A 56,387-nucleotide genomic window follows, 5' to 3' on the forward strand; every position below is an offset into this window, starting at 1 on the left:
CCGAGCCCGCTCAACGCGGTCGCGCGGGTCTTGGGGTTGCTGGCCGGCGTGTCCTTGACCGCCTGGGTCAGGGTCTCCTGCGCGCTGTCGAGCTTGCCTTCCGACAGCTGCTTCCAGCCGCACAGGGTCGCATCGCCGCCGGCGCAGGCGTCCTCGCCCCCGGCCTTGGCCGCGGCGATCTCGTCGGCCAGCTCCGGCGCTTGATTGGCGAGCGCGGCGCTGCCGACCGCGTTCTGCAGGTCGCGGTTGTTCTGCTGCAGGTCCTCGACCTTCTTGATGATCGAATCGACCGAGATGTTGATGCTGCTGTTGTTGTCGGCGACCTCGATGGCCGCGTTCGGCGAAAAGGCCTGGCCGCGGTAGATGATTTCCGGGTCGGGCAGGTCGATCGCCGAGAAGCGCGGCGAGAAGGTCAGATAGACGTTCGGCACCACGCGCTCGCCGCTGCGCCAGCTCTTGAGGGTGTCGAAACCGATCATCGCCACCACCACCGCCGCGCCGATGCCCAGATACCAGCGCACGTTCTTGTTCTGCTCGGCGTTGCGGGTCTTGAGCAGCGCATAGGCGCCGTAGGCGAAGAACAGCAGCGCCGTGCCATAGGCGCCCGCGGCCAGGATGGTCTGGGGGTCGGTGATCGCGTCCATCTCGTTCCTTGAGCCGAAGATCGCCCTCCGCGCGGTCGCGCGGAAGTCCTTCTACCCAGGAAGTAACGCAGTCGGCGCGGGCGGAGCGGCCAGTCGCGTTTGCAACACGATCCGCCGGGCGCGTACTCGCGGCCGGCTCAGACGGCCGGCGGCGGGACCAGTTCGAGCCAGCGAGAGACCACCGCGCAGGCCTCTTCGACGCCTTGCTTGGACTCGCCGGAGAAGGTCTGCACGCTGACCGTGTCGCCGAAGGCCGAGCTCAGTTCCTTGCGCACCATCATCAGTTGCTGCTGTTGCTGGCCGCGACCGAACTTGTCGGCCTTGGTCAGCAACGCATGCGCCGGCAGGCCGCGTTCGACCGCGTAACCGAGCATCTGCCGGTCGTAGTCCTTGAGCGGGTGGCGGATGTCCATCACCACGACCAGCCCGCGCAGGGCCTCGCGGGTGCCGAAGTAGCGGTCCAGGAAGGCCTGCCAGTGGGCCTGCAGGTTCTGCGGGACCTTGGCGTAGCCGTAGCCGGGCAAATCGACCAGGAAACGGTCGGGCTCCGGGGCCGGCTCGGGGCCGCGGTACAGAGGGCTGACGTCGAAGAACACCAGCTGCTGGGTCCGGCCCGGGGTCTTGGACACCCGCGCCAGGGCGTTCTGCTGGCACATGGCGTTGAGGGCGCTGGACTTGCCGGCATTGGAGCGGCCGGCGAAGGCGACCTCGAAGCCGCCGTCGGGCGGGAGCTGCTTTACGTTGTGCGCCGACAGCAGGTAACGGGCACGGGCGAGGGGATTGTTCATGCCATTAGGATCGCACGCCCACCCCTCCGGCGTGCCGCAGACTGAATCCGCGTTGACCCGGTCGGGGCCGGCGAAGATAATTCCGAGGTTCCGGTGGCGGCAGCTTGCGCACAGTCCGGTCCCCAGTACGCCCCTTTCAGCCTGCCACCCAGCAAGCCAGTAGTTCGGAGCCCAGCTACATGAGCCAAGCCCGCGTTCTAGGCCTCGTCGGCCTCGCCGCTCTCGCGGCCGCCGCCGTTGCGTACGCCCAAGCCACGGTCACGCCGATTCCCGACAAGGAGCCGGTCCAGACCGCGCCGCTGAACGCCGCGGCGAAGGCCTCCTGGGGCGACGTCAAGGCCGGCGCGACCAAGGCCGGCACCTGCGCGGCCTGCCACGGCCTCGACGGCAACCCGACCGATCCGCAGTACCCGCGCCTGGCCGGCCAGAGCGAGCGCTACATCGCCCACCAGATCGCCCTGTTCAAGAGCGGCGAGCGCAATACCGGCATGGCCGCGGCGATGAAGCCCTTCGCCGACGCCCTCAGCGACCAGGACGCCCGCGACCTGGGCGCTTACTTCGCCACCCAGAAGTCCGGCGCCGGCGTCGCCGACGACAGCCTGATCGCCTCGGGCGTCAACAAGGGCAAGAAGTTCTTCGAAGTCGGCGAGCAACTGTTCCGCAACGGCGACAAGGCCCGCGGCATCCCGGCCTGCATGGCTTGCCACGGCCCCAGCGGCGCCGGCAACCCCGGCCCGGCCTACCCGCACATCGCCGGCCAGCAGGCCGCCTACTCGCAGCGTCGCCTGGAGGAATACCGCGCCGGCACGACCACGCAGAAGGATCCGCACCTGTTCAACATCATGGCGACGGTCGCCAAGCAGCTCAGCGACGAGGAAATCGGTTCGCTGTCGAGCTACCTGCAGGGCCTGCACGAACGCGCCGACGACGTCGCCGCCGCCGATGCGCCGGCTCCGGCAGTGGCCGCACCGGCCGCCAGCGCACCGGCAGCACCCGCCCCGGCCGCTCCGGCCCCGGCGGCGACGCCCGCCGCGGCTCCGGCCGCTCCGGCGGCCGCACCGGCCCAGCCCACCCAGGGCTGAGCCTCGCGCCAACGCGATGCAGACGAACGCCGGCCTGGCGACAGGCCGGCGTTTTTCGTTGCGGCGCCTGGTCAGCCGGCCTGATCAGCGAGCCTGATCAACGGGCCCGATCAGGCAGCCTGGTCGGACGGCGTGTCCAGACAGGCCCGCGCATAAGGTGACCACGGTCACCGCTTGTCGCGGTAGTGGAACTTCTGGCGCACACCGGGGTCGTATCGTTACTCCTGTTGAAGACGCCGGCCGCTATCCTTGGTGCCGGCGTTTTTTATGCCCGGCCGGCCGTCGCCGGAGGGCGCAAGCTTCACGCCCGTTCATTCCGCCACCGACGAGACTTTCCGATGAATCCACGCCTGGCCTCCCTGTTCCTGCTCGCAGTGCTTCCGTTCGCCGCGTTCGCCGCGCCCAAGACGGCCGCGCCCGCGGGCCCGGCGCCGGAAGCCGGCGTCGATTACGTCGAGATCGAAGGCGGCAAGCCCTTCGCCGCGGTCAAGGGCAAGGTCGAAGTCGTCGAAGTGTTCGGCTACACCTGCCCGCACTGCGCGCATTTCGAGCCGCAGGTCGCCGCCTGGCGCGCCAAGCAGCCGGCCGACGTCAACTTCGTGCCGCTGGCCGCGCCGTTCGGCGGCTACTGGAACCCGTATGCGCAGGCCTTCTACACCGCGCAGTCGATGAAGCTGCTCGGCAAGACCCACGAGGCCATGTTCAGCGCCCTGCACGAGCAGCACCGCCTGCCGATCCAGAACGCCTCGACCGACGAGATCGCCGGCTTCTATGCCCAATACGGCGCCAACCGCCAGGCCTTCGCCGCCGCCATGGCCGGCCCGGCCACCGCCAAGGCGATGGAGCGCGCCAAGGCCTTCATCATGGCCGCTGGCGTCGACGGCACGCCGTCGCTGGTGGTCGCCGGCAAGTACCGCGTGACCACCCAGAAGGGCTTCGACGACATGCTGCGCGTCGCCGATCACCTGGTCGCGCGCGAACGCGCGGGCAAGCGCTGATCGCTACGACGGTGGGGTGCGGGGGTCGCGACTCGCCACCACGGCTCGCCCCTTCCGTATCCCGGCCGAACCCTGCACTCCCCCTTCCCTGCCGCGGCCGTTATCCTGAACGCCGCTCCTGTCGGCATCGCGACGAGCGCTTCAGCCCGGCGCCGATGCCCACACTTCCTTTGAACGTATTGCGGAGATTTCCCTGATGAATTCGCGTATGGCTTCGTTGTCCCGCTATCCGCTCGTGCTGAGCGCCTTGTTCGCGCTCGCCGCCTGCACCAAGACCGAAACCGCGGCCCCGGCCGATGCCGCCGCTCCGGCCGCCACCGATGCCGCCACCGCGGCCCCGGCCGACGGCGCGCCGGCCGCTCCCGCCTCGCCGGAAGCCACGACGATCCAGCCCGCCGCCGTGGCCACGCCGCCGGCCGGCCCGGCCCCGACGGTCGGCACCGATTACGATGAGATCCCGGCAGGCCAGCCCTACGAGCCGGTCGCCGGCAAGATCGAAGTCGCCGAAATCTTCAGCTACACCTGCCCGCACTGCGCGCAGTTCGAACCGCAGGTGCTCGACTGGCGCGCCAAGCAGACCGCCGACGTCAAGTTCACCCCGATCGCCGGCCCGTTCGGCGCCAACCCGATTCCGTTCGCGAAGGCCTTCTACACCGCGCAGACCCTGGGCCTGCTCGAGAAGTCGCACGAGGCGATGTTCCGTGCCGTCCACATCGACCAGTCGCTTTCGTACCAGAGCGTCACCGACGAACAGTTCGGCCAGTTCTACGCCAAGTTCGGCGCCAAGCCGCAGGACTTCATCGGCACCATGAACAGCTTCGCGATCAACGCCAAGCTCAAGCGCGCCGAACAGTTCATGCAGCGCTCGGGCGTCAGCTCCAGCCCCTCGCTGGTGGTGAACGGCAAGTACCTGGTCAAGGGCAAGAGCTTCGAGGACATGCTGCGTATCACCGACCACCTGGTCGCACGCGAGCGCGCCGCCACCCAGGGCGCGGCACCGGCCGCCGCTCCGGCCGAAGCACCGGCCGGCTCGACCGCACCGGCCGCAACGCCGGCCCCGGCAGCCGCCGCCCCGGCTCCGGCGAGCAAGGGCTGATCGGGCCGCGCGCCCGACGCTCCCCCGCATGAATACACGCCGGCTGCGCCTGCTCAGCGCGAACATCCAGGCCGGCTCCAGCACGCGTCGCTACAGCGATTACGCGACGCGCAGCTGGTCGCACGTGCTGCCCGCCGGCAACAAGCGCGGCAGCCTCGACACGATCGCCCAGTTGGCCGGCGAACACGACATCGTCGGCCTCAACGAAAGCGACCCGGGCAGTCTGCGCTCGGGCTTCACCAACCAGACCCATTACCTCGCCCAGCGCGCCGGCTTCGAGTACTGGAGCCACCAGCCCAACCGCCGCGTCGGCAGCGTCGCCTCCAGCGCGAACGGTCTGTTGAGCAAGCTGGAACCGCGCGAGGTCGTCGACCATCCCCTGCCCGGCCGCATCTCCGGCCGCGGCGTGCTGATCGCCCACTACGGCGACGACGACGACGGCCTGACCGTGGCGGTGGCGCATCTCTCGCTCGGCGCCACCTCGCGCGCCTCGCAACTGGCCTTCATCGCCGAACTGCTGCACGACCACCCGCACGCCGTGCTGATGGGCGACTTCAACTGTTCGGCCGATCGCCCCGAAATGCAGGCGCTGTTCCGCAACACCCGCCTGCAACCGCCATCGAGCGCCCTGCCGACCTTTCCGAGCTGGCGTCCGCAGCGGGCGATCGACCACATCCTGCTCGGCGACGGCCTTGGCTTCGCCGGCGCCCGCGCCGTGCCCGCCGCCCTGTCCGATCATCTGGCGCTGTCGCTGGAGCTCGACGTCCCGCATAGCGCGTTGCGCTCCGAATAGCGTCGCTATTGCGCGAAGGCCGCGACACCGCTCTTCTGTAGGAGCGGCGTGAGCCGCGACCGCGGGACGCTCCGAGAAGTAGTGCCGATGTCACCCATCGAAGCGGCGTGCCGTCGCAGGGGTAGGAGCGGCGCAAGCCGCGACCGCGTCGCGATGGTCTTGCGGCGCATCGCTCAAGCAGGATCAAGATCAGGATCAGGATCAGGATCAAGATCAAGATCAGGATCAGGATCAGGATCAGGATCAAGATCAGGATCAGGATCAGGATCAAGATCAGGATCAGGATCAGGATCAGGATCAGGATCAGGATCAAGATCAGGATCAAGATCAGGATCAGGATCAGGATCAGGATCAGGATCAAGATCAAGATCAGGATCAGGATCAGGATCAAGATCAGGATCAGGATCAGGATCAAGATCAGGATCAGGATCAGGATCAGGATCAGGATCAAGATCAGGATCAAGATCAGGATCAGGATCAGGATCAAGATCAAGATCAGGATCAAGATCAAACGCCAAAAGCTTCCGCCACTAAAGCGGCGGGTTACTTTCTTTTGTCATAAGCAACAAAAGAAAGGTAACCAAAGAAAAATGCTTTTCTTTGAATCAAGGGCCCGCACGAGCGGTGCATACGCGGGGCTTTTTCATACGGGACATCCCTGTCCCGATGAAAAACGGCGCGCATCCTTGCGCGCCGCCCTCCGGGTCTTCCTTTGCCTTCGCCAGTGCAAGACGGCGCACAGCAACGGCAACGGCAACAGCAACAGCAACAGCAACAGCAACCTCAGTTTGCTGCAACGCTCCCCGGGTAGGAGCGGCGTCCTACTGGATTTCCTTCGGTCACAAGCCGCGACCGCGTAATCGCACGCCACGGCGGCTCTTACGTGATCGCCTCGATACGACAATAGAAGCAACGAAGCGGATGGATTCATGGTCAAGTGCGGACCACGACGCAAACTGCAGCCGCGCGGTCGCGGCTCGCGCCGCTCCTACCCCTAGAGCATCGCAACGACAACTGACGTTGCCGTTGCCGTTGTCGTTGTCGTTGTCGTTGTCGTTGTCGTTGTCGTTGTCGTTGTCGTTGTCGTAAAGATTCTGCTGTTGCTGTTGCTGTTGCTGTGCGCAGCTTCGCGCTAGCGAAGGCAACTGAAGACCCGAAGGGCGGCCCGCACGGATGTGGGCCGTTTTTCATCGGGACAGGGATGTCCCGTATGAAAAAGCCCCGCGTATGCATCGATCGTGCGGGCCTGTGATTCAAAGAAAAGCATTTTTCTTTGGTTACCTTTCTTTTGTTGCTTATGACAAAAGAAAGTAACCCGCCGCTTTAGTGGCGGAAGCTTTTGGCGTTTGATCTTGATCCCGGCCTAGCGGGAGCGATGCACCGCGAGACCGTCACAGCGCGGTCGCGGCTCGCTCCGCTCCTACCCTTGCGACGGCACGCCGCTTCGATGGGCGGCATCGGCACTACTTCTCGGAACGTCCCGCGGTCGCGGCTCACGCCGCTCCTACAGGAAGAGCGGGGGCACGAAGCAACACAACTCATCGGCGCCCAAAACAAAACGGCCGGTGCAAGCACCGGCCGTTCGTGTTTCAAGACTTGACCCGCGAGCGACCGGCCTGCGCCGGTCGCCGCTCGTCGATCAGAAGCGCAGATCGGCGCGCAGGTAGAAGAAACGGCCGCCCGGAATGTCGTAGGTCGAGGCGTCGTAACCGTTGAGCGAGCACGACAGGCACACCGGCGGATCCTTGTCGGCGACGTTGTTGACGCCACCGGTGATCTGCAGGCCCTTCAGCCAGTCGATGTGATAGCCCACCTGCAGGTCGTGGTAGGTGATCGCATCGAGCTTGTTGTCGCCGGTGACCGGGTTGTCGCAGTACGGCGAGTCCAGCGCCGAGGCCTGGCAGATTTCGGTCATGTCGGAGATGTGGCGGATCGTCCACGACGCGGTCCAGGCGTTGCGCTTCCACGACAGGCTCGCGTTCGAGGTCCACTCGGGGATCGCGCTGTCGTTGACTTCCACGCCCGGACGGCGCGGCTGCACCTGGCCGGCCGCGCCGACGGCGTCGTACTGGGTCACGAAGGTGTTCTGCCAGCTGACCTTGAACTGGCCGAGCGAGGTTTCCGGCAGGGTCCAGAAGAAGTCCACGTCCCAGCCGGAGGTCTTGATCGAACCCAGGTTGGTCAGCTTGTTCTCGAAGGAGTTGATGCCGCCGACGCTGGAACGGGTGATGCCGCCGCAGTAAGTCGGGTCGAGCGTCTGCACGCACAGGTTGAGCTGGGTCTGGGCGTCGATCGCCTGCACCGCGCCTTCCAGCGAGTGGCGGTAGAAGGTCACTTCAAAGTCGAACTTGTCCGACCACGGCACGCCCGCGGCCCAGGCCGGGCTGTAGACGAAGCCGGCGGTGAAGCTGCGCGCGGTTTCCGGCTCGAGGTCCGGGTTGCCGCCGGTCTGCACCGAGATCTGGCTGTTGGCCTGGGTCGCGCCGGCCGGCACGCCGAGGGCGGCGCAGTTGGCGCGGTTGCCGGTCGCCGGCGAGCCGGTGATCGAGATCAGGCAGGGATCGCTGAGCTGCAGGTCGGCGCGGCTGGCCGAGCCGAACAACTCGCCGATCGACGGCGCGCGGAAGCCTTCGGCGTAGGTGGTGCGCAGCAGGAATTCATCGGCGACCTGCCAACGCAGGCCGTATTTCGGGGTGAACTGGCCGCCGAAGGTCGAGTAATCCGAATAGCGCCCGGCCAGGCTCAGGTCGAGGCTCTTGCCGAAGCTGCCTTCCTTGATCAGCGGCAGGTTGAGTTCGACATAGGCTTCGTTGACGTCGTACTCGCCCTGGGTCGGCAGCGACTGGGTGCCGTTGTAGAAACCGGCCACGGTGATCGCATCGGGCGAATAGAAGCCTTCGTACTTGCGGTATTCGTAACCGGCGGCGAACGACAGCGGGCCGGCCCAGGCTTCGAACAGGTCGCCCGACAGGTTGGCGGTGAAGGTCTGCAGCTTCTGCTCGCTGCGGTCGCGCACGATCGGGCTGATCCACTGCAGCATCGCCGGAGTGATCGTGCCCGGGCCGCCGAACAGGTTCAGCGGCACGCAGCCCGGGGTCGCGGCGCACACCGCCGGGTCGCCCACGGCGATGTTGATGTTGCGGATGTTGTAGCTGCCGCGGTTGGTCTGTTCGGCTTCGTTCTTGTTGCTGGCGAAGTTGACGTCCCAGAAGAAGGTGCGGTCGCCGGCGTCGAAGCTGCCTTCCACGCCCGCGGCGATGTACTTGGTGTCGACTTCCTGCTCGAAGATGCGCGGGCCGCCCTCGACCGGACGACGGCCGATCAGGACCAGGTTCGGGTTCGCGCCTTCGGTGGTGAGGTCGAAGCCGAACGGGTTATACGGGTTGAGGCGCGAGACGGTGATGTGCTCGGACCAGGGGTTGCCGGTGCCGGCGTCCAGGCCCAGGAACAGCGGTTCCGGCGCGGCCTGGTTGACCGACTCACGACGGTTGTACAGCGCCTTGACGTAGGCCTGCACGTTGTCGTTGAAGTGGTAGCGGAACTGGCCGAACACGCCGGTGCGCTTGGACGGCGTCAGCAGCATGTTCTGTTCGGCGAAGTTGTAGCGGTTGGCGCCGGTGAAACGGATGAAGTCCTGCGGGTAGCGCACGCCGTTCGGGAAGCTGCTGCCGTTGGGCGTGGTGATGTTGCAGAACGGGATCGACGGCGTGCTCGGATCGTCGTCGACATCCGTCAGCGGGCACGCGGTGCTGGCGGTCGCCGGGGTGATGATGAAGCGGCCGTTCGGCGTCGCCGAGCTGCCGGTCTCCACGCCCAGGCCCGGCACCGGCACGCGCGAGAGTTCGCGGTCGCGCGAGAACACCGGGTCCTGATCGACGTAGCTCAAGCCCAGGAACAGGTTGGCGCGGTCGGTGTTGTAGCCCCAGGCCGCATCGAAGCCCTTGAGCTCGCCGTCGCCTTCGCCGTACTGGCCGTAGTTGAGGGTGATCTGACCGCCGTCGAAATTGCGGCGGGTGATGATGTTGACCACGCCGGCGATCGCGTCGGAGCCGTACAGCGAGGACGCGCCGTCTTCCAGCACTTCGATGCGCTCGACGATGGCCAGCGGGATGGTGTTGAGGTCGGTCGCCGCGCCCACGCCGGAAGCCGAGGATTCGTTGACCCAGCGCATGCCGTCGACGAGGACGAGGACGCGCTTGGGCCCGAGGTGGCGCAGGTCGACCTGGGCCGAACCGGCGCCGACGCCGTCGCCGTTGGGCGAGAAGCCGAAGTTGCCGGAGGAATTGAACTTGGTGTTGAGCGCCGAACCGGCGCCGGTGAGCTCCTGCACCACGTCGCCGATCGAGGTCAGACCGGTGCGCTCGATGTCGTCGCGGGTGAGGGTCTGGACCGGGACCTGGCTTTCGATCTCGGCCTTCTTGATGCGAGTGCCGGTGACCTGGACGGTGTCCAGCGTGGTGGCGTCTCGGGCAGGCGCTGCTTCCTGGGCGGCTGCGAGCCCCGGCAGGGCGACCAGCAGGGACAACTGAATGGCTTTCGCCAAGGCATGACGACGCGACACTTTCATCGACTCTCTCTCCCTCAAGAATGTGGCTGTAGCTCTGATGGCTATTGGCACGCCGTCCATCCATGTCGGACGGCACCGGGAGGTTGTAAACAATTCGTGAATCCGCCACAAGGCGCAAATAGGGACTACTTGCCAACTCGGTCCCATTTCTGATCGGGATCGGCTGCGGGCTGAGACGTACGTCGCCTATGGGCGAACGACCGACGCCTGTTCAGTTAATACCCGACGACGGCCGCAGCTCGTGCCGGCCAGGCGCGCAAACGCGACCGCGGTCGCGCTTCAGCCGCCGAGCAGCAGGCTGACCGCGACCAGGATCAGGAACGCCGCGAACACCCGCTTGAGGGTGTCGCCGTGCAACTTGTGGGCGAGCCGGGTGCCGTAGGGCGCGGCGAACACCGAGGCGATGGCGACGCCGATCGCCGCCGGCAGGTAGACGTAGCCGATGGCGTGCTCGGGCAAGGCCCCGGCCGGTGCGTTGAAGGCGTAGCCGACCGCACTGGCCAGGCCGATCGCCACGCCGCAGGCCGAGGACGTGCCGACTGCGCGTACCGGGGCGACGCCGCGCCAGACCAGCAAGGGCACGGTCATGCTGCCGCCGCCGATGCCGACCACGGCCGACACCGCGCCGATGCCGACGCCCGCGGCCGACAGCGGCAGGCCCTGCGGCGGCGGCGCACCGTCGGCGAGCGGTGCGCCGTTCTTGCCGAACAGCAACTGCGCGGCAGCGATCAGGCAGTAGCCAGCAACGATCAGACGCAGCCAATCGCCGTCGATGCGCACGGCGACGAAACTGCCGAGCCAACCGCCGAGCAGCAGCCCCGGCACCATCCAGCGCACAGTCGGCCACATCACGCTGCCGCGCTTGGCATGCGCGCGGGCCGAGGCGGTCGCGGTCAATACGATGCTGGCCAGCGAACTGGCCAGCGCGGTGTGCATGGCCGCTTCCTGCGGAATGCCCATCAGCGGCGCCAGCCAGGCGAGCGCGGCGACCAGTACCAGGCCGCCGCCGATGCCGAGCAAGCCGGCGAGCACGCCGGCCACGGCGCCCAATGCGAGAAAAACCAACCAGGCTGTCACCGTCGAATGCTCCGCAAGATCAGGGTCGAGCCTACATGGTCGCAGTGCCGCGCCGCGAACGCCTGCCGCGATGCGCCGGTTCGCAGGCACGTCCGCAAGAGCAACGTGTGACAACGATCGACTGCACGAGCCCGCTCGCGCCGAACCTTCGCATCGCCTCCACGATCCTGAAGCAACAACGGCGCGGCATAACGGCGCGAATGCGTAGGCCAGCCTTCGAACGAGCGCCGGGCAAGCTGCGACGCGCTTCGCAAGCAGCGCATCGACAGCGAATGTTCACATAAGGCATTCATGCGTGCTGGGCTATAGTCCGACGATGCTGCCACGCCCCTACACACTCGCCATCGCTGCGCTCGCCGCGGCCCTCGCCACCACCGCTTGCGCCCAGACCCCGGCCTCGGCGCCGACCCAGGCCGCGGTCAAGCCGGCGCCGGTCGTCAACGCCTTGCCGGCGCCTGCGGTCGACCCGCTGCTGCCGCGCCTGCGCGCGGCGATCGAAGCGGCCGAGCGCGGTCCGTTCGACAGCGGCCAATACGCCGATCTGGCGCGGCATCCGCTGTACGGTTGGGTCGAATACGCCAACCTGCGCCGCGGCATCGACACGGTCAACAACGGCCAGGCCCAGGATTTCCTCGCCCGCCGCGGCAAGGAAGCCTCGGGCGAAGCCTTCCGCGAAATCTGGCTGGCGGCGACCGCGCGTCGCGAAGACTGGCCGAGTTTCCTCGCCGCGTGGACGCCGAAGAGCGCGACCGGCAAGGAACGCAGCGTCAGCCTGCGCTGCGCCGAATTGAACGCGCGCCAGGCCCTGGGCCGCACCGACGCGAGCTGGACGCGCGAAGCGCAGGCGATCTGGCGCAGCAGCGGCAAATCCCTGCCCGACAGTTGCGACGGCCCGTTCGCGGTGCTCGCGGCCCAGGGCGCGCTGTCGCCGGAGTTGCGCTGGGAGCGCATCGAGGCCGCGGCCGCCGAATGGCAGCCGGCAGTGATGCGTTCGGCCGCGCGCGGATTGCCCGCCGCCGAACTCGCACAAGCGAACGACTACGCCGCCTTCCTCGACAGCGTCAACGAACGCGCACTGTCGTGGCCGAAGACCGAACGCAGCCGCAAGATCGCTTCCTACGGCCTGGCCAAGCTCGCCAAGGCCCAGCCGGCCAGCGCCGAGCAGCAATTGCCCAAGTACGCCAACGCGCTCGGCTTCAGCGACGCCGACCGCGGCCGGGTGCTGTACCAGACTGCGCTGTGGTCGGTGGCGTCCTACGAAGCCGAATCGGCGCGCCGCCTCAACGCCGTGCCCGAGGTCGCCTACGACGAACGCCTGCACGAGTGGCGCGCGCGCGAAGCGATGGCCCGTTCGGACTGGGCCGGCGCACTCGCCGCGATCAAGAAGATGGGCGCCAAGCAACGCGGCGATTCGCGCTGGCAGTATTTCGAGGCCCGCCTCAGCGAACGCGCCGGCGACAAGGCCGGCGCCGACCGCCTCTACCGCGAAGCGGCGAAGAAGACCGATTTCCACGGCTTCATGGCTGCCGACCGGCTCGGCGCGCCGTATGCGCTGTGCCCGGTGCAACCGACCGACAGCGCCGCGGCCAAGGCCGCGATCGCGCGCGACCCGGCCCTGTTGCGGGCGATGGGGCTGTTCCAGATCGAACGCACCGGTTGGGCGGTGCGCGAATGGGACGACGCGCTGAGCCGCTTCGACGACTCCCAGCGCCGCATCGCGATCGAAGTGGCGCAGAGCTACAACTGGTTCGACCGCGCGGTGTTCTCGCTCAACAAGACCCCGCAGGAACAGCGCCTGTACTACCTGCGCTTCCCGCTCCACCACGGCGACACGATCCGCCGCGAGTCGGCCAAGAACGGCATCGACCCGGCCTGGGTCGCCGCCGAAATCCGCGCCGAGAGCATCTTCAACCCGACCGCGCGCTCGGGCGCCAACGCGATGGGCCTGATGCAGGTGCTGCCCGGCACCGGCGCGGCGGTCGCCAAGAGCCTGGGCCTGCCCTGGGGCGGCGCCGCCAGCCTGTACGACTCCGACACCAACATCATCCTCGGCACCGCCTATCTGCGTCAGTTGCTCGACAAGTACGGCGGCCAGCCCTACTTCGCCATGGCCGGCTACAACGCCGGCCCGGCGCCGCTGGCGCGCTGGCAGTCGCAACGCCCGGGCATGGAGCCGGAGTTCTGGATCGAGACCATCAGCTACAAGGAGACCCGCGAATACGTCGCGCGCGTGCTCGCCTTCAGCGTGATCTACGACTGGCGCCTCAACGGCGACGCCCACAACGTCAGCGACCGCATGCGCGGCATCGCCACCGGCAAGCGCAAGTCCTTCGCCTGCCCAGCGGCGAGCGTCGCCGCGACCGCGCCGGCGCCGGCCGAACAAGAGTGAGCCTGCCGCCATGCCCCGTCGTCATGTTCTGATTCTCGGCGGTACCGGTTTCGTCGGCCGCCATCTCGTCGAACATCTGCTGCGCGAGCAATACCGCATCACCGTGCTGAGCCGCGGCGTCGACCCGGCCAAGAAAAAACTGCTGTCGCGCGACGCCAGCATCATCGAAGGCGATATCGGCAACCCGGATTTCCTGCGCGCCGTGCTCGACGACGTCGACGCGGTGGTCAACCTGGTCGGCATCCTCAACGAGCAGGGCGACAGCGGCGCCGGCTTCGAGCACGTCTACGTCGAACTGCTGGACGCCTTGCTCGAAGCGATGCGCGACATGGGCGTGTCGCGCTTGCTGCAGATGAGCGCGCTCAACGCCGGCACCGGCCACAGCCATTACCTGGAATCGCGTGGCCGCGCCGAGCAGCGCGTGCGCGCCTCCAAGCTGGCCTGGACCCTGCTGCGCCCCTCGGTCATCGCAGGTCCCGGCGACGGCCTGTTCTGCCGCTTCGACGCGCTGCTGCGCTACGCACCGCTGTTGCCGATGGGACGGGCCAACGCGCGCTTCCAGCCGGTCTGGATCGGCGACGTCACCCAGGCCTTCGTCAACGCGCTCGCCGACGACAGCCACGTCGGCCGCAGCTACAACCTGGTCGGCCCCGAGGTGATGACCCTCGCCGAGATCGTGCGCGCGACGGCGCGTGCGCGCCGACGCCTGCGTGCGGTGCTGCCGCTGCCGGAATCGCTCGGCAAACTGCAGGCCGAGATCGGCGAGTGGCTGCCCGGCAAACCGATCAGCCGCGACAACTGGCGCTCGCTGCAGACCGACTCGACCAGCGTCGAGAACGGTTTGCTCAAGCTGGGCGTCAGCCCGACGCCGGTGCTGGCGCATCTGCCGGAAATCCTGGGGCTGACCGCGCGCAGCGGTTGAGCCACCTCCTCGCGGCAACAACGACGCCACGGCTTCTTGTAGGAGCGACGTCAGTCGCGACCCACCGCAGAGGTGAGCGAAAGCGTTAGGTATCCGAAGCCCGGACAGACGCTCGCTTTCCGGATAGGTCGTGCCGTTTATCGAATCTTCGTCGAGGGCGCTGGCGTACGCCTCTGCGGTGGGTCGCGGCTCACGCCGCTCCTACAAGGGAAACGACGCCGCGCTTTTGGGTAGGAGCGACGCAAGTCGCGACTGCGCCACTACCCGAACCTGCGACGCGATCCGCAAGCCCGCAGTCGCGGCTCGCGCCGCTCCTACCCTTAAAGCAAGGCGTCATCGCCGCCGCCGCCAGCGCGCGCTAGGATGCAGGCCACTGCCCATCACAAGGAGATCCCCATGGGGCTGCTCGACACCTTGCTCGGCCATGCCGGCGCCAAATCCGCCGAGAAGGTCGGCGAAGACTTCCAACCCCTGCTCGCGCCCGGCGAAACCGTGCAGCGCGCGTTCGGCGAGGTCCGCGACCTGATCGTGTTCACCGATCGTCGCCTGATCCTGGTCGACAAGCAGGGCGTCACCGGCCGCAAGACCGAATTCCTCAGCCTGCCGTATCGCAGCATCGTGATGTTCTCGCTGGAGACCGCCGGCCATTTCGACCTGGAAGCCGAGCTGCGCCTGTGGGTGTCGGGCCAGGCGACGCCGATCATCCGCCACCTCGGCCGCAGCGCCGGAGCGGAAGACATCGTCGCCCTGCTCGCGCAGAACTCGCCGCGCTGAGCGGCCGGGAATCTGGAATCGGGAATCGGGAATTGAGAATCGTCAAAGCAGATCCGCTTCTTCCGCGCCATCTGCGAGCAGAGCGTCCCTATTTCCGATTCCCCATTCCCGCCTGGAGACGACCATGAAGACTTATCTCGTCGGCGGCGCGGTCCGCGACGCCCTGCTCGGCCTGCCGGCCGGCGATCGCGACTACGTGGTCGTCGGCGAAACGCCCGAGGCCATGCTGGCCGCCGGCTTCAAGGCGGTCGGCCGCGATTTCCCGGTGTTCCTGCACCCGAAGACCGGCGAGGAATACGCGCTGGCGCGCACCGAACGCAAGTCCGGGCGCGGCTACCGCGGTTTCGTGGTCGACACCGATCCCTCGGTGACGCTCGAAGACGATCTGGTCCGCCGCGATTTCACCATCAATGCCATCGCCCGCGCCGACGACGGCGCTCTGGTCGATCCTTACGGCGGCGCGCGCGATATCGAAGCACGGGTGCTGCGCCATGTCGGCCCGGCCTTCGTCGAAGATCCGCTGCGGGTGCTGCGCGCGGCGCGCTTCATGGCCCGCTTCGCCGAGCACGGTTTCAGCGTCGCCCCGGAAACCATGGCGCTGATGCGGCAAATGGCCGAATCCGGCGAGCTGTCGGCGCTGGTCGCCGAGCGGGTCTGGCAGGAACTGCGGCGCGCGTTGACCTGCACGCGGCCTTCGGCGTTCGTGCGCACCTTGCACGACGCCGGCGCGCTGGCCGTGGTGCTGCCGGAGGTCGAGGCCTTGTACGGCGTGCCGCAGCGCCCCGAATACCATCCTGAGGTCGACACCGGCATCCACACCGAGATGGTGCTCGACATGGCCGCGCAGCTCGCGCCCGGCGACGACCTGATCGGTTTCGCCGCGTTGACCCACGACCTCGGCAAGGCGCTGACGCCGGCCGAACTGCTGCCGCGCCATCACGGCCACGAACACGGCGGCCTGGAGCCGCTGCAGGCCCTGTGCGAGCGCCTCAAGGTGCCGACCGAGCATCGCCTGCTCGCCGAAGCGGTCTGCCGCGAACACCTCAACGTGCACCGCCTGGCCGAGATGCGCCCGCGCAGCGTCTACGAGCTGATCGCGCGCTGCGACGGTTTCCGCAACCCGAAGCGGATCGAGCAGATGAGCCTGGTCTGCGAGGCCGACAAGCGCGGGCGCCTGGGGCTGCAGGACGAACCCTATCCGTCGGGCGCGGCCTTGCGCGAAGCGGTGCGCGCGGCGATGAAGGTGCGCGCGAACGACGTCGCCCCCGGCCTGGCCGGACCCGAAGTCGGCGAAGCGGTGCGGCGCGCGCGGATCGCCGCGATCGCGGCGGTTCGCAAGGCGGCGGCGGAGTAATCGCGCCCGCTACGAACCGCCAGCTTTTGTAGGAGCGGCGTGAGCCGCGACAAGCGGGATCGGGATCGGGATCGAAAGCCTTACATCCGAAGCCCGGACAGTCGATCGGCTTTCCGGATCGGTTGCGCCGATTAGGCGGTCTTCGGCTTGAGCGCTTGCGCGCATCTGTGTTTTTGGTCGCGGCTCACGCCGCTCCTACAGAAAGCAAGAAGCCGCCGCGCGGATGCGCGGCGGCTTCGGTGTCGCAAGGGTGCCGCTATCAGAACCGGTAATCGATCCGTGCGTAGTAGCTGCCGCCGTTCATGCCGAACGGCAGGGTTTCCCAACCGTACTTGAAGCCGAGCTGCGGGAACGGCGCACCGGTGACGGTGTCCCACTTGTCCGGGTAGGTGTCGAAGATGTTGTTGCCGCCGACGGTCAGACTGGTCTTGGCGTTGAACTTGTAGCGCACGGCCAGGTCGCCGAGCCACTTGCCGCCCCAGCGCTGCTTGGTGCCGGGGGTGAAGCCTTCGCCGGCCACCGAACCGTAGTAGTTCGCACGCGCCGTCCATTCCCACTTGCCGATCTCGTACACGCTCTGCAGCACGTGGTGGGCGCGCGGCTGGCCGTCCTGGATCAGGGTCACCTGGGTGTCGTCGAACAGCGCTTCCGGCGACAGGATCGTCGACTGCGAGCGGCGGTCCTTGACCTCGGTCTTGTTGAAGTGGACCAGCGCGGTCAGGTTGAGCTTGGAGCCGCCGGCGAACTCGGTGTTGTGGCTGGCGACCACGTCCAGGCCGGTGGTGCGGGTGTCGATGGCGTTGGTGAAGAACAACACCTGGCCGACGCCGATCGGATCGAGGATCGCGCGGATCGGGCAGTTGCCGTTGCCGGGCGCGCAGGGCTGGCCGTTGGTGCCGACGCTCTCGGGCTGGATGTTGCTGGAGAAGATGATGCGGTCGTCGATGTCGATGCGGAACACGTCCATCGTCAGCGAGAAGCGGTCGTTCGGCTTGAACACGAAGCCCAGCGAGGCGCTCTTGGAGGTTTCTTCCTTGAGCGGCTCGATGCCGAAGGCGCGCGTCACCGCGCTGTCCTGGCGCGCGGTCAGGGTGTCGGTGAGCACGCCGGCGGCGTTGAGGTTGGTCGAGCGCTGGCTGTAGAACAGCTGCTGCACGCCCGGCGCGCGGAAGCCGGTCGAGACGGTGCCGCGCACGGCGAACTGTTCGGTCGCGTCGAAACGCGCCGAGAGCTTGCCGGTGGTGGTGTTGCCGAAGTCGGAGTAATCCTCGTAACGCACCGCGCCGCCGAGCAGGAAGCGGTCGGTCAGGTTGGTTTCGGCGTCGAGGTAGACGGCGTAGTTGTGGCGGCCGTCGTCGACGGCTTCGTTCGGCGAGAAGCCCGGGAAGCCCTGCATGCCAGGCTGGGCGGTGTCGCCGGTCTGGCCGAAGATCGGGATAGCGCGGTTGTTGGTGCGGCCGTAGGTGTAGGTCACCGGCGCGCCGGGGCGGATCTGGTAGTCGTCCTGGCGGTATTCCACGCCGGTGCCGAGGTACAGCGGGTTGTCGTTGAAGCCCTTCAGGGTGCCGCGGAAATCCAGGTTGAAGGTGGTCTGGTCGAACTGCAGCGTGCCGGTGTCGGCCTTGGTCGGCGACTCGGCGTAGATGCCGCCGCCCGGCTTGGGCTCGTACCACCAGCTGACGTTGACCGAGTTGCTTTCCTCGAAGCCGAACTTGCTGCGGCCGCGGTTGATCGAGATGTCCCAATCCCAATTGTCGTTGATCGGGGCCTTATAGCCGACCGCGAGCGAGTGGTCGTCGACGGTGGTCAGGATGTTCGGCAGGAAGCCGTTCGGGTACAGCGCCGGCACGGTGCGGTTGTCGCCCGGGCTGCGGAAGAAGCCGGAGGAGTCGCCTTCGCGCCTGGACAGGCCGCCGAACCAGTACAACTCGCCGTTGCCGACCGGCAGGCCGCCGTTGAACCAGAAGTAGGCGTCGGTGGCGTCGGCGTCGCCGAGGCGCTGGGTCACGCGCGGAGGGCTCACACGCAGGCTGTCGGGGCCGGCGCGGTTGGTCTCGGCGCGGTCGCGGTATTCCAGCGACAGATTGAGGTAGCCGCCGTCGCCGCCGAGCTTGACGCCGGTGTTGACCGAGCCCTGGTAGTTGGCGCCGTCGCCGGCGTAGTACTTGCCGGCCTGGAACGAGAGCTGGGTTTCCTCGGTCTGCTTCTTGAGGATGATGTTGATGACGCCGGAGATCGCGTCCGAACCGTATTGCGCCGCGGCGCCGTCGCGCAGCACTTCGATGCGCTCGATCGCCGACAGCGGAATGGCGTTGATGTCGGTACCGGCCGAACCGCGGCCGATGGTCTGCTGCACGTTGACCAGCGCCTGCTGGTGGCGGCGCTTGCCGTTGACCAACACCAGCACCTGGTCGGGGCCGAGCGAACGCAACGTCGCCGGACGCAGGATGTCGGTGCCGTCGCTGACGAAGGTGCGGGAGAAATTGAACGAGGGCTCCAGCATCTGCAGGATCTGACCGATCTCGGTCGCGCCGGTGGCGTTCAACTCTTCCTTGCCGATCACGTCGACCGGGGCGGCGGTTTCCTCGGCGGCGCGGCCGCGTGCGCGCGAACCGGTCACCTGCACCGCATCGAGAGTCGTCGCCTCGCGGCTGGTCGGAGCGGCGGGTTCCTGGGCGAAAGCGGAGGGGACGAAGGCGCTGGCGGCCACGGCGGCGGCTACGGCCAGCGCCAGACGGTTGCGGTGCACTACGGACATGGTCGGTTCCTTGCGAGGATGAGGTCAGGCTCTGCAGAGCCCGCGGCGAGCCTCACAAATATTTAACCTTTGCGCAAGCGGCCATGTGACTGTGCCGAATGTGCCTTTGTGACCGTCCTCTACTAACCGATACAGCGGTAACCAATTTTTTGAGCCGGCCATCGGCTCGACGATCCTGAACAGCAGTGGCCTGGAGGCCGCCGAGCCGCCCTCCGCCGGCCGCGGTGCGCGAAACCTCAGGCGCGCCGACGCGCCAGCCGGCGGTCCAGCCGCTGCAGCCAGCGCGAGGCCGGGGTCAGCGACACGAACAGGCCGGCGAACACGCCGAGGCTGTTGGCGGCGGCGTCGATGGCGTCGCCGGTGCGCGAATCGGTCAGACCGGCCTGGGCGAATTCCAGCGCCACCCCGAGCGCGATCAAGCCGGCCGCGGCGATCGCCTGCGGGCGCAGGCGCGCGAACAGCATCGTCGCGTAGGCCGACATCGCCGCATACGCGGAAAAATGTTCGACCTTGTCGAAACCCGAGAACGGCGTCGGCGGCAGATCGTGCGCCGGCAACAAGGTCGCGCAGGCGACCGCGGCGATCATCGCCACGCCGATCGCGCACCACAGCGCAGGCCGCTCGAACCCGCGCAGCACGCCGCGCGCGCCAAGCTCGCTCACCCCGCTCACAGACGGAAGCTCAGGTCGCCGGCCATGAAGGCCACGCCGAACTCGACGCCCTTCTCGAAGCCCATGACCTGGAAGCGCTCGCCCATTTCGCTCGGCAGGGTCAGGCGCTTGACCTCGTTGAGGCGGCGCTGCTTCTCGAGTTCGTCCTCGATCTGCTCGATCCGCTGCAACACCCCGGCCAGGCCGTTGCCGAGCAGGAAGCTGGCTTGCGAGCAGTAACCGGACAGATCGAAACCGGCGGCGACGCCGGCCTCGACCAGGGCGGTGAAATCGACCGAGGCGGTCAGGTCCTGCAGGCCCGGCCACAGCAGCGGGTCGCCGTGCATGCGGTGGCGATAGAACGCACGCAAGGTGCCGTCGACGCGATCGGGCGCGTAGAACTCGGCGCGCGCATAGCCGTAGTCGACGAACAGCATGGCGCCGTTGCGCAGGCCGCCGGCGACCGCCTGGATCCAGTACGGCAGCTGCGGCAACAGCTCGGAGCGATAGCCCTCGGCGAGCGGGCGTTCGAGGCGGCGCTCGGCGATGCGCACCGCCTGAGCGAGGAAGTCGTCGGCCGGGCGCAACTCGCGCGCGAAACCGTCGCCGTCGATCACCACGTATTCCTCGAACACTTCCTCGTCGCGGATCGCGAAGCGCGGCGTCGGCAGGGCATCGATGACTTCGTTGGCGAACAGCACGCCGTCCCACTCGTCGCCGAACGGCCCGTCCGGCCATTCGAGCAGATCGAACAGCGGCGGCACCAGGCGCTCGCGCAGGCGTTCGCGCTGGCGATGGCGCAACTCGGCGCTGGGTTCCAGGATCGCGTAACGGTCGGGCAAGGCGTCCAGTTCGAGCAGGCGCTTGAGCGCGACTTCGGCGAACGCGCCGGTGCCGCCGCCGAGTTCGAGGAAACGCGCCGACGGCCCGATCTGCTGCAACACCGGCGCCACCGCTTCAGCCACACAGGCGGCGAAGATCGGCCCGATCTCCGGCGCGGTGACGAAATCGCCGCTTGCGCCGAACTTGCTCGCGCCGGCGCTGTAATAGCCCAGGCCCGGCGCATACAGCGCCAGCTCCATGAAGCGCGAGAACGGGATCGCGCCGCCGTGGGCGAGGATCTGCTCGCGGATCAGGGCCGCCAGGCGCGCACTGTGGGCGAGCGCATCGGCATCGGGAGTCGGCAGATCGAAGGAATTCACGTCGGTGGCGGCGTCGCAGGCGCATCGGAAACAGGCCGACAGGATACGGCCCCGGCGCAGTCGCGGCGAATCGCGAAGGTCTGCGCGGTGCAGGCTGAACGCAGGCTTGCGCGAGGCGGCCGCGCGCCTGTACGGCTAGCGCTTTGGTACTAAAGCGGCGGCATTCGGGCCTGTGCGCGTTCGCGTTTCATCGCCGCCGTGCAAGATGGCCGCGTCCCGCACGGAAGCCCGCCCATGAGCACCATCGATCCAGCCGTCGAACGCCGCCGGCAAGCGCTCGAACGCATGCAACGACCGTCCCGGCCCGGCGCCGGCCTGTGGATCCTCGTGCTGATCTATTGGGGCCTGTGGGCGCTGTTCGCCTACTCGCTCGCCGACACCCTCCGCTATCCGATCGCCGAAGCCTATCTGCCGCCGAGCCTGTACCCAGACAACGTCGCGCCGGCGTGGTTCTTCGGCGTGTTCGTGGGGTCGTTCGGCGGCTTCATCGCCGGCTTCCTGCTGAGCTACGTGCTCAAGGAGCTGTACGGCCTGGCCGCGAGCACCTGGGGCCAGTTCGCCTCGACCCTGCTCGCGTGCGCGGCGGGTTTCTGGCGCGGCGCGGGCGACTCGTGGGTGGCGCCGCCGCGGGTCGGCTCGTTCGCCGATGCGCCGGGCGCGCCCGCCCCGGACTGGGACGCCGTCGCCTGGCTCGGCTGGAGCGCGCAGTACTGGTTGCCGGCCTCGCTGGCGCTGGCGGCGCTGTGCTGCGCGGGCCTGGCCTGGCGCGCGCACCGCCGTCACGCAGCGCGCGCCGAACGCATCCGGCGCCTGCTCGCCGAAGGCCGGCGCGCGGATGCCGCGATCACCGAGGTCCACGACACCGGCGTGGAGATCTATCACGAGCTGCGCCTGCGCTTCGTCGCCAAGTTCACCGACCACGCCGGCACCGAGCGCTGGGTGACCAAGGTCGGATTGTTCGACCCGGTGCAGGTGCCGCGGGTCGGCGATGCGGCCGTGGTCTGGTTCTACCCGGACCGGGCCGGCGACGAGGACCAGATCCTGGTCGGTTTTGCGAACGGCGACGAGCCGGTCGCCTGAGCGCGGCTCAACGGCCGCGCGCTTCCAATTGCAGGCCTTCGAAACCGGCCGGCATTTCGCCGTCGACCGCATAGCGGTACAGCGCCGCCGAATACACGCCGCCGAGCGCGCTCTGGTACACAGCCAGGGCCAGCAGGACGAGCACGGTCACCGCGCCGAGCAGCACCGCCAGGGCCGAAGACACCAGACCGAGCAGGTAGGCCAGGCCGAAACCGACCACGCCGACGGCGACCATCGCCAGGCCGGTGGCCAGGCCGATGCCGACCATGCCGGCCGCGCTTTCGCCCCAGGTGCGCTTGAACATGCTCACGCTACGCTTGACCGCATCGATCGGGCCGACGTCTTCGGCGACCAGCACCGGCACCACCAGGAAGGTCGCCATGGTCCACGCCGCGCCGAGCGCGCCGCCGATCATGCGCACGATGAAATTGTTGTCGCGGTCCTTGAGGGCCTGCAGGATCATGCCGACGGTCGCGGCGATCGCGGCGTAACCGGCGATCGTGGGCAGGCGCGAAGCGGCGGCGCGGAAACCGTCGCCGACGGTCGGGTCGCCGCCTTCCAGGCGGATCATCGCCGCGCTGACCAGGGCGCAGTTGCAGAAGATGATCACGAAGTACTGGCAGAAATAGAACGCGAAGCCGAACAGCGCGGCGCCGGGACCGAAGCCATCGGAGAAGATCTCCAGCGCCGTGGCCGGAATCAGGAAAGTCGCCAGCACGATCAACACGCAGACCGCCGACACCACCGGAAACACCAACAGCTCGCGATCCGAATTGAGCACCGAGGCGCTGGCCTTGGCGAGTTCCCAACTGCGCGAAAGTTTATCGAACATCTCATGCCCCCATGATGGATCCCGGGGGCATCCTCGAACCTGCGGCGGAAAATCGCAAGCGCGGCCGCGACGGAGTGCAAATCCGGGGGCGCGCGGGGCGCTTGTACGCGGCGTCGGCGGCCCCTGCCGAGAAGCCTCAGCGGCTGCGTTCGATCATCACCCCGACCGCGCGCGCATTGCGGATCGCGCTGGGCTTGCTGAGCTTGAGCCGCACCCGGCGCACGCCGAATTCCTCCAGCACGATCGCGGCGACGCGTTCGGCCAAGGTCTCGACCAGGCCGAACTGCGACTGCGATGCGTACTCGACGATGCGGTCGCTGATCGCCTTGTAGTCGAGGGTGTCGCCGATCGCGTCGCTGGCCGCGGGCACGCGGTTGTCGAAAGCCATCTCGAGATCGAACACCAGGGGCTGGCGGATGCGCCGCTCCCAGTCGTAGATGCCGATCACGGCCTCGATTTCGAGGCCTTCGATGAAGACGTGGTCCATGGGGCCGGGATTCGAGATTGGGGATTCGGGATGGGGAAAAGCGGAGCAATGGTAGGCGGGATCACATCGTCTTTGCGAATCCCGAATCCCGAATCCCGAATCCCAACGCTCGAACGAGCTATACCGCCTGCAACAACGCCATGTCCCAGCGCGGGGTCACTTTCACCGCCGCGCTCTCGAACTGGCCGGCCTGCAAGCGCAGGGCGCCGGCGTAGGCGATCATCGCGCCGTTGTCGGTGCAGAACGCCGGGCGCGGAAAACAGACCCGGCCGCCGCGCTTGTCCGCCATCGTCGCCAATTTGGCGCGCAGGCGCCGGTTGGCGCCGACGCCGCCGGCCACCACCAGGGTGTTGCAACCGGCCGCATCAAGCGCGCGAGCGCATTTGATCGCCAGGGTGTCGACCACCGCGTCCTCGAAGGCGCGGGCGATGTCGGCGCGGGTCTGTTCGCTCTGGTCGCTGTTGCGCCAGGCCAGCAGGACCTGGGTCTTGAGGCCGCTGAAGCTGAAGTCCAGGCCGGGGCGGTCGGTCATCGGCCGGGCGAACTTGAACAGGCCGGGGCGGCCGAGCTCGGCCTGGGCGGCCAACTGCGGGCCGCCGGGGTACGGCAGGCCCATGAGCTTGGCGGTCTTGTCGAAGGCCTCGCCGGCCGCGTCGTCGAGGGTCTCGCCGAGCAGGCGGTACTGGCCGATCGCGTCGACCGCGACCAGTTGGGTGTGCCCGCCGGAGACCAACAGGGCCACGAACGGCGGCTGCGGGCGGCCGAGCGGGTCGTCCTCCATCAGCGGCGCCAGCAGGTGGCCTTCCATGTGGTGGACGCCGATCGCCGGCACGTCCAGGGCCCAGGCCAGCGCACGCGCCACCCCGGCCCCGACCAGCAAGGCCCCGACCAGACCGGGGCCGGCGGTATAGGCCACCCCGTCGAGCTCGTTCACGTCCAGGCCGGACTCGGCCAGGGTCTGGCGGATCAGCGGCAGCAGCTTGCGCACGTGGTCGCGGCTGGCCAGCTCCGGGACCACCCCGCCGTACTCGGCGTGCAGGGCGATCTGGCTGTACAGCGCATGGGCGCGCAGGCCGGCGTCGGTGTCGTAAACGGCCACACCGGTCTCGTCGCAGCTGGTTTCGATGCCCAGGACTTTCATCGGCACCCTGCTCGGCGCGCCGATTTCTGGGAGAATGTCGGATTCATGGGTGCCTATGTTGCACCTTCCGCAGGAGCATCGCTATAATGCGCGGCTCTCCCGGTCTGCCGGGCCGGTTCCCGTTAACGAGATTACGTATGCCCAGCGTCAAAGTCCGCGAAAACGAGCCTTTCGAGTTTGCCCTGCGTCGCTTCAAGCGCACCTGCGAGAAGGCCGGTGTACTGGCTGAAACCCGCAAGCGCGAGTTCTATGAGAAGCCGACCCAGGAGCGCAAGCGCAAGGCCGCCGCGGCGGTGAAGCGCCAGGCGCGCCGCGCGTCGCGCGACGTCACCAAGCGCCAGCGCTTGTACTGATCGTTCGTTCCGCGCGACCCGGCTTCAGCGCCGGCGTTTGCGGGGAACGACTATCAAGCCGGCTGCGCCTCGGGCGCTGCCGGCTTTTTGCGTTTGCGCCCCGCAAACGGAACCGCATCACGCTGTCGCGTCCGCGCACCGCCGAGCCCCGTGGCCGGCATCGCACCCGCCGGCGGCCCTCCCCCTTCCGCAACACTAAGGTCAGACCATGAGCCTCAAGCAACGCCTTACCGACGACATGAAGGCCGCGATGAAGAGCGGCGACAAGCAGTCCCTCGGCGTGATCCGCCTGATCAACGCCGCGCTCAAGCAGAAGGAAGTCGACGAGCGCATCGAACTCGACGACACCGCGGTGATCGCGATCCTCGACAAGATGATCAAGCAGCGCCGCGACTCGGTCAGCCAGTACGAGGCGGCCGCGCGCGAGGACCTGGCTTCGATCGAACGCGACGAGATCGTGGTGATCGAGCGCTACGTCCCGGCCAAGCTCGGCGAAGCCGAGATCCTGGTCGTGCTGGAGGAAGTCATCGCCGAAGTCGGCGCGGCCGCACCGTCCGACCTGGGCAAGTTGATGGGCCCGCTGAAGGCCAAGCTGGGCGGCAAGGCCGACATGGGCCTGGTCTCGGCGCTGGCGAAGAAGCGTCTGGCGGGCTGAGTTCACTCGATAGATGAGGGGCGGGCTTCGGGCCCGCCCTCACCCCAGCCCTCTCCCGCAAGCGGGAGAGGGGGCTGTTCGGCCGGAACGGCAGATAACGACTCGGCTGAAGGCCGCTGAAGGCCGGCCGGCTTCGATCCGCCACATTCGCCCTTACCGAGCCTCTCTCCCGTTTACGCAGAAGGGTTGGGGCCAGCCAAACAAAACCCGCAACACCAAGCCCCGCCCGCAAGGGCCGCACACCCGGAAGTGCACCATGAAGCGTCACGACCCCAACGCCCGTTGCTTTCGAGCCGACCCGCGAAATCACGCGTAAGCGCCGCAAGGGCTTCCCGTCCGAAACCCACGTCAAGCGCGGCCAGCGCCTGGTCCACGGCGACAAGGAACTGCTCGAGAAATTGGGCCGCAACGATCCCTGCCCATGCGGCTCCACGCGGAGGTTCAAGGAACTGTTGCCTGCGCGACGGCCGCTACGAAGGCTCCGAACGCGATCACTACTTCAGGGACTGACGACGGCCGTCCACCGCTGTCGGTGACCGCCATCGACGAACGGCCGGGCTTGCAGCCCGGCCGTTTTCGCTCAGGCGCCTCCACACCGCGCCCACGCCTCGCTAACCTGGACCCCGGATACTGAACCCGGCGATCCACGCGCCGTCATCGCGAGCCGCATGCCCCCGACCCAGACCCCACCTTTTTCCAGCGAGCGCCCGCCCGAGCGCGACGTCGCCGTGGCGGCCGAAGCGGCCGATCATGGCCCGATGCAGCGCATCCACGCCCTGCAGGCGCGCCTGGAGCAAAGCTGGGTGGCCAAGTTCGCCCAGCGCTTCATCGACTACGACATCCTCGCCCTGGCCGCAGCGCTGTCCTTCTACACCCTGCTGTCGCTGGCGCCCTTGGTGCTGATGGTGCTGTGGCTGACCACCGCTCTGTACCCGTCGGCGCAGGAAGAATTCTTCCGCCAGATCGGCCTGCTGGTCGGCGACCAGGTCGAGAGCACCGCCCGCCTGATCGTCGCCAACGCCGAAAACCGCCCCGGCACCGGCTCGCTGGCGGCCCTGCTCGGCACGCTGGCCTTGTTGGTCGGCGCCTCGGCCGTGTTCGGCCAGTTGCAGGCCGCCCTCAACCGGGTGTTCCGCAGCGACGCCAAACGCCTCGGCGGCCTCGCCGCCTGGCTGCGCAAGCGCCTGCTGTCGTTCGGCATGGTCATCAGCGTCGGTTTCCTGCTGGTGGTGTCGATGGCAGTGCAGGCGGCGCTGCAGTTGCTGATCGCCTACGTGCCCGACCTGCTGCCGGTGTTCGCCGCGATCGTCTCGTTCGCGCTCTACGCCCTGGTGTTCGCGGCGATGTACCGCTGGTTGCCGGATCGCCCGGTCAGCCGGCGCCGGGCCCTGTTCGGCGGCGCCCTGACTGCGGGGCTGTTCATGCTCGGGCGCAGCGCGATCGGCTTCTATCTCGGCCAGGCCAGCCTCGGCACCGCCTACGGCCCGGCCGGCGGCCTGGTGATCATGCTGGTGTGGATGTACTACTGCGCCGTGGTGTTCCTGCTCGGCGCCCTGATCACCGCCATGCTCGACGAACACGCCCGCGTGCGCCGGCGCCTGGCCGACGAACGCGCCATCGCCGGGCTGGATGCGTCCGGCGCCTGAGCAGCCACGCCGCGAACTCGGCGCTTAAAGCGACGACTGCGCAGATTCGATACCCAGCGGCCACGACCCGAACCGTCGCGGGCCGGCCGCGCATGGCATCCTAGACACCGTTAGACCACGACGAGCAACGCCGCCCCTTCGCGGGCGCCCTACGCATGGCCCGCATTCCCGACGGTTTCATCGACGACCTCCTGGCGCGCACCGACATCGTCGAGGTGATCGGCACGCGCGTGCCGTTGAAACGCCAGGGCAAGGAATACTCGGCGCGCTGCCCGTTCCACGACGAGCGCTCGCCCTCGTTCACGGTCTCGCCGACCAAGCAGTTCTATCACTGCTTCGGCTGCGGCGCGCACGGCACCGCGATCAGCTTCCTGATGAACTACGACCGCCTCGAATTCCTCGATGCGGTCGAAGAACTGGCCAAGCGGGTCGGCGTCGAAGTGCCGCGCGACACCCGCGCGCGCAACGAAGACTCCGACACCCAGGAGTTGTTCAGCACGGTCGAGGCCGCCTCGCGTTTCTTCCAGAAGCAGTACGGCCACAGCGGCAAGGCCCAGGGTTATCTCGACAGCCGCGGCGTCAGCGCCGACATCCGCGAACGCTTCGGCATCGGCTATGCGCCCGACGGGTTCAACGCCCTGCGCGACGCGCTCGGCACCGACGATCGGCGCATGAAACTGCTCGAACGCGCCGGCCTGTTCTCGAAGAACGACAGCGGCCGCGTCTACGACAAATTCCGCGACCGGGTGATGTTCCCGATCCACGACCGGCGCGGGCGCACCATCGCCTTCGGCGGCCGCGTGCTCGACAAGGAAGACGGGCCCAAATACCTCAACTCGCCGGAGACGCCGCTGTTCCACAAGGGCCGCGAACTCTACGGCCTGTGGCAGGTGCGCCAGACCCACAACAAGATCCCGCGCCTGATCGTCGTCGAAGGCTATATGGACGTGATCGCGCTGTTCCAGCACGGCGTCGACACCGCCGTGGCGACCCTGGGCACGGCGACCACGCCCGATCACGCCGAGCTGTTGTTCCGCAACGCCGCCGACGTCTATTTCTGTTTCGACGGCGACCGCGCCGGACGCGGCGCGGCCTGGAAGGCGGTCGAGTCGGTGCTGCCGCGCATGAAGGACGGACGCCAGGCCTTCTTCCTGTTCCTGCCCGACGGCGAGGACCCGGATTCGTTGGTGCGCCAGGAAGGCGCCGACGGTTTCGACCGGCGCCTGCGCGAGGCCACGCCGCTGTCGCAATTCCTGTTCGATTCGCTCGCCGCCGACGTCAACCTCAACACCCTCGAAGGCAAGGGCCGCCTGGCCGAGCGCGCCAAACCGCTGCTCGCGCAGATTCCCGACGGCGCCTTCGGCGACCTGATGAAGCAGCGCCTGACCGAACTGACCGGCGTCGGCGCGCGCACCTCGACGCCCGACACCCACGTGCCGACCCAGCGCGCGCATGGCGGCGGGCGCCACGCGCCCACGCCGAAGCGCAGCCTGGTGCGCAGCGCGATCTCGGTGCTGCTGCAGAAGCCGTCGCTGGCCGCCGCGCTGACCCCGCCCTACCGTTTCGCCGAACTGCGCCAGCCCGGCATCGAGCTGCTCGTCGAGATCGTCGACCTGGTCCAGCAACGCCCGGAAATCAGCACCGGCGCCCTGCTCGAACAGTTCGCCGGCCACGAACAGGCCGGCGCCCTGCAGAAGCTCGCCAGCCAGAGTTTCCCCGGCGACGACGACACCTTGCAGCGCGAGTTTCTCGATGCGGTCGCCCAACTCGACAAACAGACCATCGAACAGCGCCTGGCCGAGCTGCAGCACCAGCACCGCGAGGTCGGCCTGAGCACCGAGGAAAAACGCGAGCTGCTGTCGCTGCAGCAGGCGCGATTGGCGAAGTCGCCGAGCCCCTGAGTTCTGGTCCTGTAGGAGCGACGTAAGTCGCGACACACCGCAGAGGTGTACGTCAACGGCTTATCCGAAGTTCCGATAGGCCGTGCTGACGCGCAAGAGCCAGCCGATTGCCCTGGCTTCGAGCGCCGCGCTTTCGATCACCTCTACGGTGGGTCGCGGCTCACGCCGCTCCTACAGTGGCTGCGACGCCGCGCCAGCGGCCGAAACGCCGATCCTCATCCCCACACCTCGCCCATCACCCTGGCGAAATTACCACCGAGGATCTTGCCGATGCGCGCATCGGAATGTCCGCGCGCCGACAGCAACACGGCCAGGGTCTGGAAACGGTCGACTGTGTTGAGGTCGGGCACGAACAGATACACCTCTTCGCTTTCGCCGGCCGCCGAAATGCCGAGCCGGCGCCGTTCCTGGATCGCCTCGCGGTGTTGCTGCCGGTACTTCTCGCTCAAGCGTACCGGCGAGACGAGGTTGTCGGTGCCGATGCCGACATGGTCTTCGCCGCAAACCTTCAAGGCGTGTTCGAGGTGGCGGATGACGTCGGCGGCGGTGGTCTGGCCGCTCTCGCGCAGGAACGGCATCAGGTAGATGCCGACCACCCCGCCGCCGTCGGCGACCGCGCGCAGTTCGGCATCGGTCTTGTTGCGCGGCCGCTCGACCAGCGAAGCGCAACCGGTGTGGCTGATCAACACCGGCGCCTTCGACGCGGCGATCGCCTCGGTCGCGGTGCGGCGCCCGCTGTGGGCCAGGTCGACCAGGATGCGCCGCGCGTTGAGGCGTTCGATCAGACTGTGGCCGAAGCGGCTGAGGCCGGCGTTGCCAGGCTCCAGGCAACCGTCGCCAACCAGGTTGCGCAGGTTGTAGGTCAGTTGCACGGTGCGCACGCCGAGCCGATGGAAGTCGTCGACGCGTTCGAGCTTCTCGCCGATCGGCGCGCTGTCCTGGAATTGATAGACCACGCCGAGCTTCTTCTCGCGCCGCGTGGTGTCGAGGTCGGCGCGGTTGCGCACCGCCATGAATACCTCGGGATGGGCGAGGATTTCGTTCTCCCAGAAGCCGATGCTGCGTACCGTTTCCTCGTAGGCGCCTTCGTACTGGGCGACCGGGCCGACCGTGGTCTGGAGGACGCGCAGGCCGCTGCGGCGCGCCTCGTCGACGAGTTGCGCCGACAGCGCCGCGCCCGGCGCCCCGTCTTCGCCGGCGATGAAGCCGCAGCCGTCGATCACCATCGCATCCGCATACGGCGCCCAGCGCGGCGCCGCGGCCCAGGCGCGGCCGCCGGCCCAGGCACTGGCGAGCGCGCCCGCGCCGCCGATCAGAAACGTCCTTCTGTCGATCATCGAATCCTCCCTGGATGAGCCCTCGCGCGCGGATGCGGCGATTCGTGCGCTTGGTCACGCGCTGTCGCGGCACTCTAAGGCAAACGCGCCAGCGCTCCAGCCGTGACTTTCGGGACGGATCGCATCGCGGTGGGCGCGCTAAGCTCGGTATGCGTGCGCCAGAATTCCGCTGCTGCGGCGCGCCCGCATCCTTCCCGGGAGAACGCCGATGTCGCTGCGCCATGCCTTGTCCGTCGCTGCGCTGGCCTTGGCCTGCGTCTCTCCCGCCCTGGCCACGCAGGCGGCCAAAGGCAGCGTCGTGCGCGAGCACGACGGCAACCGGATCAGCGAATCCGTGCCGGCGATCGCGCCGGCCCTGCTCGAACGCCTCGAGCGCTACCAGAACACCCGCGGCGCCAGCCTGGGCGGCTGGACCGGCGAGGGCTGCCTGTTGATCGCCACGCGCTTCGCCGAAACCCAGCAGGCTCATCGCGTCTGCGAACCGCTGGGCATGCGCGAACAACTGACTTTCCATCGCGAACCGCTCAACAGCCCGGACGCCGCGCCGAAACCGCTCGACGGCTTCGTATTCGGCAAGGACGTCGGCGGCAACGAGTTCTGGCAACTGCACTGGTTCGACCTGGCCACGCGCGAGACGGCCCTGCTCACCGACGGCAAGTCGCGCAACCAGGACGCGCGCTTCTCGCACGACGGCAAGCAACTGGCCTACAGCAGCACCGCGCGCAACGGCCGCGACATCGACGTGTGGGTGATGGATTTCGCCAGCCGTAAGGCGCGCGCGGTGGTCACCGAGGGCGGCACCTGGAGCGCCGCCGATTTCTCGCCGGACGGCAGGCAGTTGCTGGTGATCAAGTACGTCTCGGCCAGCGAAACCTATCCGGGCCTGGTCGATCTGGACACCGGCAAGCTGCAGTTGTTCCCGGTCGACGGCGGCAAGGCGGCGATCAGCGATTTCCGTTTTTCCAAGGACGGCCAGGCGGTCTATTACGTCTCCAACGAAATCCTCGACGGCAAGCCGCAGGAGTTCGCCAGCCTGCGCCGGCACGAACCGGCGAGCGGCAAGCTCGAGGTGCTCAGTGCCGGCATCCCCTGGGACGTCGGCAACCTCAGCCTGTCCGAGGACGGCCGCCACCTGCTGTTCGTCAGCAACGAAGACGGCATCGGCAAGCTGCATGTGTTGTCGCTGCCCGGGCACAAAGAGGTAAAGCTGCCGGCGCTGCCGGTCGGGGTGATCGGCGGCGCCGAATTCTCGCCCGACGGCCGGCGCATCGCCGTGTCGATCAACACCGCGACCTCGCCGAGCGATGTCTACGTGATCGAGCTGGCCGCCCAGCGGCTGGTGCGCTGGACCCGCAGCGAAGTCGGCGGGCTCGATGCCGGCCGTTTCGTCACCCCGACCTTGATCCGCTATCCGACCTTCGACCGCGTCGACGGCCAAGCGCGCACGATCCCGGCGTTCTACTACCGGCCGGCGAAGGTCCCGGCCGGCACGAAACTGCCGGTGGTGATCCAGATCCACGGCGGCCCGGAAGCGCAATCGCAGCCGAGCTTCAACGCCAACGCGCAGTTCCTGGCCAACGAACTCGGCGTGGCGATGCTGGTGCCGAACGTGCGCGGTTCGGCCGGTTACGGCCGCACTTACCTGGGCCTGGACAATGCGGACAAGCGCGAAGACTCGGTCAAGGACATCGGCGCCCTGCTCGACTGGATCGGCGCCCAGCCCGAACTCGATGCGCAACGCGTCGGCGTGTACGGCGGCAGTTACGGCGGTTACATGGTGCTGGCCTCGCTGGTGCACTACAGCGAGCGCATCCGCGCCGGCGTCGACGTGGTCGGCATCTCCGACTTCAGCACGTTCCTGACCAACACCGAGTCGTATCGCCGCGACCTGCGCCGCGCCGAGTACGGCGACGAGCGCCTGCCCGAGATGAAGGCGGTGTTCGATCGCATCTCGCCGCTCAGAAACGCCGGCAAGATCCGCGCGCCGCTGTTCGTCGCCCAGGGCCGCAACGACCCGCGCGTGCCCTATACCGAGGCCGAGCAGATCGTGAAGGCGGTGCGCGGCAACGGCGTGCCGGTGTGGTTCCTGATGTTCGACGACGAAGGCCACGGCTTCCAGAAGAAGGCCAACACCGACTATTTCGGTGCGGCGATGATGACCTTCTGGCAGCAGCATCTGATCGGCGGGAAGTGAGGCGGGCACACCCGCCGGCAGGCGCGAAGTCTTTGAACTGTCATGTTTTCCTGGGGTTTTCCCCAATGGGCGGCGTGGCGCTTTACGGCTAGATTCCAGGGCGACGCGCGCAGTCCAGGCCCCGCCCGATGACCGACCCGATCAGCCCGAACGTCCACCTCAACGGCTCGGCGCCGGGCATCGAACCGCCTGCCGCATCGATCGCGCAGACCCTGAGCAGCACCGATCCGACGCAGGCGCGCGGCGCGGTCGATGCGCTCACCGCGCCGCAGTTGAGCGGCTTGCGCAGCGAGGTCGAGGCGATGCCCGTGGCCGAGCGCGAAACCCTCGCCAACGAGCTCGCCGGCAAGCTCGACGCGCCGCAGTTGCGCAAGCTGGAGGCCGCGTTCGGGCGCGACGGCATCGCCGCTGCGGTCGAACGCCGCAGCGGCCCCGAGGTGCGCGCGGCCTATGCCGAAGGCACGGACACGGGCCTCGCCGATAGCGCCGACGACCTGATCGGCCGGCTCAAGGATTGGCTCGGTCTCGGCGACCGCGCGCGCGGCGAGACCGAGGAGATTTCGGCGACGGTCGTCAACCCCGACACCGGCGAGGTCAACGACGCACGCTGGACGGTCGACGACGAAGGCCGGCCGATCCATGCCGAAGGCACCTTGCGCACCGTGTTCAGCGGGATCGAGCGCAGCGACGACGAGACCCAGGCGCAGCGCACCGCCGCCGACCGCGGCGTCGAAGGCGACCAGGGCGGGCATGTGTTCGGCCACCGCTTCGTCACCGACCAGGGCCTGAAGAACCTGTTCCCGCAGAACGGCAACTTCAACATGGGCGCCTACAAGACGCTCGAGAACGAATGGGCGGCCTGGGTCGACAAGGGCATGGACGTGCGCATCAGCATCGACCTGACCCCGCGGGACGCCGACCGACCGGACCGTGTTCGCATTTCCTACGACGTGATCGATCCCGCCGACGGCGGCAGGGTTTACGATCAGCGCGTCACCTTCGAGAACCGCGCCGGCCAGAGCTACGACCGGGTCGACGCCGGGCAGATGGGTGACCTGATCGCAGCCGCTTCCTAAATCGACACGCTCAAGGCAGGACATGAACAGAGACGAATTGCTCGGAGAGATCGCACGCCTGATCGTGGTCGACCCCAAGGCCAGCGAACGGCCCTGGGACGGATACGCGCTGATCGCCTGGTACGGCGACGGCATCAGCCGCCTCAACGGCTTCCGCTACGACAAGGGCCAGCCGGGCGAACCGCTGACGCCGTCGGGCGTCGAGATCGAGAACCGCCTGGAACAACTGCGCAAGGTCACCCAGGTCGCCGGCAAGGCGCCATGGCGGGTCTGCATCGTGCGCATCCACCGCGCCGACGCCGAAGTCGCGATCGACTTCGAGTACGAAGATCCGGGCCGTTGGTACGTCACCCCCGACAGCGTCGCCGAGATCGCCGAGCGCGTGCGGCCGTGCTGAGAGGTTGAGCGGGCCCGGCCGGCTTTGGAGTAGGAGCGGCGCGAGCCGCGACCCACCGCAGCGTCGATCGATAGCGCAATTCGTCGAAGCCCCGGATGTTCGACTGGCACTGGCTGTTTCGAGCCGTCTGACCGGTCTTCGGACACGGCGCTGACGTACACCTCTGCGGTTGGTCGCGGCTCGCGCCGCTCCGACCCTTAGCGCCGTGCAGGCCTGCGTCATGGACCGCTCTGCGGCCTGCGCTCAGAATGCGGGACGTCTGCCCGAGCGTCCCATCGAGGCGAGCATCGGATGAATTTTCTCCAGCGACTGCGCGTCGACAGCTTCACCCTGGCTCTGCTGGCGGCGGTCGCGCTGGCCTGGTGGTTTCCGCTCGGCGGCGCCCCGGCTGCGGCGCTCGACGGCTTTACCGATATCGCCATCGCCGCGCTGTTCTTCCTGCACGGCGCGCGCCTGTCGCGCGAGGCGATCCTCGCCGGCGCCCTGCATTGGCGCCTGCATTTGCTGATCTTCGCCAGCACCTTCGTCTTGTTTCCCTTGCTCGGCCTGGCGCTGAAACCCTTGTCCGGGCGCTTGCTGACGCCGGAGCTGTACCTGGGGCTGCTGTTCCTGTGCACCCTGCCCTCGACCGTGCAGTCCTCGATCGCCTTCACTTCGATGGCCGGCGGCAACGTGCCCGCGGCGGTGTGCAGCGCCTCGGCCTCGAGCCTGCTCGGTGTGTTCCTGACGCCCTTGCTGATGAGCGCATTGGCCGGCGCACAGGGCGCGATGGCGGATCCGGCCGAGGCCATCGCCAAGATCACCCTGCAATTGCTGCTTCCCTTCGTCGCCGGCCATCTGCTGCGGCGTTGGATCGGCGGCTGGGTCGAGCGCCGGCGCGCGCTGTTGCGCTACACCGACCAAGGCACGGTGCTGCTGGTGGTCTACACCGCGTTCGCCGCCTCGGTCGCGACCGGATTGTGGCAGAGCACGCCGGTGCAGGCTTTATACGTCGTGTTCGGCGTGTGCGCGCTGCTGCTCGCGGCGGTCATGCTCGCCACGACCTTCGCCGCGCGCCGGCTCGGCTTTTCGCGCGAGGACGAAATCGCGATCGTGTTCTGCGGTTCCAAGAAGAGCCTGGCCACCGGCGTGCCGATGGCCAAGATCCTGTTCGCGAGCAGCGCGCTCGGCGCGATCGTGCTGCCGGTGATGGTGTTCCACCAGATCCAGCTGATCGTCTGCGCGCAGGTCGCGCGCCGCTATGCGCGCCAGGCGAACACCGCGGCGGTGCCCGAACGGGTCGCCGACTGAATCCCGCCGCCCCAGTCCGGTCGCTACGGCCGCTCAGCGCGCATCCTTGACCACCTCGCCGCCCTTGATCACCACCGGCACGGCTTCGAGCAAGGCGACGTTCCGGGTCGGGTCGCCGGCGACCGCGATGATGTCGGCCCAGCGGCCTTTCTCGATGACGCCGACGTCCTTGCTGCCGAGCGCTTCGGCCGCGTTCGCGGTCGCCGCCTGGATGGCCTGGGCCGCGCTCATGCCGTAGCGCTGCATCACCGCGAACTGGCGGCCGTTCTGGCCGTGCGGATAGACCCCGGTGTCGGTGCCGTAGACCATCTTGACCCCGGCCTGATGGGCGCGGCGGAAGTTCTCGCGCTGGACGTCGGCGACTTCGCGGTCTTTGCGCAGGTTGTCTTCAAGCACACCGTTTTTCTTGCCCTCGGCCTGGGTGTAGTCGGTGTTGTAGATGTCCATCGACAGCCAGGTGCCGTGCTGCTTAGCCAGGCGGATGCCTTCCTCGTCGATCAGGCTGGCGTGCTCGATGGTGTCGATGCCGGCGCGGATCGCGTCCTTGATACCGCTGGTGCCGTGCGCATGCGCGGCGACCTTGAGCCCCCAGCGATGCGCCTCGTCGGCCACCGCCTTCATTTCCTCCAGGCTCAACTGCTGTTGGCCGGGCTCGGTGTTGCGCGAGAACACGCCGCCGGTGGCGCAGATCTTGATCACCTGCGCGCCGTACTTGCGCAGTTCGCGCACGTGCTGGCGTGCCTGCTCGGGCGAGTCGGCGTTGTAAGGGCTGCGTTGCTGCATCGACGGCGGGAAGAAGGTCGAGTCGCAATGGCCGCCGGTGGCGCCGAAGCCGTAGGCGGCCGAGACGATGCGCGGGCCGCGCAGCTTGCCCTCGTCGATGGCCTGGCGCAGGCCGACATCGTTCCAGGCATCGGCGCCGAGATTGCGCACCGTGGTGAAGCCCGCGGCCAGCGTGTCCTGAGCGTGCTTGACCGCGAGCACCGACCAGAAGCGGTCGTTGAACTGCAGACTGGTGTAGCCGCCGTAGGTCGGGTCGGCATCGAGATGGGTGTGCATGTCGATCAGGCCCGGCAGCAGGGTCATGCCGGGCAGGTCGAGGCGTCGAGCGCCGGCCGGCGCGGCGTCGCCGGCGCGGCCGACTTCGACGATGCGGCCGTCGCGGATCAGCACCTGCGGGTTGTCGAGCAGGCGACCGCTGCGCGAATCGAACAGCTTGGCCGCGGTGACCACCAGTTCGCGCGGCGGCGCGGCGGCGTCCTGCGCCTGCGCGGCATGCGCCGCCGACAGCGGCAACAACGCCATGATCGAACACGCGATCCGGTTTCTCATCGACGACCTTCCCCTTGCGATTAGGCGCCGGTGCGGCGCGCGATTGCACGCCCGCGCGGCGCGGGCGATCAACGCATCCGCTGCAGCTCGAACAATGGCGCCGACTGCATCGACGAGGGCAGCCAGTGATCGATCAGCAGGAATGCAAACAACACCATCAAGTAGACGATCGAGTAGTTGAAAACCCGCATCGCGTACAGCTCGTCGGGCGGGTTCATCAGCTTCCAGGCGTGGTAGAGGAACACCGCGTCCAGCACCAACACCCCGAACAGATAGAAATAGCCGCTCATGCCGAACACGCACGGCAGCACCGAGACGACCGTCAGCAGGATCGTATAGAACAGGATCTGCCAGCGGGTGTACTCGACGCCGTGGGTGACCGGCAGCATCGGCACCATCGCCCGCGCATAGTCGGCGCGGCGGAAGATCGCCAGCGCCCAGAAATGCGGCGGCGTCCACACGAAGATGATCAACACCAGCAACAGCGCATGGGCCCAGTCCCACTCGCCCTGCATGCCGGTGACCGCGGCCCAGCCGAGCAGCGGCGGCGCCGCGCCGGCGATGCCGCCGATGACGATGTTCTGCGGCGTGGCCCGCTTCAGGAATACGGTGTAGACCACCGCATAACCGATCAGCGAGGCGAAGGTCAGCCATGCGGTCAGCGCGTTGACCCAGACCACCAGGATGGTCATCGACAAGGCCGCCAGGATCAGCGCGAACACCAGCGCCTGGGTCGGCGAGACCTGCCCGGCGACGATCGGCCGCCACGAGGTGCGCGCCATCTTGGCGTCGATGCGCGAGTCCAGCAGTTGGTTGATCGTCGCGGCCGAGGCCGCTGCGAGCCAGATGCCGAAGAAGCCGAGCACCGACTCGCGCAGCGGCGGCAAGCCCGGCACGGCCAGGAACATGCCGACGAAGGCGGTGAACACGATCAGCGCGACGACGCGCGGCTTGGTCAGGTCCCAGTACTGCTTGGCGGTCGGGCGCTTGGCGGTATTCATCAGGGTTCCGGCGTACGCAGGCGTGCGAGCAGGGAGACGAGCGCGAACAGCAGCAACGCGGCGCCGGCGTTGTGCGCCACTGCGACCGCGAGCGGCAGGCCGAGCTTGACGTTGGCGATGCCCAGGCCGACCTGGGCCAGGGTCAGCGCGCCGAGCAGGCTCGCCCAGCCGCGCATGCCGGGCGTGCGCAACAGCTTCACGGTCAGGCCCAGCAGATAGACGAAGACCACGCCGGCCATGATGCGGTGGGCCAGTTGGATCGCGATGCGGGCCTCGCCGTCGAGGATGCCGCCCTCGTAGTCCACGCCGATGCCGCGCCACAGCACGAAGGCTTCGCCGAAGTCGTGGCGCGGCCACCACTGGCCGACGCAGGTCGGGAAGTCGTTGCCGCAGGCGAGCGCGGCGTAGTTGGCGCTGGTCCAGCCGCCGAGCGCGATCTGCACGCCCAGCACGCCGATGCCGAGCATGATCAGGCGGCGTACGTTGGCCGCGTCGGCCAGGCGGATCGGGTGGCCGATCGCGCGCCACGCGGTCCACACCAACAACGAGAACGTCAGCAGGCCGCCGAGCAGATGGCCCATGACCACGACCGGCTTGAGCAGCCAAGTCACCGTCCACATGCCGAGCAGGGCCTGGAAGATGATCACCGCCAGGGTCAGCGCCGACACCCGCGACAGATCGGAATTGCTCCAGCGCAGCGCCGCGGCGAGCAGGATGGCTTCGCCGACGATCGCCAGCGCCGAGGCGGCGACGTGCTGGCCTTTCATGTACAGGGGAATCGCGATGGCCACGAGCGCGGCCGCGGCGATCACCTGCGGCACGCCGTAGGCGCGCTTGCGCGCCGACACCAACGCCAGGATCAACACCAGCACGCCGAGCAGGCCGGCGATCATGCGGTGGAATTGCTCGCGCCAGGCCTTGTGCACTTCGACCGGCCGGATCGCGGTAGCGACGTGGTCGGTGATCTCGTGGGCGCTGGTCGGCCAGGCCGCGCGGCCGTAGCAGGTCGGCCAGTCCGGGCAGCTCAGGCCGGCGTTGGACAGGCGCACGAACGCGCCGAACACGATCACGCACAGCGCCAGCGCCACCGCCAGCCAGGCGATGCGATGGAAATTCTTCGACAGGCCGGTCTTGCTCAGGCCGTTCGTGAACGGATCGGAGGATCCGGGCTTGTTGGTTACGCTCATTCGAAACTCGTTCCTACCCAACTCTGCTGCAACACTCGTGCGGCCGGGCGAGTCCCGGCGACTTGGTTCGTTTCATGCCGTTCCCGACGCCCCGCTCCGGCGCGCCCGTTCTTGCCGCCGCTCACATCAGTTTCAGCAGCTTGGCCAGGTCGGCGCGCAGCCCGCCCGGATCGGTGCCGGGAGCGTAACGCAGAATCACGAAGCCGTTCGGGTCGACCACGTACAGCGGCACGCCGGCCGGGTCGCTCAGGCGCGGCAGTTGCGCGCGCAGCTCCGGCGAGGGGCCGAGCACGCGCAGGCTGGCCGGGCGCTTGGCGCCGGCCGGCGGCTCGCCGAGCCAGAGCACTTCGACATGGTCGGCGTCCTTGCCGAACAGTTGCCAGACCGTGTCGAGCTGCTGCGACAACTCGACGCAGGCCTCGGCGCAATCCGGCGCCGGCGCGACCACGATGCGCCAGATCCGCGCCGGCGGGTTCCAGGCATAAGCGCTGCCGTCGGCCAGGCGCGGCTGCAACGCACGCAAGTCGGGCTTGGGTTCGAGCAGTTCGCCGTGCTGGCGGCTCACCGCCGGGTGATGGTTGGTGAAACGCATGACCCCGGCGATCAGCATCGGCACGAAGAAGAACGCGGCGATCAGCACCAACACCAGTCGGTTGCGATTGCGCTGCGAGGAATTCACGGGTGTGTTCATCGGTTGGTTATCGACGCTGAGGACGGAACGTGAGGATCAGGGCGGTCGCCAGCACCGCCAGGGCGAGCGCGAACCACTGCAGCGAATAGCCGCGGTGTTTGTCCGGCGGCAAGGTATTGGCGAGCAGTTCCAGGTCGCGCTCGTAACCGAGCTCGAGCGCCGGGTCCAGGCGCAGCACGCGCGGTGCGAGCGGCACCGACAGGCCGGTGGCCCCGGCGATCGCCTTCGGGTCGACCCGGGTCAGCAGCCAGCCCTCGCCTTCGCGGCCGATGCCCGGGCCCAGTGCGAGACCGGTCGACGGCGGCGGCGCCAGCAGCCCGCGCAAGGCCAGCTCACCCTCCGGCTGGGGGATGGCCGGCAGCTTGCGATCGCCGCCGAGCGGCAACCAGCCCAGGTCGACCAGCATCGGCCCGCCCTGCGCCGGCACGAAAATACGATAGACGCGCACACCGGCGCGACCGTTGCGCTGCTGGTTGTCGAGCAGCAGGGCACCACGCCGGTCGAACCGGCCCCGGCCCTCCGCCCAGTCGTAGTCGCGCGCGCGGGCGGGATCGTCGGCCGCGGCCAGCGGCCGCGGCGTGCGCTCGTTCAGGACCGCGGCGGCGGCATCGAGCATGGCCTGCTTCTCGACCGCGCGCCGGCCCTGCCACAGCCCCAGGTTGGCGAACAGCGCGATCGCGGCGACCGCGAGCGCCCAGCCGAACAGCAGGGTGCCGCGACGGCTCACCACATCCTCCCGGCGGGCTGCGATAATCCGCGCAGCGCATCTGCGCGCGCTTTACGCGCCGCAAATGCATCCGCGCGCGCCCGGCGCGCACTTGAGGAGCCCGCGGTGAACGAGTCGCTGAAGATCCTGCTGGTGGTCGGCTTCCTGATCGTCATCCTCTGGAACCTGGGTGCAGGCCTGTATTACATGCTGGTGGACAAGGGCCAGAGCAAACGCACGGTCAATGCGCTGACCCGTCGTATCGCGCTGTCCGTCGCGCTGATCGCCATCATCCTGTTCGCGATGTGGATGGGCTGGATCGAACCGCACGGGATCGGCTCCAACCCGAACTGATCCTGGCAGGCCGGCTTGGCTGAGCGAGCACGGCGGGCGGATCACGGCGATGCAGCGTAAAAACCGCGCGGGCGGCGCTTCTTTACAGAACGTCATTCCCGCGCAGGCGGGAATCCAACGACTTTAGGCGTTCCCGCACGAAAGACGCTGGATGTCCGGCTGCGCCGAAGTAAAGCAACGCCCGTCTTCGCGGAACGACGTAGACGCCGCCCCGCAGCAATAACAAAAAAACGAAAGGCCGGCAGCGCCGGCCCTCGTCGTGATTTTGCCGATTCCGCCGCGTCGCGCTTACAGCACGTAGACGAACAGGAACAGACCCAGCCAGACCACGTCGACGAAATGCCAGTACCAGGCCACCGCCTCGAACGCGAAGTGGTTGTCCTTGTCGAAATGGCCCTTGAGGCAACGGAACCAGATGATCGCCAGCATCACCGTACCCAGGGTCACGTGCAGGCCGTGGAAACCGGTGAGCATGAAGAAGGTCGAACCGTAGATGCCCGAACCCAGGGTCAGGTTGAGTTCGGTGTAGGCGTGGATGTATTCCTCGGCCTGGAAGAACAGGAACAGGCAGCCCAGCAGCACGGTCAGGCCCAGCCAGAACAGCAGCGCCTTGCGGTGGCCGCCCTTGAGCGCGTGGTGCGCGGCGGTAACCGTGGAGCCCGAGGTCAGCAGGATCAGGGTGTTGAGCAGCGGCAGGCCCCAGGCCGGAATGGTCTCGAACACGCCACCGACCGCGGCCGGACCGCTGCTCGGCCAGGCGGCGCTGAACTGCGGCCACAGCAGGCTGTTGGTCATCACGCCGTCGCCTTCGCCGCCGAGCCACGGCAGGGCCAGGCTGCGCGCGTAGAACAGCGCGCCGAAGAAGGCGGCGAAGAACATCACCTCGGAGAAGATGAACCAGATCATCCCCATCCGGAACGAGACGTCGACCTGCTTGTTGTAGTTGCCGCGCACCGATTCGCGGATGACGTCGCCGAACCAGCCGAACAGCACGCCGACCATCATCGCCAGGCCGACGAAGAACACCGGCTTGCCCCAGCTGACTTCGTTGAGCCAGCTGGCGACGCCGATCATGGTCGTGAACAGACCGATCGAGCCGAGGAACGGCCAGCGGCTGCTGTGCGGCACGTAGTAGATGTTGGCGTCTGGCGTGTGAGCGTGGGCCATGGCGGCGTTCCAGTGATAAGTGGTGCTGGTTTGAGTGGTGCTGAGCCGCTTACGGCGCCGACAGCGGCGAGGATGCGGTCTTGGACACCGATCCCTGCTGCAGGCGCGCCGTGAGCACGTCGTTCTTGGAGAAAGTGTAGGACAGCGTGATCGTCTTGATCTCAGCCGGCAGGTTCGGATCGACGATGAAACGCACCGGCATGTCGCGCGACTCGCCCGCCTGCAGGGTCTGGGCGGTGAAGCAGAAACACTCGGTCTTGTTGAAATAGCCCGAAGCCCGCGCCGGCGCGACCGACGGCGAGGCGCTGCCGACGATGGCGCGGTCGGTGGTGTTGCGGGCGTAGTAAGTGGTCTCGTACTGCTCGCCCGGACGCACCTGCATGCTGAACTGGTGCGGCTTGAAGTCCCAGGGCAACTTGGAATTGACGCTGCCGTCGAACTGCACGGTGACCATGCGGTCGGCGACGGGCGCGGCCGCCGCCTGGGCGTCGACCACGCCGCGCTCCAGGCGGATGCCGAACACCTTCTCGCAGGCGATGCGGTACATCGGCACCAGGGCGAAGGTGAAACCGAACGCACCCAGCGCGACCAGCACCATCAGCCGGGTCATCTTCGGGCTCGCCTGGCGGCGGACCTCGGCGTTGGCCTTGGCGTCGTCGGCGCTCATTGCGACAGCACCCCGGTCAGGATGAAGGCGACGTAGACCGCCACCGCGGCCAGCCCGAACCACAGCGCCGTGCGGCGCGCGGCCGAACGGCGGTGGGCGAGGTCGTGCTGGTCGTGGGACTGGGTCATCTTGATTCGCCTGGGCCGCGCAGGCGCGCTATCGGATCGAAGCGCTCACTGCCGGGGCCCGTCGCGGGGTCCTGTGTCCTGTCGGGTTCAGTGGGTGATGTCGCCGTGGGCCAGGTCGCCGTCGCGGATCACCGGCGGCGTGCCGAAGGTGTGGTGCGGGGCCGGGCTCGGCACGGTCCATTCCAGGCCGCGCGCGCCTTCCCAGGCCCGCGCTTCGGCCTTGGCGCCGACGCTCTTCGAGCGCAGCAGGATGAAGGCCATCATGAACGGCGTGACGAACATACCGAACGCGCCGATCGAGCTGATCAGGTTCCAGTCCGCGAACACCACGTTGTAGTCCGGGATGCGGCGCGGCATGCCGGCCAGACCCAGGAAGTGCTGCGGGAAGAACAGCAGGTTGACGAAGACCATCGTCCACCAGAAGTGGAACTTGGCCATCGGCTCGCTGTACATGCGGCCGGTCCACTTGGGCCACCAGAAGTACACCGCGGCGATGATCGAGAACAGCGCGCCGGTCACCAGCACGTAGTGGAAGTGCGCGACCACGAAGTAGGTGTCGTGGTACTGGAAGTCGGCCGGCACGATAGCGAGCATCAGGCCGGAGAAACCGCCGATGGTGAACAGGATCACGAACGAGATCGCCCACAGCATCGGCGCCTCGAACGACATCGAGCCGCGCCACATGGTGGTGACCCAGTTGAACACCTTCACGCCGGTCGGCACCGCGATCAGCATGGTCGCGAACATGAAGTAGATCTCGCCACCGAGCGGCATGCCGACGGTGAACATGTGGTGGGCCCACACGATGAACGAGAGGAAGGCGATCGAAGCGGTCGCGTACACCATGGCCTGGTAGCCGAACAGCGGCTTGCGGGCGAAGGTCGGGATGATCTCCGAGACCACGCCGAACGCCGGCAGGATCATGATGTAGACCTCGGGGTGACCGAAGAACCAGAAGATGTGCTGGAACATCACCGGGTCGCCGCCGCCGGCCGCGTTGAAGAACGAGGTGGCGAAGAACTTGTCGGTCAGCAGCATCGTCACCGCGCCGGCCAGGACCGGCATCACCGCGATCAGCAGGAAGGCGGTGATCAGCCAGGTCCAGCAGAAGATCGGCATCTTCAACAGGTCCACGCCCGGGGCGCGCATGTTGAGGATGGTGGCGATGACGTTGATCGCGCCCATGATCGAGCTGATGCCCATCATGTGAATGGCGAAGATCGCGAAGGCGACGTTGTTGCCGCCCTGCAACGACAGCGGCGGGTACAGGGTCCAGCCGCCGGCCGGAGCGCCGCCCGGCAGGAACAGCGTCATCAGCAGCAGGGTGAAGGCGAACGGCAGGATCCAGAACGACCAGTTGTTCATGCGCGGCAGCGCCATGTCCGGCGCGCCGATCTGCAGCGGGATCATCCAGTTGGCCAGGCCGACGAAGGCCGGCATGACGCCGCCGAAGATCATCACCAGCGCGTGCATGGTGGTCATCTGGTTGAAGAACTCGGGATTGACGAGCTGCAGGCCGGGCTCGGCCAGCTCGGCACGGATCACCACCGACATCGCCGCGCCGATGATGAACATGACGAAGCTGAAGATCAGGTACAGCGTGCCGATGTCCTTGTGGTTGGTCGAGAAGAACCAACGCTCGATGAAGCCCTGTTTGTGGGCGTGATCATCGTGGTGATCGTGATGATCGGCGACGGGGTGCGTGGCTGCCATGGCCTACCTCTGAAGAATGCTGACGATCAACCGACGACCGCTGCGTGCGGAGCCGCGGCGGTCGTGGTGTCGGTGTTCGGGGCTGCGGCGGAAGCCGGAGCGGCATCGGCCGGAGCGGCCGCAGGTGCTGCAGCCGGGGCCGCCGGCGCGGCGGCGGGCGCCGGCGCGTTCTTGGCCTTCTGCTCGGCCAGCCACTGCTGGTACTCGGCCTTGGGCAGCGCGCGCACGACGATCGGCATGAAGCCGTGGTCCTTGCCGCACAGCTCGGCGCACTGGCCGCGGTAGACGCCAGGCTCCTTAATTTCGGTCCAGGCTTCGTTGACGATGCCCGGGATCGCGTCCTGCTTCCAGCCCAGGGCCGGCACCCACCATGCGTGGATGACGTCGTCGGCGGTGATCACGAAGCGGATCTTGGTGTCGGTCGGCAGCACCAGGACGTTGTCGACGTCGAGCAGGTAGTGCTCGTGGTCGGCCTTGGTGACGAGCTTGCCGCCCTGGCGCAGCTGGTCGCTCTTGCGGTCCAGGCGGCTGGTGAAGGAGACGTTCTCGCCGAGGTAGTCGTACTTCCACATCCACTGGAAGCCGGTCACCTTGACCGTCATCGCCGCGTTGCGGGTGTCGTACATCGCGATCAGCTTGCTGGTGGCCGGGAAGGCCATCAGCACCAGCAGCGCCACCGGCACCACGGTCCAGATGATCTCGAGCTTGGTGCTGTGGGTGAAGTCCTTGTCGGCGACGGCGCCCTTGGACTTGCGGAACCTGAACATGGCCACGGCCATAGCGCCGAAGACCAGGATGCCGATCACCACGCAGACCCACAGCGCGAACATGTGCGCCGAGTAGGCGTTCATCGACTGGGCGGTCACGCCCTTGCCCATATTCAGCTGCCACGGCTTGGGATCGGCCGCCTGAGCAAACGCAAGGACAGGCAACGCCGATGCGGCGACGCCCGCTGCCCACTGCTTGAAACGACCGGCTTTCATCAGTTCGAGCCCCGAAAAATCAGTGTGGTTTTCGTTTTCGTGCTCCGCGGGCTGCCCCTCCCGCCCCGTCCGCGCCGATGTCCTGGGCGTGAGGCTGTGCGGAAGATGGTGGCTGGCGAGCCCTGTCGAGGGCCCATCACGCCGGGATCGGCGCTACGGATAACCGAGAAATGGTAGCGGCCGCCCCGTCTTGCGGCAACCCGGAGGTGCTAGCCCCAATCGGTCCGGAAACCGCCTGCGCCCCGCAGCGACAGGCTTTGCGCGCCAGTTCGGCGCCTCATACGAGTGTCGGCGACGGCCGATCGCAAGCGTGACGGATGCAAGTTGCGGTGGTCCGGCGCGCGCAACGCGCGGATCGGGCCGCTCGCCGCAGCCGCGGCGGCCGGGTCCGGCGCTGATCCGATGCTGCTGATCCGATGGCGGCGGCTGACGGTTGGCCGGCCTTGCGACGGCGCTCTCGCGCCGGGCCCGCCCCGAACCGATCCGGTACAGGCCGCGACCGATAGAAAGCTCTAAAATGCCCGACTTCCCACCCCAGTGCCGGGTCCGATGTCCACCAACGTCTCTTCCACCGTCGCCCACGACGGTCCGCCGACGCGCTCGAGCGCCGCGCTTTCCAACGCGCAGCCTTCAGGCGCCATGATCAGCCCCGAACTGCCCGCGCCGCCCTCGGGTCCGCGTGCGGCCCTGACCGCCGGCTGGGTCCGCGACGAAGCCGATCACGTCCGCCACCTGCTCGAACTGGCGCGCCTGCCGGCCGCCGACCGCGACGCCGCCCAGGTCACCGCGGCCGAACTGGTCAAGCGCGTGCGCGCCCGCGCCCAGGACCAGGGCGCGATCGAAGCCTTCATGCGCCAGTACGACCTCGGCAGCGAAGAAGGCGTCCTGCTGATGTGCGTGGCCGAAGCCCTGCTGCGCATTCCGGACCAGGAAACCGCCGACAAGCTGATCCGCGACAAGCTCGGCGAAGCCGACTGGAAGCGTCATCTGGGCCAATCGGACTCGGTGCTCGTCAACGCCTCCACCTGGGGCCTGATGCTGACCGGCAAGCTGGTCGACCTCAACGACGACACCAAGCGCGACGTCCATAACGCCTTCAAGCGCCTGGTCGGCCGCGTCGGCGAACCGGTGATCCGCCTCGCCGTGCGCCAGGCGATGCGCATCATGGGCCACCAGTTCGTCATGGGCCGCACCATCGGCGAAGCGCTGTCGCGTTCGAAGAAGGGCGACAACGCCAACTACCGTTATTCCTTCGACATGCTCGGCGAAGGCGCGCTGACCACCAAGGATGCCCTGCGCTACCTGCAGGCCTACCGCGACGCGATCCATGCGATCGGCAAGAGCGCGCAGTCGGGCGCTCAGTCCAACGACAAGGACGCCGTATTCGGCGCGCCGTCGATCTCGGTCAAGCTGTCGGCGCTGCATCCGCGCTACGAACACGCCAAGCGCGAACGCGTATTCGCCGAGCTGACTCCGCGCGTGCTCGAGCTGGCGCAGCTGGCGCGCAAGTACGGCATCGGCTTCACCATCGACGCCGAAGAAGCCGACCGCCTGGAGATGTCGCTCGACGTCATCGCCGCGGCCTACGCCGATGCCTCGCTCGACGGCTGGGAAGGCTACGGCCTGGCGATCCAGGCCTACCAGAAGCGCGCACCGGAAGCGATCGACTTCATCGCCGACCTGGCCCGTAAGACCGGCCGCCGCATTCCGGTGCGCCTGGTCAAGGGCGCCTACTGGGACAGCGAGGTCAAGCGCGCCCAGGTCGACGGACAGGCGGGCTATCCGGTGTTCACGCGCAAGCCGAACACCGACGTGTCCTACCTCGCCAACGCGCGCCGCATGCTCGAAGCCGGCGATGCGATCTACCCGATGTTCGCCACCCACAACGCCCAGACCATCGCGACGATCCACCAGCGCGCCAAGGCGATGGGCCGCGAGCGTCACTACGAGTTCCAGAAGCTGCACGGCATGGGCGACGACCTGTACGCCGAGGTCATTCCGTCGCACCGCCTCGACGTGCCCTGCCGCGTCTACGCACCGGTCGGTTCGCACGAAGACCTGCTGCCCTATCTGGTGCGCCGCCTGCTCGAGAACGGTGCCAACTCCAGCTTCGTCAACCGCATCACCGACGAGAGCATCGCGATCGACGAGTTGATCCAGGACCCGGTCGAGACCGTCGCCGCCTTCGCCAGCATTCCCCATCCGCGCATTCCGCTTCCGGCCGACCTGTATCGCAGTTTCGGCAATGACAGGACCAATTCCATGGGCGTCAATCTCGCCAACGACCAGCAACTGCAGACCCTCGCCGCCGAAGTCAACGCCGCCGTCGGCGACTGGCGCGCCGCACCGCTGGTGCCGGGCGCGACCGTCACTGGGCCGAACATCGCCGTGACCAACCCGGCCGACCGCCGCGAAACCGTCGGCCAGTGGCAGGCCGCCGACAGCGCCACCGTCGAGCTGGCGCTGAAGAACGCGGTCGCCGCGCAGGAAGCCTGGGACTCGACCCCGGCCGCCAGCCGCGCCGCGATCCTCGAACACGCCGCCGACCTGCTCGAACAGCGCATGCCGCAATACATCGCGCTGTGCACCAAGGAAGCCGGCAAGACCATCCCCGACGGCGTCGCCGAAGTGCGCGAGGCGGTCGACTTCCTGCGCTATTACGGCCAGCAGGCGCGCAAGCTGTTCGCGCCGGAAGCGCTGCCGGGCCCGACCGGCGAGTCCAACACCCTGCACCTGTCCGGCCGCGGCGTGTTCGTCTGCATCAGCCCGTGGAACTTCCCGCTGGCGATCTTCGCCGGCCAGATCTCGGCCGCACTCGCCGCCGGCAACAGCGTCATCGCCAAGCCGGCCGAGCAGACCAACCTGATCGGTTACTACGCGGTCAAGCTGCTGCACGAAGCCGGCGTGCCGGAAGCGGTGCTGCAGTTCCTGCCCGGCGACGGCGCCACCGTCGGCGCGGCGCTGACCCGCGACCCGCGCGTCGCCGGCGTCGCCTTCACCGGCTCGACAGATACCGCGCGCGCCATCAACCGCTCGCTGGCCGCGCGCGACGCCGCCATCGGCGTGCTGATCGCCGAGACCGGCGGCCAGAACGCGCTGATCGCCGACTCCTCCTCGCTGCCCGAGCAGTTGGTCAAGGACGCCATCGGTTCGGCCTTCACCTCGGCCGGCCAGCGCTGCTCGGCCGCGCGCGTGCTGTTCGTGCAGGAAGACATCGCCGACAAGGTCACCACGATGCTGGCCGGCGCCATGGCCGAGCTCAAGATCGGCAACCCCGGCCTGCTGTCGACCGACGTCGGCCCGGTGATCGACGAAGACGCGCTGAAGATGCTCGTCGAGCACGCCGCGCGCATGGACAAGGAAGCGGTGAAGATCGCCGAAGTCGCGGTCGACGCCGACAGCGCCCACGGCAGCTTCTTCGCACCGCGCGCCTACACCCTGAAGTCGCTCGACCAGTTGCACAAGGAAGTGTTCGGCCCGGTGCTGCACGTGATCCGCTGGAAGGCCGATCAGCTCGACGCGGTGATCGATGCGATCAACGCGACCGGCTACGGCCTGACCCTGGGCATCCACTCGCGCATCGACGAGACCATCGAGCGCATCAGCGCCCGGGTCAAGGTCGGCAATTGCTACGTCAACCGCAACCAGATCGGCGCAGTCGTCGGCGTGCAGCCCTTCGGCGGCCAGAACCTGTCCGGCACCGGCCCGAAGGCCGGTGGCCCGCACTACCTGCCGCGCTTCACCACCGAGAAGACCATCACCGTCAACACCACCGCGGCCGGCGGCAACGCCTCGCTGCTTACCTTGGGCGATTGATCGCGATGGCTTGACCCTTGGCCGCGCCGAGGCGCGGTCCTTCGAGCCAGGCAACGAATACGGCGCGCCCCTCGGGTCGCGCCGTATTCGTTTGGGGCGGTGCCGTCCGCCTTCACTGTAGGAGCGGCGTAAGCCGCGACCAACTAAAAAGGTGTACGTCAGCGTCGTGCCCGAAGCCTGGACTGACGGGTGACCCCGCAAAGCAACAGGCCGGACGACCGGGGCTTCGGTTGCTGCGCTTTCGAACACCTCTTCGGTTGGATCGCGGCTTGCGCCGCTCCTACCCCAAAGCCGTCGCTATCCGTGCCTGCGCCGCTCTGCGACGCCCATCGCACAACCGCTCACCCGCGGGCACACCGCGACCGAAGCCGCATGCAAGATAGGCGTCATCGCCCGCGGAGCTACGTCGATGTCCTGCAGATCCGTGTTGTCGGCCGCGTTGCTGTGCGCACTGACGGCCTGCGCTTCGCTCGCTCCGTTGCCGATCAAGCCGGGCGACCCCAGCGCCTGCGGCGACCGCCGGCTCGACCGGGTGCTGTTCGGCATGAACAGCCCCTCCGGCCCGGTTACCGACGGCCAGTGGCAGACCTTCCTCGCCGAAGTCGTCACCCCGCGCTTTCCCGAGGGTTTGACCATCTACCAGGCGCAAGGCCAGTGGCGCGGCGCCAGCGGCGAGATCGAACGCGAAGATTCGCGCGCCATCGATCTCGTCCACGCCGACAGCGCGGCCGGCCGCCAACGCGTGGTCGAGATCGCCGACGAATACAAACGCCGCTTCCAGCAGGAAGCGGTGCTGGTGATCAGCCTGCCGACGCGCGCCTGCTTCGCTCGGCAAGCCATCGGCGCAACCGAGGCATCGCCGGCCGGCTGAGCCGCGTATCCGGCGGACGCCCCGGTTGCCCGACCGTGCCTCGGTCGCGTCCGCATCTCAGCGCTTGAAGTCGGTCGGCTGCTCGAGCTGGTAGAAGGCGTCGCCGATGTCCTCGAACTTCGCCGACAACAGCGCATGGGCGTCGAGCACGCCGCGGTTGTAGAAATACGCGCCGATTTCGTCGGCGATGAAGTCGAGCATGAACTCGGCATCGAAACGGCCGATCGATTGCTTCAGCTCCTCGCTGAAATAGCGCTGCAGCTTGGCGACGATCAGCGCCTTTTCTTCGTTGGAGAATTTGATCTCGCTCATGCCTCGACAGGCTCCGCATCAGTGGGGTGGACACGCCGCCCAAGGCGACGCCCGCAGCGTCTGCCGCGACCCTAGAGATAGCAGGGATGGATCGCACTCGCTGCGCCGCGCGCTACGACGCAGGCATTCCGGACTCACGGCGTAACCGGGCCCTCGATGCGCGAACTCCAATCCTCGACCGCGCCGCGCGCGAGCCGCGCCTCGACCAGCTTGCGCCACGAAGGCACCAACGGCAGCGCCAGCGCGGCCTGCAGCTCCTCGCGATCCAGGGTGCGCGTATACAACATCGTGGCGATGCGTTGCAGGCTCCAGTCCGGCCACGCGCGTTCGACCAGGAGCAGCGCATCGCCGGCCTCGGCCTCGCCAGCTTCGAGCACGCGGTAATACCAGCCGGTGCGGCCGCTGGCCTGCACTCGTCGCGCCATGTCGGCGATCGCGAAACGGTCGTTGAGTTTCCAGCACGGCTGGCGCGCCTGGCTGACTTCCAGCAACACCGAGCCGCAACGAAACCGATCGCCGAGACAGACCTCGGCCTCGGTCAGGCCGCTGCTGCTGAGGTTCTCGCCGAACGCACCGGGGCGATCGAGCAGCGCATGCGGGCCGAGTTCCTCGCGCCAGGCGCGGTAGTGATCGTAGGGATAGTGATGTACGGCCTTGTCGGGGCCGCCATGGACGCGCCGGTCGCCCTGTTCGTCGCCTTCGAGGCCCGCCTCGCCGATGCGCACACGCCCCGCAAGCGGGGTCTTGGCGATCGCGCTCAGGCTGCCGGGCCGCGTATAGGGCCGGGCACGCCCGCACAGCAGCGTAGCGACGAGGATGCGACGGGAATCGGAAGAGACGTCAGCGCTCAATGAGGCGTCCTGTGCCGCGGCCTGCGGCGGGGCTGGGAGGCGCGGCGAGTGCCGCAAAGCCGCCACCCGGCTCTCGGGCGACGGTATGCGCAGGGATTTTCGCATAGGCGCCCGATCCCGGCATGCCGGATTCCAGCGCTGGCCGAGCCGGAAGCGAAAACCGCAGGCAAAAAAAAGCCCCGCCGAAGCGGGGCTTTGGTTTACTGCGATGACGCCTCGATCAGAACTTGTACTGAGCGGCGAGGCCGAACAGATCGGCGTGGCCCTTGTACGAACCCTGCAGGGTCGAACCGCTGCTGGAGACCGTGTTGATGGTCGGGCTGTCGATGGTGATGCGGGTATAGGCCGCATCCACGCTCAGGTGCTCGTTGGCGTTCCAGGTCAGGCCGATCGAATACAGGTTGCGATCGTTGTCGGGCAGACGCGGGGTGCGGGCGTGATCGTTGGTCGGGGTTTCGTCGATCGCGACGCCGCCGCGCAGGGTCAGCGAATCGCTGAGGTCGTACTCGGCGCCGAGCGCGTACATCATCGTGTCTTCCCAGCCGAAGGCTTCGCTGGTGACCGGCGTGCCGTTGGCGCGGACGATGTCGACCGACTGCAGCGAATGCCAATCGGTGGCCTGGATGTCGGCCATCATGCGGAACTGATCGGTGAACTCGTACTGCAGGCTCAGCGTGTCCACGCTCGGCGTGGTCAGCTTGGCGCCGCCCGGACCGCTGTTGTACTGGGTGATGCCGCGCGCGGCGAACAGCGCGGAGACATTGCCCGGCTTGGTGAAGTCGATCGTGCCTTCCAGCTCATGATCGATTTCCGAGCGGTGCGAGTAACCGATCGAGAACTTGTCGGTCGGACGGAAGTGGAAGCCCACCAGCCAGCCGATGCCGTAGTCGTCGCCCTTGACCTTGGCGAAACCGTCGTTCTTCTGCGGACCGAACGGTGCGGCGACCGGGTTCGGGGTCACGCACGCGGCGACGCTGACGCGGCAGATCGCCGAGCCGAAATCGACGGCGTTGGTCAGGGTGGCTTCGGCGCGTTCGTAGATCAGGCCGGCACCGACCGAGAAGCGGTCGGTCAGGGCGACCGCGGCCGAGAAGGTCAGGTCGATGGTCTTCACTTCGGACTCGACGGCGTTGTAGCGGCCGACCCAGTCCTTGTCGTATTCGGTCTTCAGGCCGAACGGCGCGCTGAGGCTGGCGCCGAGGGTCAGCTTCTCGAACGAACCGGTCAGCGGCACCACCAGCGACAGCGCCGGAACCGGCGTCGCGTCGCCCGGGTCGCCACCGTTGCCGCCGGTGAGCGGACGCGCCAGCGGGCTGCCGGCTGCGGCCGAACCGCCGCCGGTGAACTTGGCGGTCAGGTCGATGATGGTGATGTCGCTGCGGATCGTGGTGGAGTCCACGTTGACCATCGCCGCCGGGTTGTTCGATACGACGGCGGCGTCGTTCTTGGCCACGCCGCTACCGGCGAAGCTGCGGCCCTGGTTGCGGATGCTGTTTTCGCGGATCTGGAAGCCGGTCGCACCGGCCGAACCGACACTGATGACGCCGGCGATGCCGAGCGCGAGTGCGGTCAGGCGAGAGATGCGTTGTGAGGGTTGCATGCGTGTAGTCTCCGTTGGAGTATTTTTTGTCTAACACGGCCGTATACACGGTGCCGCGGGTTAGGCCCGGTTCCGCCGGAAACCCCTCCCGACGTACGACGCCGTATGCACTATAGCGCGGCCATTAACCGAACGCTAACAATACGCCCAAGGCCGCAAACCCGTACCGTACCGATGTCGCAAAGCCACGCCCCACGGACGTTTCCGCCATTCGCCCCCGTTCCGGGAGCCGGCCCGGCCGTGCCCGACGGACGGAGCTGAGGCCATGTTCGTCGCCATTCCCTCGCGTGAGCGGACCCGGCTGCGCTGGGCGACCCCGTTGCTGTTCGCCCTGCTCTGGCTGTGCTTCATCGTCTCGGCGGTGGTGCTGCCGGACCCGGAGCAACGCCGGCTCATGCTCGAATGGGGGGCGCTGTCGGGCGGCCTGTCGAGCCCGCTGGCCTGGTGGGAGGCGATCCGCGACGGCAGTGCGCTGCGCCTGTTCAGCGCCCTGTTCCTGCATGCCGACTGGGCCCACCTGCTCGGCAACCTGGTGTTCCTGCTGATCTTCGGGCTGCCGGCCGAACGCGCCATGGGGCCGTGGCGGCTGCTGGCCTTGTTCCTGTTCGGCGGCGCGGTCGCCAACCTGGCCGCGGTGATCGCCATCGGCACCCCCGACCGGCTGATCATCGGCGCCAGCGGCGCGGTCTCGGCCCTGATCGGCGCCTACCTGGCCCTGTTCCCGAACGCCAAACTCGGGGTGGTGGTGCCGCTGGGCCTGTTCCTGCAGTTCGTCAAAGTCCCGGCGCCGTTGCTGATCGGGGTCTGGGCCCTGCTGCAGGTGGTCTTCACCTTCATCGGCCCGGCCTTCGGCGCTGTGGCCTGGTCGGCGCATCTGGCCGGTTTCGCCTTCGGCGGCGCGTTCGCCTTGATCGCCCGCGCCGGCATCGCGCGAAGGCTGCGGCGCAAGCGGGGCTATTGATCAGGAGCCGGGAATCGGGAATGGGGATTCGGGATTCGTAAAAACAGAGCCCCACGGCCGACCTACGATGGCACCGGCAACGCCGTCGCCGCTCTTACGATTCTCGATTCTCGATTCCCCATTCCCGTCCTGCGGTCCTCGATCACTCTTGAATCGCAGCCCGCCGGCCCCACGCTAACCACAGGCAGCTGCATTGCCGCTCCTACGATTCCCGAATCCCCATTCCCGATTCCCGGCTCCACAATGGCCACCCTCTACAAAGTCACCTTCCTCAACGCCGGCAAGATCTACGAGCTGTACGCGCGCAAGATCGCCTCGGGCAATCTGTGGGGGTTCACCGAGGTCAGCGAGTTGGTCTTCGACCTGCACGAAGGCTTGGTGGTCGACCCGACCGAGGAGCGTCTGCGCGATGAATTCGGCAGCACCCGCGTGCTGCACCTGCCGATGCAGAGCATCGTGCGGATCGAGGAAGTCGAGCGCAAAGGCCAGTCGGCGATCCGCGACGCCACTACCGGCGAGAAAGTGGTGACGCCGTTCCCGCTACCGGCCAAACCACGCTGAGCGCGGCCCGGCGAACCTCGGCAACGGTTTGCAGCGATACGAGAAGCGATACGAGAAAAGAACCCGGCCAGCGGCCGGGTTTTTCGTTTGTGCGTGGCCTGGCCCGCGCCGCGATCGGCGACGCCTGCGTCAGCGACGCACGCCGGCGTCGGCCGCGGTCGCGACCGGTTTCTTGAGCTCGGCCAAGGCCGAAGCGATCGGCGCATCGCCTTCGAGCACTTCGCCGGCGTTGGTGCCGGGCGCGTCCTCTTCGTCGCCATGCAGGTGGCCGGGCAAGGTCGCCTCGCTGTAGTAGCTCGGGCGCTTGTCGTCTTCGCTCTTGGCCGCGCGCAGCAGCACGTCGGGGATGATGCCCAGGGCCTGGATCGACTTGCCGCTCGGGGTGTAATAACGCGCGGTGGTCAGCTTGACCGAGTCGCCGTTGTCGAGCGGCAGCACGGTCTGCACCGAGCCCTTGCCGAAGGTGCGGCTGCCGACCACGCGCGCGCGGCCGTTGTCGCGCAAGGCGCCGGCCAACACTTCCGAGGCGCTGGCCGAGCCGGCATCGACCAGGACCACCACAGGCGCGCCGTCGAGACGATCGCCCGGGGTCGCGCCGAACTCGGCGTCGCTGATCGCGATGCGCCCGCGGGTGCTGACGATCTTGCCCTTCTCGAGCAGGTCGTCGGCGATCTGCACCGCCGAGGTCAACAGGCCGCCGGGGTTGCTGCGCAGGTCGATCACCAGGCCGCGCAGCTTGCCGCCGGCCTGGGTCTTGAGCTTCTCCAACTGGCTTTCGAAATCGGCCGCGGTGTCGGCCTGGAACGCGCTGACCCGCACATAGCCGTAGCCGGGTTCGAGCATGCGGCCCTTGACGCTGGCGACGCGAATGGTCTCGCGCGCCACGGTGACATCGAAGGGTTTGTCGCGGCCTTCGCGCACGATGGTCAACACGACTTTGCTGCCGGGCGGGCCGCGCAGGGGGCCGGAGCTGTCGCCTTCGTCGACTTTGAACGGCTTGCCGTCGATCGCGGTGATCAGGTCGCCGGCCTTGATGCCGGCGCGCGCGGCCGGCGTGTCGTCGATCGGCGAGATCACCCGCAGGCTGCCGTCGGGCTGGCGCTGCAGTTCCACGCCGATGCCGTCGTAGGCGCCGCGCGACTGCTCGTCGAAATCCTCGGCCGCGACCTTGTCGAGATAGACGCTGTGCGGATCGAGATCGAACAACAGGCCACGGATCGCCGAATGCATCAGCTTGGCGTCGTCGACCGGTTCGACATAGGCCTGCTTGACCGCGTTGTAGACCGCGACGTAGCGACGGATTTCCTCGATCGGCACCTTCGAATCGCCGGCGTCGTCGCCCTTCTTGGCCTTGGCGGCGGCGGGTTTGTCGGCGGGTTTGTCGGCGGGTTTGTCCTGGACGGGCTTGTCCTGCGCCGGGGTTGGCTCGGAGGCTTTCTGCCCGGGCGCGTCCTTGGCCGGCGCATCCTTGCTCGGCGCCTGCGCCGGCGGAACCGCCTGGTCCTTGGCCGGTGCTGCATCCGGGGTCGGCGGCGGCGCAGCGGGTTCGTCCGCGGCCGGTTGTTCGGCGGCGTGCTTGTCGGAAGCCTGCTTGTCGGGGGCTTGCTTGTCGGAAGCCGGTGTCTCGGGCGCCTGCTGCACCGGTGGCTGCTGCGCAGGCGTTACCTGCGACAAGGCCGGAGCGGCGCCGAACGCGAGTGCGAGCGGAAGCAGACTACGCAAAGGATGACGCAGGGACATGCACGAAGCTCCGAGACAGGTACCGGTTGGACCGCGGCAGGCGGCCCGGGTTCGACCGGCTATCTGCGCACGTTAATCGGCGCGTTTGCAAGCTTTTGTTAAATGCGCGATCAGCGTCGCAACCAGGTGTTCGGATTGACCGGTTGGCCGCCGCGGCGCAGCTCGAAATACAGGGCCGGGCGGCCATGTCCGCCGGAGCTGCCGACCGTGGCGACGCCCTCGCCTTTCCTGACCGCGGCGCCGGCGTCCTTGAGCAGGGCGTC

Annotated in this window: 51 protein-coding genes (2 of these 51 only partly in view); 23 read left to right on the forward strand and 28 right to left on the reverse strand. The window is 67.9% G+C overall.

From position 1 onward, the window contains the following. Positions 1 to 644, reverse strand: partial view of a hypothetical protein gene (locus ACKN61_RS21575; RefSeq protein ID WP_408951172.1) — the 5' portion only. It extends 202 nt beyond the left edge of the window; 644 of the gene's 846 nt are visible here — the first part of the coding sequence; it begins with the start codon at positions 642 to 644; its stop codon lies off the left edge, out of view. A gap of 137 nt (positions 645 to 781) precedes the next feature. Next, a complete protein-coding gene (yihA, locus tag ACKN61_RS21580) occupies positions 782 to 1,432 on the reverse strand; it encodes a ribosome biogenesis GTP-binding protein YihA/YsxC (RefSeq protein ID WP_408951173.1) in 651 nt (216 codons plus the stop codon). Positions 1,433 to 1,611: 179 nt separating this feature from the next. Here yihA and ACKN61_RS21585 point away from each other — a divergent pair, with 179 nt between their 5' ends. From ACKN61_RS21585 to ACKN61_RS21600, 4 genes are all read left to right on the forward strand, one after another. Continuing rightward, on the forward strand, positions 1,612 to 2,514 hold the full coding sequence (locus ACKN61_RS21585; protein WP_408951174.1) for a c-type cytochrome: 903 nt from the start codon (positions 1,612 to 1,614) through the stop codon (positions 2,512 to 2,514). Positions 2,515 to 2,852: 338 nt separating this feature from the next. Then, positions 2,853 to 3,512 (forward strand): thiol:disulfide interchange protein DsbA/DsbL, encoded by a 660-nt coding sequence (locus tag ACKN61_RS21590; protein WP_408951175.1) that lies wholly within the window; start codon positions 2,853 to 2,855, stop codon positions 3,510 to 3,512. Between the two features lie 208 nt (positions 3,513 to 3,720). Then, the gene (locus ACKN61_RS21595) at positions 3,721 to 4,608 is read left to right on the forward strand and encodes a thiol:disulfide interchange protein DsbA/DsbL (protein ID WP_408951176.1); all 888 of its coding nucleotides are present in this window, start codon (positions 3,721 to 3,723) and stop codon (positions 4,606 to 4,608) included. Between the two features lie 28 nt (positions 4,609 to 4,636). Further along, positions 4,637 to 5,401, forward strand: coding sequence for an endonuclease/exonuclease/phosphatase family protein (locus ACKN61_RS21600; protein ID WP_036149715.1), 765 nt, complete (start codon positions 4,637 to 4,639; stop codon positions 5,399 to 5,401). A 173-nt stretch (positions 5,402 to 5,574) separates the two neighbouring features. Here the strand turns inward: ACKN61_RS21600 and ACKN61_RS21605 are convergent, their stop codons facing one another. The 4 genes from ACKN61_RS21605 to ACKN61_RS21620 form a co-directional block, all read right to left on the reverse strand. After that, positions 5,575 to 5,919, reverse strand: a complete 345-nt coding sequence (locus ACKN61_RS21605; protein ID WP_408951177.1) for a hypothetical protein — start codon at positions 5,917 to 5,919, stop codon at positions 5,575 to 5,577. A 321-nt stretch (positions 5,920 to 6,240) separates the two neighbouring features. Then, a complete protein-coding gene (locus tag ACKN61_RS21610; RefSeq protein WP_408951178.1) occupies positions 6,241 to 6,546 on the reverse strand; it encodes a hypothetical protein in 306 nt (101 codons plus the stop codon). A gap of 494 nt (positions 6,547 to 7,040) precedes the next feature. Further along, on the reverse strand, positions 7,041 to 9,968 hold the full coding sequence (locus ACKN61_RS21615; RefSeq protein WP_408951179.1) for a TonB-dependent receptor: 2,928 nt from the start codon (positions 9,966 to 9,968) through the stop codon (positions 7,041 to 7,043). A gap of 279 nt (positions 9,969 to 10,247) precedes the next feature. Beyond that, positions 10,248 to 11,045: a sulfite exporter TauE/SafE family protein gene (locus tag ACKN61_RS21620; RefSeq protein WP_408951180.1), complete on the reverse strand. Its 798-nt coding sequence runs from the start codon at positions 11,043 to 11,045 to the stop codon at positions 10,248 to 10,250. A 316-nt stretch (positions 11,046 to 11,361) separates the two neighbouring features. On the opposite strand from ACKN61_RS21620, the gene ACKN61_RS21625 reads away from it, so the two are divergent. The 4 genes from ACKN61_RS21625 to ACKN61_RS21640 all read left to right on the forward strand — a co-directional run bounded on the left by ACKN61_RS21625 (position 11,362) and on the right by ACKN61_RS21640 (position 16,484). Next, on the forward strand, positions 11,362 to 13,434 hold the full coding sequence (locus tag ACKN61_RS21625; protein ID WP_408951181.1) for a transglycosylase SLT domain-containing protein: 2,073 nt from the start codon (positions 11,362 to 11,364) through the stop codon (positions 13,432 to 13,434). A gap of 10 nt (positions 13,435 to 13,444) precedes the next feature. Beyond that, on the forward strand, positions 13,445 to 14,356 hold the full coding sequence (locus ACKN61_RS21630) for a complex I NDUFA9 subunit family protein (RefSeq protein ID WP_408951182.1): 912 nt from the start codon (positions 13,445 to 13,447) through the stop codon (positions 14,354 to 14,356). A gap of 396 nt (positions 14,357 to 14,752) precedes the next feature. After that, entirely contained in the window at positions 14,753 to 15,130 is a 378-nt protein-coding gene (locus tag ACKN61_RS21635; RefSeq protein WP_031371277.1) for a PH domain-containing protein, read from the forward strand. A gap of 124 nt (positions 15,131 to 15,254) precedes the next feature. Continuing rightward, complete coding sequence (locus ACKN61_RS21640; protein WP_408951183.1) at positions 15,255 to 16,484, forward strand: multifunctional CCA addition/repair protein; 1,230 nt, start codon at positions 15,255 to 15,257, stop codon at positions 16,482 to 16,484. Between the two features lie 259 nt (positions 16,485 to 16,743). Here ACKN61_RS21640 and ACKN61_RS21645 read toward each other — a convergent pair whose 3' ends face one another. The 3 genes from ACKN61_RS21645 to ACKN61_RS21655 all read right to left on the reverse strand — a co-directional run bounded on the left by ACKN61_RS21645 (position 16,744) and on the right by ACKN61_RS21655 (position 21,094). Then, positions 16,744 to 19,242 carry a TonB-dependent receptor plug domain-containing protein gene (locus tag ACKN61_RS21645; protein WP_408951184.1) on the reverse strand — a complete coding sequence of 833 codons (2,499 nt, stop codon included), beginning with the start codon at positions 19,240 to 19,242 and terminating at the stop codon, positions 16,744 to 16,746. 236 nt (positions 19,243 to 19,478) lie between these two features. Beyond that, complete coding sequence (locus ACKN61_RS21650; protein WP_408951185.1) at positions 19,479 to 19,904, reverse strand: VanZ family protein; 426 nt, start codon at positions 19,902 to 19,904, stop codon at positions 19,479 to 19,481. A gap of 5 nt (positions 19,905 to 19,909) precedes the next feature. Beyond that, positions 19,910 to 21,094: a class I SAM-dependent methyltransferase gene (locus ACKN61_RS21655; protein WP_408951186.1), complete on the reverse strand. Its 1,185-nt coding sequence runs from the start codon at positions 21,092 to 21,094 to the stop codon at positions 19,910 to 19,912. A gap of 234 nt (positions 21,095 to 21,328) precedes the next feature. On the opposite strand from ACKN61_RS21655, the gene ACKN61_RS21660 reads away from it, so the two are divergent. Then, positions 21,329 to 22,174, forward strand: coding sequence for a hypothetical protein (locus ACKN61_RS21660; RefSeq protein WP_408951187.1), 846 nt, complete (start codon positions 21,329 to 21,331; stop codon positions 22,172 to 22,174). Positions 22,175 to 22,181: 7 nt separating this feature from the next. On the opposite strand, the gene ACKN61_RS21665 is transcribed toward ACKN61_RS21660, so the two are convergent. The 3 genes from ACKN61_RS21665 to tsaD form a co-directional block, all read right to left on the reverse strand. Beyond that, the gene (locus ACKN61_RS21665; protein ID WP_223621478.1) at positions 22,182 to 23,006 is read right to left on the reverse strand and encodes a DUF6159 family protein; all 825 of its coding nucleotides are present in this window, start codon (positions 23,004 to 23,006) and stop codon (positions 22,182 to 22,184) included. 136 nt (positions 23,007 to 23,142) lie between these two features. Beyond that, entirely contained in the window at positions 23,143 to 23,493 is a 351-nt protein-coding gene (gene folB / locus ACKN61_RS21670) for a dihydroneopterin aldolase (RefSeq protein WP_057919345.1), read from the reverse strand. 118 nt (positions 23,494 to 23,611) lie between these two features. Beyond that, positions 23,612 to 24,634 carry a tRNA (adenosine(37)-N6)-threonylcarbamoyltransferase complex transferase subunit TsaD gene (tsaD, locus tag ACKN61_RS21675; RefSeq protein WP_408951188.1) on the reverse strand — a complete coding sequence of 341 codons (1,023 nt, stop codon included), beginning with the start codon at positions 24,632 to 24,634 and terminating at the stop codon, positions 23,612 to 23,614. Positions 24,635 to 24,771: 137 nt separating this feature from the next. On the opposite strand from tsaD, the gene rpsU reads away from it, so the two are divergent. From rpsU to dnaG, 5 genes are all read left to right on the forward strand, one after another. Next, positions 24,772 to 24,987, forward strand: a complete 216-nt coding sequence (rpsU, locus tag ACKN61_RS21680) for a 30S ribosomal protein S21 (RefSeq protein WP_031371286.1) — start codon at positions 24,772 to 24,774, stop codon at positions 24,985 to 24,987. Between the two features lie 208 nt (positions 24,988 to 25,195). After that, positions 25,196 to 25,642 carry a GatB/YqeY domain-containing protein gene (locus ACKN61_RS21685; RefSeq protein WP_031371287.1) on the forward strand — a complete coding sequence of 149 codons (447 nt, stop codon included), beginning with the start codon at positions 25,196 to 25,198 and terminating at the stop codon, positions 25,640 to 25,642. Positions 25,643 to 26,040: 398 nt separating this feature from the next. Next, a complete protein-coding gene (locus ACKN61_RS21690; RefSeq protein WP_408951189.1) occupies positions 26,041 to 26,178 on the forward strand; it encodes an SEC-C metal-binding domain-containing protein in 138 nt (45 codons plus the stop codon). A 132-nt stretch (positions 26,179 to 26,310) separates the two neighbouring features. Then, positions 26,311 to 27,288, forward strand: a complete 978-nt coding sequence (locus tag ACKN61_RS21695) for a YihY/virulence factor BrkB family protein (RefSeq protein WP_408951190.1) — start codon at positions 26,311 to 26,313, stop codon at positions 27,286 to 27,288. Positions 27,289 to 27,443: 155 nt separating this feature from the next. Next, a complete protein-coding gene (dnaG, locus tag ACKN61_RS21700; protein ID WP_408951191.1) occupies positions 27,444 to 29,189 on the forward strand; it encodes a DNA primase in 1,746 nt (581 codons plus the stop codon). A gap of 215 nt (positions 29,190 to 29,404) precedes the next feature. Here the strand turns inward: dnaG and ACKN61_RS21705 are convergent, their stop codons facing one another. Continuing rightward, on the reverse strand, positions 29,405 to 30,526 hold the full coding sequence (locus ACKN61_RS21705; RefSeq protein ID WP_408951192.1) for a dipeptidase: 1,122 nt from the start codon (positions 30,524 to 30,526) through the stop codon (positions 29,405 to 29,407). A gap of 208 nt (positions 30,527 to 30,734) precedes the next feature. Here ACKN61_RS21705 and ACKN61_RS21710 point away from each other — a divergent pair, with 208 nt between their 5' ends. The 4 genes from ACKN61_RS21710 (at position 30,735) to ACKN61_RS21725 (ending at position 35,483) form a co-directional block, all read left to right on the forward strand. Further along, entirely contained in the window at positions 30,735 to 32,720 is a 1,986-nt protein-coding gene (locus ACKN61_RS21710; protein ID WP_408951193.1) for a prolyl oligopeptidase family serine peptidase, read from the forward strand. 128 nt (positions 32,721 to 32,848) lie between these two features. Further along, complete coding sequence (locus ACKN61_RS21715; protein WP_408951194.1) at positions 32,849 to 33,796, forward strand: DNA/RNA non-specific endonuclease; 948 nt, start codon at positions 32,849 to 32,851, stop codon at positions 33,794 to 33,796. Positions 33,797 to 33,818: 22 nt separating this feature from the next. Next, positions 33,819 to 34,193 carry a hypothetical protein gene (locus ACKN61_RS21720; RefSeq protein WP_031371293.1) on the forward strand — a complete coding sequence of 125 codons (375 nt, stop codon included), beginning with the start codon at positions 33,819 to 33,821 and terminating at the stop codon, positions 34,191 to 34,193. 291 nt (positions 34,194 to 34,484) lie between these two features. After that, positions 34,485 to 35,483: a bile acid:sodium symporter family protein gene (locus ACKN61_RS21725; RefSeq protein ID WP_408951195.1), complete on the forward strand. Its 999-nt coding sequence runs from the start codon at positions 34,485 to 34,487 to the stop codon at positions 35,481 to 35,483. A 33-nt stretch (positions 35,484 to 35,516) separates the two neighbouring features. Here the strand turns inward: ACKN61_RS21725 and ACKN61_RS21730 are convergent, their stop codons facing one another. The 5 genes from ACKN61_RS21730 to ACKN61_RS21750 all read right to left on the reverse strand — a co-directional run bounded on the left by ACKN61_RS21730 (position 35,517) and on the right by ACKN61_RS21750 (position 40,421). Further along, on the reverse strand, positions 35,517 to 36,815 hold the full coding sequence (locus tag ACKN61_RS21730) for an amidohydrolase family protein (protein WP_408951196.1): 1,299 nt from the start codon (positions 36,813 to 36,815) through the stop codon (positions 35,517 to 35,519). Positions 36,816 to 36,883: 68 nt separating this feature from the next. Further along, complete coding sequence (gene cyoE / locus ACKN61_RS21735; RefSeq protein WP_036148252.1) at positions 36,884 to 37,816, reverse strand: heme o synthase; 933 nt, start codon at positions 37,814 to 37,816, stop codon at positions 36,884 to 36,886. Then, positions 37,816 to 39,003, reverse strand: coding sequence for a COX15/CtaA family protein (locus tag ACKN61_RS21740; RefSeq protein WP_408951197.1), 1,188 nt, complete (start codon positions 39,001 to 39,003; stop codon positions 37,816 to 37,818). The genes cyoE and ACKN61_RS21740 overlap by 1 nt, the downstream gene beginning before the upstream one ends. Positions 39,004 to 39,124: 121 nt before the next feature. Beyond that, entirely contained in the window at positions 39,125 to 39,694 is a 570-nt protein-coding gene (locus tag ACKN61_RS21745) for a hypothetical protein (RefSeq protein ID WP_408951198.1), read from the reverse strand. Positions 39,695 to 39,701: 7 nt separating this feature from the next. After that, the gene (locus ACKN61_RS21750) at positions 39,702 to 40,421 is read right to left on the reverse strand and encodes an SURF1 family protein (protein WP_408951199.1); all 720 of its coding nucleotides are present in this window, start codon (positions 40,419 to 40,421) and stop codon (positions 39,702 to 39,704) included. Positions 40,422 to 40,526: 105 nt separating this feature from the next. Here ACKN61_RS21750 and ACKN61_RS21755 point away from each other — a divergent pair, with 105 nt between their 5' ends. Next, positions 40,527 to 40,754 carry a twin transmembrane helix small protein gene (locus tag ACKN61_RS21755; RefSeq protein WP_031371300.1) on the forward strand — a complete coding sequence of 76 codons (228 nt, stop codon included), beginning with the start codon at positions 40,527 to 40,529 and terminating at the stop codon, positions 40,752 to 40,754. 288 nt (positions 40,755 to 41,042) lie between these two features. On the opposite strand, the gene ACKN61_RS21760 is transcribed toward ACKN61_RS21755, so the two are convergent. From ACKN61_RS21760 to coxB, 5 genes are all read right to left on the reverse strand, one after another. Further along, positions 41,043 to 41,921: a cytochrome c oxidase subunit 3 gene (locus ACKN61_RS21760; protein ID WP_408951200.1), complete on the reverse strand. Its 879-nt coding sequence runs from the start codon at positions 41,919 to 41,921 to the stop codon at positions 41,043 to 41,045. A gap of 49 nt (positions 41,922 to 41,970) precedes the next feature. Then, positions 41,971 to 42,531, reverse strand: a complete 561-nt coding sequence (locus ACKN61_RS21765; RefSeq protein WP_408953888.1) for a cytochrome c oxidase assembly protein — start codon at positions 42,529 to 42,531, stop codon at positions 41,971 to 41,973. Between the two features lie 53 nt (positions 42,532 to 42,584). After that, on the reverse strand, positions 42,585 to 42,716 hold the full coding sequence (locus ACKN61_RS21770; RefSeq protein WP_257720580.1) for a hypothetical protein: 132 nt from the start codon (positions 42,714 to 42,716) through the stop codon (positions 42,585 to 42,587). A gap of 87 nt (positions 42,717 to 42,803) precedes the next feature. Further along, positions 42,804 to 44,429, reverse strand: a complete 1,626-nt coding sequence (gene ctaD / locus ACKN61_RS21775) for a cytochrome c oxidase subunit I (protein WP_408951201.1) — start codon at positions 44,427 to 44,429, stop codon at positions 42,804 to 42,806. 26 nt (positions 44,430 to 44,455) lie between these two features. Continuing rightward, the gene (gene coxB / locus ACKN61_RS21780; protein WP_408951202.1) at positions 44,456 to 45,412 is read right to left on the reverse strand and encodes a cytochrome c oxidase subunit II; all 957 of its coding nucleotides are present in this window, start codon (positions 45,410 to 45,412) and stop codon (positions 44,456 to 44,458) included. A 639-nt stretch (positions 45,413 to 46,051) separates the two neighbouring features. On the opposite strand from coxB, the gene putA reads away from it, so the two are divergent. Together putA and ACKN61_RS21790 are read left to right on the forward strand one after the other, a co-directional pair. Continuing rightward, positions 46,052 to 49,228 carry a bifunctional proline dehydrogenase/L-glutamate gamma-semialdehyde dehydrogenase PutA gene (gene putA / locus ACKN61_RS21785; RefSeq protein WP_408953889.1) on the forward strand — a complete coding sequence of 1,059 codons (3,177 nt, stop codon included), beginning with the start codon at positions 46,052 to 46,054 and terminating at the stop codon, positions 49,226 to 49,228. Positions 49,229 to 49,637: 409 nt separating this feature from the next. Further along, on the forward strand, positions 49,638 to 50,099 hold the full coding sequence (locus tag ACKN61_RS21790) for a DUF3574 domain-containing protein (RefSeq protein WP_408951203.1): 462 nt from the start codon (positions 49,638 to 49,640) through the stop codon (positions 50,097 to 50,099). A gap of 57 nt (positions 50,100 to 50,156) precedes the next feature. Here ACKN61_RS21790 and ACKN61_RS21795 read toward each other — a convergent pair whose 3' ends face one another. The 3 genes from ACKN61_RS21795 to ACKN61_RS21805 all read right to left on the reverse strand — a co-directional run bounded on the left by ACKN61_RS21795 (position 50,157) and on the right by ACKN61_RS21805 (position 52,862). Further along, positions 50,157 to 50,411 carry a DUF2164 domain-containing protein gene (locus tag ACKN61_RS21795; protein WP_057919360.1) on the reverse strand — a complete coding sequence of 85 codons (255 nt, stop codon included), beginning with the start codon at positions 50,409 to 50,411 and terminating at the stop codon, positions 50,157 to 50,159. Positions 50,412 to 50,545: 134 nt separating this feature from the next. After that, on the reverse strand, positions 50,546 to 51,262 hold the full coding sequence (locus tag ACKN61_RS21800) for an MOSC domain-containing protein (protein ID WP_408951204.1): 717 nt from the start codon (positions 51,260 to 51,262) through the stop codon (positions 50,546 to 50,548). Positions 51,263 to 51,482: 220 nt separating this feature from the next. Next, entirely contained in the window at positions 51,483 to 52,862 is a 1,380-nt protein-coding gene (locus ACKN61_RS21805; RefSeq protein ID WP_223621492.1) for an OmpP1/FadL family transporter, read from the reverse strand. A gap of 265 nt (positions 52,863 to 53,127) precedes the next feature. On the opposite strand from ACKN61_RS21805, the gene ACKN61_RS21810 reads away from it, so the two are divergent. Beyond that, entirely contained in the window at positions 53,128 to 53,823 is a 696-nt protein-coding gene (locus tag ACKN61_RS21810; RefSeq protein WP_031371310.1) for a rhomboid family intramembrane serine protease, read from the forward strand. 243 nt (positions 53,824 to 54,066) lie between these two features. After that, positions 54,067 to 54,384 (forward strand): DUF1820 family protein, encoded by a 318-nt coding sequence (locus tag ACKN61_RS21815; RefSeq protein WP_031371311.1) that lies wholly within the window; start codon positions 54,067 to 54,069, stop codon positions 54,382 to 54,384. A gap of 129 nt (positions 54,385 to 54,513) precedes the next feature. Here the strand turns inward: ACKN61_RS21815 and ACKN61_RS21820 are convergent, their stop codons facing one another. Next, the gene (locus ACKN61_RS21820; RefSeq protein ID WP_408951205.1) at positions 54,514 to 56,124 is read right to left on the reverse strand and encodes a S41 family peptidase; all 1,611 of its coding nucleotides are present in this window, start codon (positions 56,122 to 56,124) and stop codon (positions 54,514 to 54,516) included. A 110-nt stretch (positions 56,125 to 56,234) separates the two neighbouring features. Beyond that, on the reverse strand, positions 56,235 to 56,387 hold the final stretch of the coding sequence (locus tag ACKN61_RS21825) for a murein hydrolase activator EnvC family protein (protein WP_408951206.1). The gene runs 1,140 nt beyond the window's last position; 153 of the gene's 1,293 nt are visible here — the last part of the coding sequence; the start codon falls outside the window, past its right edge — the gene reads right to left on this strand; the stop codon is at positions 56,235 to 56,237.

The organism is Lysobacter sp. Hz25, from assembly GCF_046097045.1.
Classification (GTDB): domain Bacteria; phylum Pseudomonadota; class Gammaproteobacteria; order Xanthomonadales; family Xanthomonadaceae; genus Lysobacter; species Lysobacter antibioticus_B.

Excerpts from the sequence above, each read along its gene's own strand:
- yihA (WP_408951173.1), bottom strand. The coding sequence starts at position 1,432 with ATGAACAATCCCCTCGCCCGTGCCCGTTACCTGCTGTCGGCGCACAAC.
- ACKN61_RS21585 (WP_408951174.1), top strand. The coding sequence starts at position 1,612 with ATGAGCCAAGCCCGCGTTCTAGGCCTCGTCGGCCTCGCCGCTCTCGCG.
- ACKN61_RS21590 (WP_408951175.1), top strand. The coding sequence starts at position 2,853 with ATGAATCCACGCCTGGCCTCCCTGTTCCTGCTCGCAGTGCTTCCGTTC.
- ACKN61_RS21595 (WP_408951176.1), top strand. The coding sequence starts at position 3,721 with ATGGCTTCGTTGTCCCGCTATCCGCTCGTGCTGAGCGCCTTGTTCGCG.
- ACKN61_RS21600 (WP_036149715.1), top strand. The coding sequence starts at position 4,637 with ATGAATACACGCCGGCTGCGCCTGCTCAGCGCGAACATCCAGGCCGGC.
- ACKN61_RS21615 (WP_408951179.1), bottom strand. The coding sequence starts at position 9,968 with ATGAAAGTGTCGCGTCGTCATGCCTTGGCGAAAGCCATTCAGTTGTCC.
- ACKN61_RS21625 (WP_408951181.1), top strand. The coding sequence starts at position 11,362 with ATGCTGCCACGCCCCTACACACTCGCCATCGCTGCGCTCGCCGCGGCC.
- ACKN61_RS21630 (WP_408951182.1), top strand. The coding sequence starts at position 13,445 with ATGCCCCGTCGTCATGTTCTGATTCTCGGCGGTACCGGTTTCGTCGGC.
- ACKN61_RS21635 (WP_031371277.1), top strand. The coding sequence starts at position 14,753 with ATGGGGCTGCTCGACACCTTGCTCGGCCATGCCGGCGCCAAATCCGCC.
- ACKN61_RS21640 (WP_408951183.1), top strand. The coding sequence starts at position 15,255 with ATGAAGACTTATCTCGTCGGCGGCGCGGTCCGCGACGCCCTGCTCGGC.
- ACKN61_RS21645 (WP_408951184.1), bottom strand. The coding sequence starts at position 19,242 with ATGTCCGTAGTGCACCGCAACCGTCTGGCGCTGGCCGTAGCCGCCGCC.
- ACKN61_RS21660 (WP_408951187.1), top strand. The coding sequence starts at position 21,329 with ATGAGCACCATCGATCCAGCCGTCGAACGCCGCCGGCAAGCGCTCGAA.
- ACKN61_RS21665 (WP_223621478.1), bottom strand. The coding sequence starts at position 23,006 with ATGTTCGATAAACTTTCGCGCAGTTGGGAACTCGCCAAGGCCAGCGCC.
- folB (WP_057919345.1), bottom strand. The coding sequence starts at position 23,493 with ATGGACCACGTCTTCATCGAAGGCCTCGAAATCGAGGCCGTGATCGGC.
- tsaD (WP_408951188.1), bottom strand. The coding sequence starts at position 24,634 with ATGAAAGTCCTGGGCATCGAAACCAGCTGCGACGAGACCGGTGTGGCC.
- rpsU (WP_031371286.1), top strand. The coding sequence starts at position 24,772 with ATGCCCAGCGTCAAAGTCCGCGAAAACGAGCCTTTCGAGTTTGCCCTG.
- ACKN61_RS21685 (WP_031371287.1), top strand. The coding sequence starts at position 25,196 with ATGAGCCTCAAGCAACGCCTTACCGACGACATGAAGGCCGCGATGAAG.
- ACKN61_RS21695 (WP_408951190.1), top strand. The coding sequence starts at position 26,311 with ATGCCCCCGACCCAGACCCCACCTTTTTCCAGCGAGCGCCCGCCCGAG.
- dnaG (WP_408951191.1), top strand. The coding sequence starts at position 27,444 with ATGGCCCGCATTCCCGACGGTTTCATCGACGACCTCCTGGCGCGCACC.
- ACKN61_RS21705 (WP_408951192.1), bottom strand. The coding sequence starts at position 30,526 with ATGATCGACAGAAGGACGTTTCTGATCGGCGGCGCGGGCGCGCTCGCC.
- ACKN61_RS21710 (WP_408951193.1), top strand. The coding sequence starts at position 30,735 with ATGTCGCTGCGCCATGCCTTGTCCGTCGCTGCGCTGGCCTTGGCCTGC.
- ACKN61_RS21715 (WP_408951194.1), top strand. The coding sequence starts at position 32,849 with ATGACCGACCCGATCAGCCCGAACGTCCACCTCAACGGCTCGGCGCCG.
- ACKN61_RS21720 (WP_031371293.1), top strand. The coding sequence starts at position 33,819 with ATGAACAGAGACGAATTGCTCGGAGAGATCGCACGCCTGATCGTGGTC.
- ACKN61_RS21725 (WP_408951195.1), top strand. The coding sequence starts at position 34,485 with ATGAATTTTCTCCAGCGACTGCGCGTCGACAGCTTCACCCTGGCTCTG.
- ACKN61_RS21730 (WP_408951196.1), bottom strand. The coding sequence starts at position 36,815 with ATGAGAAACCGGATCGCGTGTTCGATCATGGCGTTGTTGCCGCTGTCG.
- cyoE (WP_036148252.1), bottom strand. The coding sequence starts at position 37,816 with ATGAATACCGCCAAGCGCCCGACCGCCAAGCAGTACTGGGACCTGACC.
- ACKN61_RS21740 (WP_408951197.1), bottom strand. The coding sequence starts at position 39,003 with ATGAGCGTAACCAACAAGCCCGGATCCTCCGATCCGTTCACGAACGGC.
- ACKN61_RS21745 (WP_408951198.1), bottom strand. The coding sequence starts at position 39,694 with ATGAACACACCCGTGAATTCCTCGCAGCGCAATCGCAACCGACTGGTG.
- ACKN61_RS21760 (WP_408951200.1), bottom strand. The coding sequence starts at position 41,921 with ATGGCCCACGCTCACACGCCAGACGCCAACATCTACTACGTGCCGCAC.
- ACKN61_RS21765 (WP_408953888.1), bottom strand. The coding sequence starts at position 42,531 with ATGACCCGGCTGATGGTGCTGGTCGCGCTGGGTGCGTTCGGTTTCACC.
- ACKN61_RS21770 (WP_257720580.1), bottom strand. The coding sequence starts at position 42,716 with ATGACCCAGTCCCACGACCAGCACGACCTCGCCCACCGCCGTTCGGCC.
- ctaD (WP_408951201.1), bottom strand. The coding sequence starts at position 44,429 with ATGGCAGCCACGCACCCCGTCGCCGATCATCACGATCACCACGATGAT.
- coxB (WP_408951202.1), bottom strand. The coding sequence starts at position 45,412 with ATGAAAGCCGGTCGTTTCAAGCAGTGGGCAGCGGGCGTCGCCGCATCG.
- putA (WP_408953889.1), top strand. The coding sequence starts at position 46,052 with ATGATCAGCCCCGAACTGCCCGCGCCGCCCTCGGGTCCGCGTGCGGCC.
- ACKN61_RS21790 (WP_408951203.1), top strand. The coding sequence starts at position 49,638 with ATGTCCTGCAGATCCGTGTTGTCGGCCGCGTTGCTGTGCGCACTGACG.
- ACKN61_RS21795 (WP_057919360.1), bottom strand. The coding sequence starts at position 50,411 with ATGAGCGAGATCAAATTCTCCAACGAAGAAAAGGCGCTGATCGTCGCC.
- ACKN61_RS21805 (WP_223621492.1), bottom strand. The coding sequence starts at position 52,862 with ATGCAACCCTCACAACGCATCTCTCGCCTGACCGCACTCGCGCTCGGC.
- ACKN61_RS21810 (WP_031371310.1), top strand. The coding sequence starts at position 53,128 with ATGTTCGTCGCCATTCCCTCGCGTGAGCGGACCCGGCTGCGCTGGGCG.
- ACKN61_RS21815 (WP_031371311.1), top strand. The coding sequence starts at position 54,067 with ATGGCCACCCTCTACAAAGTCACCTTCCTCAACGCCGGCAAGATCTAC.
- ACKN61_RS21820 (WP_408951205.1), bottom strand. The coding sequence starts at position 56,124 with ATGTCCCTGCGTCATCCTTTGCGTAGTCTGCTTCCGCTCGCACTCGCG.